Origin of the sequence: Ornithinibacillus halotolerans (assembly GCF_014637405.1) — a bacterium.
GTDB classification, from domain to species: domain Bacteria; phylum Bacillota; class Bacilli; order Bacillales; family Amphibacillaceae; genus Ornithinibacillus; species Ornithinibacillus halotolerans.
The window spans coordinates 115344-173014 of the sequence record NZ_BMEY01000002.1; the positions used below are offsets into that span (position 1 = coordinate 115344).

At 38.6% G+C, this 57671-nt stretch carries 58 protein-coding genes (1 of these 58 only partly in view); 54 read left to right on the forward strand and 4 right to left on the reverse strand.

Features of this window, described 5'->3' with window-relative positions; translation table 11 throughout:
* The first annotated feature begins 16 nt into the window (after window positions 1-16).
* The 13 genes from rpoE to IEV35_RS02480 all read left to right on the forward strand — a co-directional run bounded on the left by rpoE (window position 17) and on the right by IEV35_RS02480 (window position 12841).
* The gene (gene rpoE, locus IEV35_RS02420) at window positions 17-532 is read left to right on the forward strand and encodes a DNA-directed RNA polymerase subunit delta (protein ID WP_308419755.1); all 516 of its coding nucleotides are present in this window, start codon (window positions 17-19) and stop codon (window positions 530-532) included.
* A gap of 301 nt (window positions 533-833) precedes the next feature.
* Window positions 834-2444 carry a CTP synthase gene (gene pyrG / locus IEV35_RS02425; protein ID WP_188383104.1) on the forward strand — a complete coding sequence of 537 codons (1611 nt, stop codon included), beginning with the start codon at window positions 834-836 and terminating at the stop codon, window positions 2442-2444.
* A 248-nt stretch (window positions 2445-2692) separates the two neighbouring features.
* Window positions 2693-3055: a response regulator gene (locus IEV35_RS02430; protein WP_188383105.1), complete on the forward strand. Its 363-nt coding sequence runs from the start codon at window positions 2693-2695 to the stop codon at window positions 3053-3055.
* Window positions 3056-3173: 118 nt separating this feature from the next.
* Window positions 3174-4028, forward strand: coding sequence for a class II fructose-bisphosphate aldolase (locus IEV35_RS02435; RefSeq protein WP_188383106.1), 855 nt, complete (start codon window positions 3174-3176; stop codon window positions 4026-4028).
* A gap of 119 nt (window positions 4029-4147) precedes the next feature.
* The gene (gene fsa, locus IEV35_RS02440; RefSeq protein ID WP_188383107.1) at window positions 4148-4795 is read left to right on the forward strand and encodes a fructose-6-phosphate aldolase; all 648 of its coding nucleotides are present in this window, start codon (window positions 4148-4150) and stop codon (window positions 4793-4795) included.
* Window positions 4796-4933: 138 nt separating this feature from the next.
* Window positions 4934-6220: a UDP-N-acetylglucosamine 1-carboxyvinyltransferase gene (murA, locus tag IEV35_RS02445; RefSeq protein WP_188383108.1), complete on the forward strand. Its 1287-nt coding sequence runs from the start codon at window positions 4934-4936 to the stop codon at window positions 6218-6220.
* Between the two features lie 406 nt (window positions 6221-6626).
* Window positions 6627-7598: a class II fructose-bisphosphatase gene (glpX, locus tag IEV35_RS02450; RefSeq protein WP_188383109.1), complete on the forward strand. Its 972-nt coding sequence runs from the start codon at window positions 6627-6629 to the stop codon at window positions 7596-7598.
* 468 nt (window positions 7599-8066) lie between these two features.
* On the forward strand, window positions 8067-9347 hold the full coding sequence (gene rho / locus IEV35_RS02455; protein ID WP_188383110.1) for a transcription termination factor Rho: 1281 nt from the start codon (window positions 8067-8069) through the stop codon (window positions 9345-9347).
* 179 nt (window positions 9348-9526) lie between these two features.
* Window positions 9527-9772 carry a type B 50S ribosomal protein L31 gene (locus tag IEV35_RS02460; protein WP_188383111.1) on the forward strand — a complete coding sequence of 82 codons (246 nt, stop codon included), beginning with the start codon at window positions 9527-9529 and terminating at the stop codon, window positions 9770-9772.
* Between the two features lie 161 nt (window positions 9773-9933).
* Complete coding sequence (locus IEV35_RS02465) at window positions 9934-10554, forward strand: thymidine kinase (RefSeq protein ID WP_188383112.1); 621 nt, start codon at window positions 9934-9936, stop codon at window positions 10552-10554.
* Window positions 10555-10724: 170 nt separating this feature from the next.
* Window positions 10725-11795 carry a peptide chain release factor 1 gene (gene prfA / locus IEV35_RS02470; RefSeq protein ID WP_188383113.1) on the forward strand — a complete coding sequence of 357 codons (1071 nt, stop codon included), beginning with the start codon at window positions 10725-10727 and terminating at the stop codon, window positions 11793-11795.
* Between the two features lies 1 nt (window position 11796).
* Window positions 11797-12648, forward strand: coding sequence for a peptide chain release factor N(5)-glutamine methyltransferase (gene prmC / locus IEV35_RS02475; RefSeq protein WP_188383114.1), 852 nt, complete (start codon window positions 11797-11799; stop codon window positions 12646-12648).
* A gap of 16 nt (window positions 12649-12664) precedes the next feature.
* On the forward strand, window positions 12665-12841 hold the full coding sequence (locus IEV35_RS02480; protein WP_188383115.1) for a hypothetical protein: 177 nt from the start codon (window positions 12665-12667) through the stop codon (window positions 12839-12841).
* 36 nt (window positions 12842-12877) lie between these two features.
* On the opposite strand, the gene IEV35_RS02485 is transcribed toward IEV35_RS02480, so the two are convergent.
* Window positions 12878-13384 (reverse strand): GNAT family N-acetyltransferase, encoded by a 507-nt coding sequence (locus IEV35_RS02485; RefSeq protein WP_188383116.1) that lies wholly within the window; start codon window positions 13382-13384, stop codon window positions 12878-12880.
* Between the two features lie 102 nt (window positions 13385-13486).
* Here IEV35_RS02485 and spoIIR point away from each other — a divergent pair, with 102 nt between their 5' ends.
* The 5 genes from spoIIR to IEV35_RS02510 all read left to right on the forward strand — a co-directional run bounded on the left by spoIIR (window position 13487) and on the right by IEV35_RS02510 (window position 16943).
* A complete protein-coding gene (gene spoIIR, locus IEV35_RS02490; protein WP_188383117.1) occupies window positions 13487-14086 on the forward strand; it encodes a stage II sporulation protein R in 600 nt (199 codons plus the stop codon).
* Window positions 14087-14182: 96 nt separating this feature from the next.
* Window positions 14183-14584, forward strand: a complete 402-nt coding sequence (locus IEV35_RS02495; RefSeq protein ID WP_188383118.1) for a GNAT family N-acetyltransferase — start codon at window positions 14183-14185, stop codon at window positions 14582-14584.
* A gap of 267 nt (window positions 14585-14851) precedes the next feature.
* On the forward strand, window positions 14852-15886 hold the full coding sequence (locus IEV35_RS02500; protein WP_188383119.1) for an L-threonylcarbamoyladenylate synthase: 1035 nt from the start codon (window positions 14852-14854) through the stop codon (window positions 15884-15886).
* Between the two features lie 68 nt (window positions 15887-15954).
* Window positions 15955-16317 (forward strand): hypothetical protein, encoded by a 363-nt coding sequence (locus IEV35_RS02505; protein ID WP_188383120.1) that lies wholly within the window; start codon window positions 15955-15957, stop codon window positions 16315-16317.
* An 89-nt stretch (window positions 16318-16406) separates the two neighbouring features.
* Window positions 16407-16943: a manganese efflux pump MntP gene (locus IEV35_RS02510; RefSeq protein WP_188383121.1), complete on the forward strand. Its 537-nt coding sequence runs from the start codon at window positions 16407-16409 to the stop codon at window positions 16941-16943.
* Between the two features lie 87 nt (window positions 16944-17030).
* Here the strand turns inward: IEV35_RS02510 and IEV35_RS02515 are convergent, their stop codons facing one another.
* On the reverse strand, window positions 17031-17225 hold the full coding sequence (locus IEV35_RS02515) for a DUF2187 family protein (protein WP_188383122.1): 195 nt from the start codon (window positions 17223-17225) through the stop codon (window positions 17031-17033).
* 437 nt (window positions 17226-17662) lie between these two features.
* Here IEV35_RS02515 and IEV35_RS02520 point away from each other — a divergent pair, with 437 nt between their 5' ends.
* The 31 genes from IEV35_RS02520 to spoIID all read left to right on the forward strand — a co-directional run bounded on the left by IEV35_RS02520 (window position 17663) and on the right by spoIID (window position 49610).
* A complete protein-coding gene (locus IEV35_RS02520) occupies window positions 17663-18262 on the forward strand; it encodes a low molecular weight protein arginine phosphatase (RefSeq protein ID WP_188383123.1) in 600 nt (199 codons plus the stop codon).
* Window positions 18263-18285: 23 nt separating this feature from the next.
* Complete coding sequence (locus IEV35_RS02525; protein WP_188383124.1) at window positions 18286-19578, forward strand: methyl-accepting chemotaxis protein; 1293 nt, start codon at window positions 18286-18288, stop codon at window positions 19576-19578.
* Between the two features lie 27 nt (window positions 19579-19605).
* Window positions 19606-20052 (forward strand): ribose 5-phosphate isomerase B, encoded by a 447-nt coding sequence (gene rpiB / locus IEV35_RS02530; RefSeq protein WP_188383125.1) that lies wholly within the window; start codon window positions 19606-19608, stop codon window positions 20050-20052.
* Window positions 20053-20099: 47 nt separating this feature from the next.
* Window positions 20100-20642: a TIGR01440 family protein gene (locus IEV35_RS02535; protein ID WP_188383126.1), complete on the forward strand. Its 543-nt coding sequence runs from the start codon at window positions 20100-20102 to the stop codon at window positions 20640-20642.
* 66 nt (window positions 20643-20708) lie between these two features.
* Window positions 20709-21944 (forward strand): serine hydroxymethyltransferase, encoded by a 1236-nt coding sequence (glyA, locus tag IEV35_RS02540; RefSeq protein WP_188383127.1) that lies wholly within the window; start codon window positions 20709-20711, stop codon window positions 21942-21944.
* Between the two features lie 1059 nt (window positions 21945-23003).
* Window positions 23004-23633, forward strand: coding sequence for a uracil phosphoribosyltransferase (upp, locus tag IEV35_RS02545; RefSeq protein ID WP_188383128.1), 630 nt, complete (start codon window positions 23004-23006; stop codon window positions 23631-23633).
* A 118-nt stretch (window positions 23634-23751) separates the two neighbouring features.
* The gene (locus tag IEV35_RS02550; RefSeq protein WP_308419756.1) at window positions 23752-25947 is read left to right on the forward strand and encodes a S8 family serine peptidase; all 2196 of its coding nucleotides are present in this window, start codon (window positions 23752-23754) and stop codon (window positions 25945-25947) included.
* Between the two features lie 420 nt (window positions 25948-26367).
* Window positions 26368-26586, forward strand: a complete 219-nt coding sequence (locus tag IEV35_RS02555; RefSeq protein ID WP_188383129.1) for an AtpZ/AtpI family protein — start codon at window positions 26368-26370, stop codon at window positions 26584-26586.
* A gap of 3 nt (window positions 26587-26589) precedes the next feature.
* Window positions 26590-26964, forward strand: coding sequence for an ATP synthase subunit I (locus IEV35_RS02560; RefSeq protein WP_188383130.1), 375 nt, complete (start codon window positions 26590-26592; stop codon window positions 26962-26964).
* A 17-nt stretch (window positions 26965-26981) separates the two neighbouring features.
* Window positions 26982-27704 (forward strand): F0F1 ATP synthase subunit A, encoded by a 723-nt coding sequence (gene atpB / locus IEV35_RS02565; protein WP_188383131.1) that lies wholly within the window; start codon window positions 26982-26984, stop codon window positions 27702-27704.
* A gap of 85 nt (window positions 27705-27789) precedes the next feature.
* Entirely contained in the window at window positions 27790-27996 is a 207-nt protein-coding gene (atpE, locus tag IEV35_RS02570) for a F0F1 ATP synthase subunit C (RefSeq protein ID WP_188383132.1), read from the forward strand.
* Between the two features lie 168 nt (window positions 27997-28164).
* Window positions 28165-28629: a F0F1 ATP synthase subunit B gene (gene atpF, locus IEV35_RS02575; protein ID WP_188383254.1), complete on the forward strand. Its 465-nt coding sequence runs from the start codon at window positions 28165-28167 to the stop codon at window positions 28627-28629.
* Window positions 28626-29171: a F0F1 ATP synthase subunit delta gene (locus tag IEV35_RS02580; protein WP_188383133.1), complete on the forward strand. Its 546-nt coding sequence runs from the start codon at window positions 28626-28628 to the stop codon at window positions 29169-29171. Before atpF ends, IEV35_RS02580 begins: the two co-directional genes overlap by 4 nt.
* 18 nt (window positions 29172-29189) lie before the next feature.
* Complete coding sequence (gene atpA, locus IEV35_RS02585; protein WP_188383134.1) at window positions 29190-30701, forward strand: F0F1 ATP synthase subunit alpha; 1512 nt, start codon at window positions 29190-29192, stop codon at window positions 30699-30701.
* A gap of 299 nt (window positions 30702-31000) precedes the next feature.
* Window positions 31001-31858 carry an ATP synthase F1 subunit gamma gene (atpG, locus tag IEV35_RS02590; protein ID WP_188383135.1) on the forward strand — a complete coding sequence of 286 codons (858 nt, stop codon included), beginning with the start codon at window positions 31001-31003 and terminating at the stop codon, window positions 31856-31858.
* Between the two features lie 32 nt (window positions 31859-31890).
* Window positions 31891-33285, forward strand: a complete 1395-nt coding sequence (gene atpD / locus IEV35_RS02595) for a F0F1 ATP synthase subunit beta (protein ID WP_188383136.1) — start codon at window positions 31891-31893, stop codon at window positions 33283-33285.
* Window positions 33286-33333: 48 nt separating this feature from the next.
* Entirely contained in the window at window positions 33334-33735 is a 402-nt protein-coding gene (locus IEV35_RS02600; protein ID WP_188383137.1) for a F0F1 ATP synthase subunit epsilon, read from the forward strand.
* A 1258-nt stretch (window positions 33736-34993) separates the two neighbouring features.
* Entirely contained in the window at window positions 34994-35224 is a 231-nt protein-coding gene (locus tag IEV35_RS02605) for a DUF1146 family protein (RefSeq protein ID WP_188383138.1), read from the forward strand.
* Between the two features lie 98 nt (window positions 35225-35322).
* Entirely contained in the window at window positions 35323-36033 is a 711-nt protein-coding gene (locus IEV35_RS02610; RefSeq protein WP_188383139.1) for a YwmB family TATA-box binding protein, read from the forward strand.
* Between the two features lie 34 nt (window positions 36034-36067).
* Entirely contained in the window at window positions 36068-37378 is a 1311-nt protein-coding gene (gene murA / locus IEV35_RS02615) for a UDP-N-acetylglucosamine 1-carboxyvinyltransferase (RefSeq protein WP_188383140.1), read from the forward strand.
* 317 nt (window positions 37379-37695) lie between these two features.
* Complete coding sequence (gene dppA, locus IEV35_RS02620) at window positions 37696-38520, forward strand: D-aminopeptidase DppA (protein WP_188383141.1); 825 nt, start codon at window positions 37696-37698, stop codon at window positions 38518-38520.
* A 15-nt stretch (window positions 38521-38535) separates the two neighbouring features.
* Complete coding sequence (locus IEV35_RS02625; RefSeq protein ID WP_188383142.1) at window positions 38536-39357, forward strand: serine hydrolase; 822 nt, start codon at window positions 38536-38538, stop codon at window positions 39355-39357.
* 90 nt (window positions 39358-39447) lie between these two features.
* Window positions 39448-40380, forward strand: coding sequence for an ABC transporter permease (locus IEV35_RS02630; protein ID WP_188383143.1), 933 nt, complete (start codon window positions 39448-39450; stop codon window positions 40378-40380).
* A gap of 1 nt (window position 40381) precedes the next feature.
* The gene (locus IEV35_RS02635) at window positions 40382-41335 is read left to right on the forward strand and encodes an ABC transporter permease (protein WP_188383144.1); all 954 of its coding nucleotides are present in this window, start codon (window positions 40382-40384) and stop codon (window positions 41333-41335) included.
* Window positions 41336-41343: 8 nt separating this feature from the next.
* The gene (locus IEV35_RS02640; protein WP_188383145.1) at window positions 41344-42345 is read left to right on the forward strand and encodes an ABC transporter ATP-binding protein; all 1002 of its coding nucleotides are present in this window, start codon (window positions 41344-41346) and stop codon (window positions 42343-42345) included.
* Window positions 42346-42364: 19 nt separating this feature from the next.
* Window positions 42365-44032, forward strand: coding sequence for a peptide ABC transporter substrate-binding protein (locus tag IEV35_RS02645; RefSeq protein ID WP_188383146.1), 1668 nt, complete (start codon window positions 42365-42367; stop codon window positions 44030-44032).
* 270 nt (window positions 44033-44302) lie between these two features.
* A complete protein-coding gene (locus IEV35_RS02650) occupies window positions 44303-45220 on the forward strand; it encodes a S66 peptidase family protein (protein ID WP_188383147.1) in 918 nt (305 codons plus the stop codon).
* Entirely contained in the window at window positions 45221-46315 is a 1095-nt protein-coding gene (locus tag IEV35_RS02655) for a mandelate racemase/muconate lactonizing enzyme family protein (RefSeq protein WP_188383148.1), read from the forward strand. It begins immediately after the preceding gene.
* 27 nt (window positions 46316-46342) lie between these two features.
* Window positions 46343-47290, forward strand: a complete 948-nt coding sequence (locus IEV35_RS02660) for a C40 family peptidase (protein WP_188383149.1) — start codon at window positions 46343-46345, stop codon at window positions 47288-47290.
* 1 nt (window position 47291) lies between these two features.
* The gene (locus IEV35_RS02665; RefSeq protein WP_188383150.1) at window positions 47292-48302 is read left to right on the forward strand and encodes an ABC transporter ATP-binding protein; all 1011 of its coding nucleotides are present in this window, start codon (window positions 47292-47294) and stop codon (window positions 48300-48302) included.
* Window positions 48303-48476: 174 nt separating this feature from the next.
* On the forward strand, window positions 48477-49610 hold the full coding sequence (gene spoIID / locus IEV35_RS02670) for a stage II sporulation protein D (protein ID WP_229740614.1): 1134 nt from the start codon (window positions 48477-48479) through the stop codon (window positions 49608-49610).
* Between the two features lie 70 nt (window positions 49611-49680).
* Here spoIID and IEV35_RS02675 read toward each other — a convergent pair whose 3' ends face one another.
* Complete coding sequence (locus tag IEV35_RS02675; RefSeq protein WP_188383151.1) at window positions 49681-50070, reverse strand: hypothetical protein; 390 nt, start codon at window positions 50068-50070, stop codon at window positions 49681-49683.
* A gap of 176 nt (window positions 50071-50246) precedes the next feature.
* Between IEV35_RS02675 and spoIIQ the strand changes: the two genes are divergently transcribed.
* The 3 genes from spoIIQ (at window position 50247) to spoIIID (ending at window position 53382) form a co-directional block, all read left to right on the forward strand.
* Window positions 50247-51125, forward strand: coding sequence for a stage II sporulation protein SpoIIQ (gene spoIIQ, locus IEV35_RS02680; RefSeq protein ID WP_188383152.1), 879 nt, complete (start codon window positions 50247-50249; stop codon window positions 51123-51125).
* A 267-nt stretch (window positions 51126-51392) separates the two neighbouring features.
* The gene (locus tag IEV35_RS02685; protein ID WP_229740615.1) at window positions 51393-52448 is read left to right on the forward strand and encodes an AimR family lysis-lysogeny pheromone receptor; all 1056 of its coding nucleotides are present in this window, start codon (window positions 51393-51395) and stop codon (window positions 52446-52448) included.
* 658 nt (window positions 52449-53106) lie between these two features.
* Complete coding sequence (gene spoIIID / locus IEV35_RS02690; protein ID WP_188383153.1) at window positions 53107-53382, forward strand: sporulation transcriptional regulator SpoIIID; 276 nt, start codon at window positions 53107-53109, stop codon at window positions 53380-53382.
* A gap of 579 nt (window positions 53383-53961) precedes the next feature.
* Here spoIIID and IEV35_RS02695 read toward each other — a convergent pair.
* Window positions 53962-54990 (reverse strand): nuclease-related domain-containing protein, encoded by a 1029-nt coding sequence (locus IEV35_RS02695; RefSeq protein WP_188383154.1) that lies wholly within the window; start codon window positions 54988-54990, stop codon window positions 53962-53964.
* A 1005-nt stretch (window positions 54991-55995) separates the two neighbouring features.
* Between IEV35_RS02695 and IEV35_RS02700 the strand changes: the two genes are divergently transcribed.
* Window positions 55996-56997 carry a rod shape-determining protein gene (locus tag IEV35_RS02700; RefSeq protein ID WP_188383155.1) on the forward strand — a complete coding sequence of 334 codons (1002 nt, stop codon included), beginning with the start codon at window positions 55996-55998 and terminating at the stop codon, window positions 56995-56997.
* Window positions 56998-57020: 23 nt separating this feature from the next.
* On the forward strand, window positions 57021-57671 hold the 5' portion of the coding sequence (locus IEV35_RS02705) for a flagellar hook-basal body protein (protein ID WP_188383156.1). It continues 144 nt past the right edge of the window; 651 of the gene's 795 nt are visible here — the first part of the coding sequence; its start codon is at window positions 57021-57023; its stop codon lies beyond the right edge, outside the window.

A 57671-nucleotide genomic window follows, 5' to 3' on the forward strand; every position in this document is an offset into this window, starting at 1 on the left:
CGAGGATATTAAAAAAATGTCAATGTTAGAATTGGCAAAAGAAGTATTATTAGCAGAAAAGAAAGCATTAGATTTTAAAGATATTTTTAGTAGAGTTGCAGAGCTAAAAGAATACACAAATGAGCAAAAAGATGACTTATTAGCTCAGTTTTACACAGATTTAAATGTAGATGGAAGATTTATCACATTAGGTTCCAATATGTGGGGATTAAAGCGTTGGTATCCATTTGAACAAATGGATGAGGATATTTATAACGAACCAACGAAAAAGAAAAAATCGAAGAAGAAAAAACTGGATGAAGATGATGATTTGGATATTGAGGAAGATTTAGATCTTGACCTTGACGACGATGATCTAGACGATGATGATGACTTTGAAGACATCGATGATGATGAGTTTGACGAAATTGAGGAAGATGATGATTTCGACGAATTCGATGATGATGATGACGATGAAGTAGATGATGAATTAGAAGATTTGAATGAAATTGACGAAGACGAAATCGATGAGGATTTTGACGAAGACAAGTAAAACATCATCTTGACTTTTAGAGGACTGGTTAGTAAAATACGTATTGGGCTCTTAAAATTTACTAATTAATAGCGTCTCCCTAAAAAGGGAGGCGCTTTTTGTGTTTTATACAAGTACTATTCGGGAAACTAATCGTTAGTCAGTAATATAAAACAGTAAGTTATAAGAGGGTTGAATTAGAAAAATCACTGTGATGTTCATAAATTACATGATTCGTAACTAGAATTGTGCACACAATAAAAGCAAACAGTGATCGAAAAATACTTATCATCATTAACTATATACAGAAAGAGGGATTGTCGTGGCTAAATATATTTTTGTCACAGGTGGCGTTGTGTCATCATTAGGAAAAGGAATTACAGCAGCATCAATTGGAAGATTACTTAAAAATCGTGGATTAAAAGTAACGATTCAAAAATTTGATCCGTATATCAACGTTGATCCAGGTACGATGAGCCCTTACCAACATGGGGAAGTTTTTGTAACTGATGATGGTGCAGAAACAGATTTAGATTTAGGTCACTATGAACGTTTTATTGATGAGAACCTAAATAAATATAGCAATATTACGACAGGGAAAGTATATTCAAATGTCATCCGTAAAGAGCGTCGTGGCGATTATTTAGGTGGAACGGTTCAAGTGATTCCACATATTACGAATGAAATTAAAGATCAAGTTTTCCGTGCTAGTGATGCAACAGGTGCAGATGTTGTTATTACGGAAATCGGCGGAACAGTTGGAGATATCGAATCCCTACCATTTTTAGAAGCAATTCGCCAAGTGAAAAGTGATATTGGCAAAGAAAATGTCATGTATGTTCATTGTACATTAGTGCCATTTATTAAAGCAGCAGGGGAATTAAAGACTAAACCAACTCAACATAGTGTGAAGGAATTACGTTCATTAGGTATTCAACCAGATGCCGTTGTGTTACGTACAGAACATGAAATTAGCCAAGATATGAAAGATAAGATTGCTTTATTCTGCGATATTCGTGAGGAAGCAGTTATCGAAATGCGTGATGCAGCAAATCTTTATGAAATTCCACTTTCTTTACAGGATCAACATTTAGATCAATTAATTTGTGATCATTTTGGCTTAGATGTGCAAGTAGCTGATATGGCAGAGTGGAAAGAATTAGTTGATCGAGTGACTCATCTTTCGAAAACAATTGAAATAGGTCTTGTTGGAAAATATGTGGAATTACAAGATGCGTACATTTCTGTAGTGGAATCATTAAAACATGCAGGGTTTGCATACGATACAGATATTAATGTACATTGGATTAATTCTGAAAAGATGGACGTTGGAACAATCCGTGAAAAATTATCTCAAGTAGATGGGATTATCGTACCAGGTGGATTTGGTGACCGTGGTATTGAAGGTAAGATTGAAGCAATTCGCTATGCGCGTGAAAATAATATTCCTTTCTTTGGAATATGCCTAGGAATGCAATTAGCAACAGTAGAATTTGCTCGGAATGTATTAGGATATAAAGATGCACATTCTGCAGAGATTAATCCAAATACAAGCTATCCAATTATTGACTTATTACCTGAACAAAAAGGGGTAGAAGACTTAGGTGGAACACTTCGTCTAGGACTTTATCCATGTAAACTAAAAGATGGTACAAAAACAAAAGCAGCTTATGATGGAGCAGATGTAGTCGAAGAGCGTCATCGCCATCGCTATGAATTTAACAACGAATACCGTGAAGAAATGGAAGCACATGGGTTAATTTTCTCAGGAACAAGCCCAGATGGACGATTAGTAGAAACCATTGAAATTAAAGATCATCCTTGGTTTGTAGCGTGTCAATTCCATCCAGAATTTAAGTCCCGTCCAACTAGGCCACAAAGCCTATTCAAAGGATTTATCGGAGCTTCTGTCGAAAAAAGTAATCAAATATAATCATTTGCTCGAAATCTGAGTAGTTAATTAGTCGCGAATTTGCCAATTTTTGGTACATTTTGCGACTTTTTCTGTTATATTCTAATAAATGTTTAATCATAGTGGTGATAGGGTATAAGGGAACAGACAAAAATATATAGCATTGATTAACTGTTATGGCAAAAATCGGAATATATTTCGTTCGCTAAAAAGAAGGATTTTTGTAAATATTTATCGAATAGTTAATCATTAAGGGGGATGGTGTCAATATGAACCAAAACATTTTAATCGTAGATGATGAAATAGGAATTCGGCTTTTATTGGAGGATCTTTTAGAAAGTGAGGGTTTTTCCATTTTGACAGCTAAAAATGGACAAGAAGCACTTGATATCATTAGTAAAAACGCAATCGACTTAATGATCATTGATTATAAGTTGCCGAAAGTAGACGGAATCGAAGTGCTTATGCAATTAGCTCATGAAAATAAACAGATAGATACGATTGTCATGAGTGGCTTAGTAGAAAATATTCAAGAGGAGATAACTGAATTAGCGAATGTAAAAAAAATATTATCGAAGCCGTTTGACGTTCTCGAAGTAAGAGATTATGTCAAACAACATCTTGCCAATTAATTTTAAATATTTGAAATACCTCTACTTTTACTCGATTACCTTGCACCATAGTATTTGACTTTGGTATTCTATAACTGAATCAAATAAATGGTAGTCAACATTAAGAGGAGGGTTTCACATGCCATTAGTATCAATGAAAGAAATGTTAGAAAATGGTAAAGAAAATGGTTATGCGGTTGGTCAATTCAATATAAATAATCTGGAGTACATACAAGCAATTCTGCAAGCAGCAGAGGAAGAGAAATCTCCTGTAATTTTAGGGGTTTCTGAAGGTGCTGCAAAATATATGGGTGGATTCAAAGTCGTTGTAGCAATGGTGAAAGCACTGATGGAAGAGTATGGGACAACTGTTCCAGTAGCAATCCATCTTGATCATGGCTCAAGCTTTGAAAAATGTGCACAAGCTATTCATGCAGGATTTACTTCTGTTATGATTGATGCTTCACATTCCCCAATTGACGAAAATATTGCAACTACGAAGAAAGTAGTCGAATTAGCTCATATTCATGGCGTATCTGTAGAAGCTGAAGTGGGTACTGTTGGTGGAGAAGAAGACGGAGTAATTGGTGGAATTAGCTATGCAGACGCACAGGAATGTGTACGCTTAGTTAAAGAAGCTGGTATTGACTGTCTAGCTCCAGCACTTGGTTCTGTACATGGACCATATCAAGGAGAACCAAATCTTGGTTTTAAAGAAATGGAAGAAATTCTTAACTTAACTGGTGTTCCACTAGTACTTCATGGTGGTACAGGTATCCCAACAAAAGATATTGAGAAAGCGATCTCACTAGGTACAGCTAAAATCAATGTTAATACAGAAAATCAAATGGCACAGGCAAAAGCTGTTCGTGAAGTATTAAACGCGAAGCCAGAATTATATGATCCACGTAAATATCTAGGACCAGGTACAGAAGCAATTAAGCAAACCGTTATTGGTAAAATGCGTGAATTTGGTTCTTCCAATAAAGCATAATAAAAAAGTTAATGCCCTTTCTATTAATGGTCACTACCTTAGAATATAGTTAGTGGCATAATAGTAAGGGCTATTACTATACATAGTTTAAATACTAACTATTAGGAGGGTGTAACAACTTGAAATTTTTTATCGATACAGCAAATATAGAAGAAATTAAAGTGGCAAATGAATTAGGGGTTTTAGCAGGAGTAACGACTAACCCGAGTCTTGTCGCAAAAGAAGGCGTGTCTTTCCATGACCGTCTAAAAGAAATCACTTCAGTAGTAACGGATCGTTCCGTAAGTGCAGAAGTAATCGCGGAAGATGCTGAAGGTATGATTAAAGAAGGAAAAGAACTTGCTGCAATCGCACCTAATATTACGATTAAAGTTCCGATGACGCTGGAAGGGTTAAAAGCAGTGAAAGCGTTCAGTAGTGAAGGTATTACAACAAACGTGACACTTGTATTTAATGCAAACCAAGCACTACTTGCTGCACGAGCTGGAGCAACTTACGTTTCACCTTTCTTAGGTCGTTTAGATGATATCGGACATGATGGGATGCAACTAATTGCAACTATCGCAGAAATCTTTGACCGTCATCATCTTGATACACAAATTATCGCTGCAAGTATTAGACATCCACTTCATGTGACAGATGCTGCACTTCATGGTGCACATATCGCAACTGTACCATATAATGTTCTTGGTCAATTAGTGAAACATCCATTAACAGACCAGGGAATCCAGAAGTTTCTTGCAGATTGGGAGAAAGCAAATCAATAAGCATGGAATGTTTGGTCATTGACCAAACTATATATAAATCAAACAGTTAATTAGCATGACTTTTTGACTGTTGTTTAAAAAAGTGGTGGACAGGGGAACTGTGAATAGTTAACCTCACCTCAAAAGCGGGGTTTTGATATGCAGAAAATGATAGTGGAGGGCGGTCATTTCTTAAATGGTAAAGTACGCATCAGTGGTGCGAAAAATAGCGCGGTAGCACTTTTACCAGCTGCTATTTTAGCGGACTCAGAAGTAACAATCGAAGGACTGCCAGAAATTTCGGATGTAAATACGCTTAGTGATCTATTAGAAGAAATTGGCGGAAGTGTGAGTTGGGACGGCCAAACGATTCATATCGATCCGAGAAATATGATATCGATGCCGTTACCAAACGGGAAAGTGAAAAAACTTCGTGCTTCTTACTATTTTATGGGAGCAATGCTCGGTAAGTTTGGAAAAGCTGTCATTGGCTTGCCTGGTGGATGCTTCTTAGGTCCGCGCCCAATCGATCAGCATATTAAAGGGTTTGAGGCATTAGGAGCAGAAGTAACGAATGAACATGGAGCAATCTATATTCGCGCAAAAGAACTAGTTGGTGCTCGTATTTATTTAGATGTGGTTAGTGTTGGTGCAACAATCAACATAATGCTCGCTGCTGTCCGGGCAAAAGGAAAAACAATTATTGAAAATGCAGCAAAAGAACCAGAAATTATTGATGTAGCCACTTTACTAACAAATATGGGGGCTAAAATAAAAGGCGTAGGAACAGATGTCATTCGTATTGAAGGAGTTCCTTCCTTACATGGGTGCCGCCATACCATTATTCCAGACCGAATTGAAGCAGGAACCTATGCAATCGCTGCAGCTGCTGCCGGAAAAGAAGTCATTATTGACAATGTCATTCCACAGCATTTGGAATCATTATTAGCAAAATTACGTGAGATGGGTATTACTGTTGAGGACTCAGACGACCAACTTTATATCGCATCAAAACCTCGACTAAAAAGCGTGGATATAAAAACATTAGTTTATCCAGGTTTTCCAACGGACTTACAACAACCATTTACAAGTTTATTAACAAGGGCAGAGAATACAGGAGTCATTACCGATACAATTTATTCCGCACGACTCAAACATATCGACGAATTACGTCGAATGAATGCAATTATCAAAGTCGAAGGCGGCTCCGTCATCGTATCAGGCCCAGTTAAATTAGCAGGATCCAGCGTAAAAGCAAGTGACCTTCGAGCAGGAGCAGCACTCGTAATCGCAGGACTAATGGCAGAAGGCATCACCGAAATCACCGGACTCGAACACATCGACCGAGGCTACGAAAACATGACAGAAAAACTAAACAACCTCGGCGCCAACGTCTGGCGAGAAGACATGACCGAAGAAGAAATCATCCAATTTCAAAATTCATAGGGTTTAAGGATTCAATAAATAATGAACTCAAGTTATATTTATTTAGATATATTCTGCCTTAAGTGGCTGGGGATAAGTTATTATTAGCTCCGGATATATACGGAGACTCCTGTGGGAGGATAGGCCTAGGTGAGACCCCGAGAATGCACCTGCGTCTGCCAGTAACGCTACGCAGCATGCTTCCTCGGTGCAAGGCAGCAATGAAGCAAATTCATTGTAGTAGCCTGGCTCACCAGCCGCCCACGGAAAGCGAAGTATATTCCCGGAGCGGGTTATATGCACTATAAAAAAGAATTTGCAGATAATAACAAAAGTGAACATCATTCAGCCACGGTGAATAAAGGAAGCTATTGATAAATAAACCTTCTTGGGATGAGACGTTATTTATCATAGGGAGATGGAACAAATGGAACGAAGCTTAACAATGGAAATCGTACGCGTAACAGAAGCAGCAGCACTAGCCTCCGCCCGCTGGATGGGCCGCGGCAAAAAAGAAGAAGCAGATGACGCAGCAACAACCGCAATGCGCACAGTTTTCGACACCATACCAATGCAAGGAACAGTCGTTATTGGAGAAGGCGAAATGGACGAAGCACCAATGCTATATATCGGTGAAAAACTCGGGACAGGCACAGGTCCACTAGTAGATATTGCAGTAGACCCATTAGAGGGAACGAATATTGTAGCCAGTGGAACAACCAATGCATTAACGGTTATTGCCATTGGAGACCATGGAAAAGTACTCCATGCACCAGATATGTACATGAGAAAAATTGCCGTAGGTCCAGAAGCAGTTGGGAAAATTGATATTAATGCACCAACCATTGACAACCTTAAAGCAGTTGCTAAGGCAAAAAATAAAGACGTAGAAGATTTAGTCGTTATTTTACTAGATCGTCCACGTCATCACCAAATTATCGAAGAAATTCGCGAAGCTGGTGCTCGAATTCGCTTAATTCAAGATGGCGATGTTGCAGCGGCAATTAACACAGCATTTGACCACACTGGTATTGATTTATTTATGGGAATAGGTGGAGCACCTGAAGGGGTAATTGCTGCCATGGCCCTAAAATGTCTAGGTGGAGAAATGCAAGGTCAACTCGTACCACAAAATGATGAAGAGATTGCCCGTTGTAAAAAAATGGGTATAGAAGATATCAATAAAATCTTCTATATGGATGACTTTTGTAGTGGCGATGATGCTATCTTTGCAGCAACAGGTGTAACGGATGGAGAACTTTTAAAAGGAGTTCAGTTTAAGGGTTCAAAGGCTAAAACACAGACAGTCGTCATGCGTGCTAAAAGTGGTACTGTTCGCTTTATTGATGGAGAACATAGCTTAAAGAAAAAACCAAACTTAGTCATGAAGCCAGATTAAATATCTAGTGGAGACATTGGTAACAAGTCAATGTCTTCACCCTCTTTTCATATAATTCATTAGAATTAGGTATCATGAACCTATACCGAGTAGGGGGATACCAATTTCCATAACAATTTTCCTACATCATTTCATTTAACAAATATTTTCCAAACGTTAAAAAAAGTATTGAATAATCCTGATAAAACGTTTAACATTGTAAATGTTTAAGATAAGTGTTGTTTGGTTAATATACGAAATAAAGAAAAAATTGTAAATTATAATTTTCTCGCCTGAGAGGATTTCATTAAACTTCTATTCTAGCTTCTAAACTTTTCTTCCCTTCTTTTTAAAGAATTCACATCAAGAAGCAGCATGCAAGGATAATAATCAGATTAGCCTTATCAAAGTGTTTATACCAAAGTGGATTACATAGATAATATATCTAGCAAAATAGTAAATATGTATAGGAATAGGCGTGGTGTATAAATGGCTGAATTAACATTGAGCAAGTTACAAGAATTAACATTGAAAGAAATCTATGCTCTAGCAAGAGAATATAAAGTATCCTATTACGCAAAATTAACGAAGAAAGAACTAATTTTCTCCATTTTAAAAGCTCAAGCGGAGAAAGACGGGTTCTTATTTATGGATGGTATTTTAGAAATTATTCCTTCAGAAGGATTTGGTTTCTTAAGACCAATTAACTATTCACCAAGTGCAGAGGATATTTATATTTCTGCATCTCAAATCCGCCGTTTTGATTTAAGAAATGGGGATAAAGTTTCTGGGAAAGTTCGCCCTCCAAAGGAAAATGAACGTTATTATGGTCTATTGCATGTTGATGCGGTAAATGGAGAAGACCCTGATTCTTCGAAAGAACGTGTTCATTTCCCAGCATTAACGGCTCTATATCCAGATCGTATTATGAAACTGGAAACAAACCCGAATAAATTATCGACAAGAATTATGGATTTAATGGCACCAGTAGGATTTGGACAGCGTGGATTAATCGTTGCACCGCCAAAAGCTGGTAAAACAATGTTATTAAAAGAAATTGCCAATAGCATTACTAGAAATCACCCAGAAGCAAAATTGATTATCCTACTTGTGGACGAGCGTCCGGAAGAGGTAACTGATATTGAGCGTTCGGTGAGCCCAGATGTGGATGTAGTTAGTTCCACATTTGATGAAGTACCAGAAAACCATATTAAAGTATCCGAATTAGTATTAGAGCGTGCCATGCGTTTAGTAGAGCATAAGCGCGATGTCATCGTATTAATGGATAGTATTACTCGTTTAGCACGGGCGTATAACTTAGTCATTCCACCGAGTGGTCGTACATTATCAGGTGGTATCGACCCTGCAGCATTCCACCGTCCAAAACGTTTCTTCGGTGCTGCTCGTAATATTGAAGAGGGTGGAAGTTTTACTATTTTAGCAACAGCTTTAGTTGACACTGGCTCCCGTATGGATGACGTTATTTACGAGGAATTCAAAGGTACAGGTAATATGGAACTGCATCTAGACCGTAACCTTGCGAACCGTCGAATTTTCCCTGCCATCGATATTTTACGTTCAGGTACTCGTAAAGAAGAGTTGTTAGTTTCGAAAAGTCAGTTAGATAAAATGTGGGCAATTCGTAAAACGATGCAAGATACACCGGATTTCTTAGATCGTTTCTTGAAAAAACTAAAATTATCAGAAACGAATGATGAATTCTTACAAAAATTAGAAGAAGAAATGCAGCGTAAACGAGCTAGTAGATAGGCATACTAGTAGTAGATATAGGAAATAATTTCTTAAGGAAAAGGCTTTTTATCTATTGCAAACTGTTCTTTAGACTGTTATAATTTTTTAGTGAGTTTAGAAAAGGTAAGGTATATGCCTAACTTTGCTCTTAAATTAACTCTGTTTCCTAAGGATTCAGGGCAGAAGGAGTGAATGAAATGAAAGAAGGAATTCATCCAGAATACAAAAAAGTTGTATTTCTAGATACTAGTTCTGATTTCAAATTCTTAAGTGGATCAACTAAGAGCTCTAACGAAACAATCGAATGGGAAGATGGAAACACATACCCATTAATTCGTGTGGAAATCAGCTCTGAATCACATCCATTCTACACAGGTAAGCAAAAAGCTGACACTGTTGGTGGACGTGTGGATCGCTTCAAGAAGAAATATAATATGAAATAAAATTGGTGGTTCTGTACACCAACTGATAGAAATTTGATTTGAGTTTACTCATTTCATCAAAAAACAGGCAAATCGATTATGCTTTGCCTGTTTTTTATTTAAATACTTAAATAATAAATGATTGAAACTATAGATGAAGAAACGAAGGGAGATCCCAGAACATGTATGTTATGAAGCAAAGCGGCTGGCTAGAAGTAATCTGTGGCAGCATGTTTTCCGGTAAATCCGAGGAGCTAATCCGTCGAGTAAGAAGAGCAACTTTTGCTAACCAACAAGTTCAAGTTTTTAAACCTGCGATTGACAACCGATATGATGATGTTGCTGTTGTATCTCATAATGGTACGGCAGTTGAAGCATTTCCAGTAAGTAATTCCTCTGAAATTTTTGACAAGCTCCATGAAAATGTAGAAATAGTCGGAATCGATGAAGCACAATTTTTCGATGAAGACATTGTTTATGTTGCAGAGCAGTTAGCTGATCGTGGGATCCGTGTTATTGCAGCTGGCCTTGACCAAGACTTCCGCGGTGAACCATTTGGTCCTATGCCTGAGTTAATGGCTCTAGCTGAATCAGTTTCAAAACTAAATGCCATTTGCCCAATCTGCGGATCTCCCGCAAGCCGCACACAGCGCTTAATTAATGGACAACCTGCATCTTACAATGATCCGATCATCTTAGTAGGTGCATCCGAATCTTATGAACCAAGATGTCGTCACCATCATGATGTCCCAAATCGCCCAACTAGTGTCGGAATGAAAAAGTTAATGAATGTTAGTGAGTAATGAGCGCACCCTTATAGTAGGGTGCCTTTTTTCATGTTTCATGAATAGAGGAGTGAAGAAAAAGTTATGATGTTCATTCGTAATGTATCCTGCACTTTCTCAAAAAGAACTTTGACCTTCCCTCCTCTGTATACTATAATTAGAATGTTAATCTGAGTGAGGTGAACGTGATGTTAGATCGATTACAAACGTTAGAAGATCGTTATAATAAACTGAACGAATTATTGAGTGATCCGGAAGTTATAAGTGATACGAATAAGTTACGTGAGTATTCCAAAGAACAGTCTGGACTGGAAGATGTTGTGCAGGCTTATCGTGAATATAAAGATGTGACGGAAGAACTCCAAGGTGCTAAAGAGATGCTCGAGGAAGAGTCGGACAAAGAAATGCAAGATATGGCAAAAGCAGAGATCTCTGAGCTATCAAAAGCAAAAGAAGAGCTAGAGGAAAGAATGAAAATCCTTCTTTTACCGAAAGACCCGAATGATGATAAGGACGTTTTCGTTGAAATTCGTGGTGCAGCTGGTGGTGATGAGGCAGCTTTATTTGCTGGTGACCTATTCCGTATGTATACAAGATATGCAGAAAGCCAAGGCTGGAAAACAGAAGTGATGGATGCTCACACAACTGGTGTAGGTGGATATAAAGAAGTAATTTTCATGGTAAAAGGACAAGGTGCTTATTCTCGTCTGAAATATGAAAATGGTGCACACCGTGTACAACGTGTACCAGAGACAGAATCTGGTGGCCGAATTCATACGTCGACTGCAACTGTTGCGGTATTACCAGAAGCAGAAGAAGTAGAAGTAGAATTACATGATAAAGATATTCGTGTCGATTTATTTGCTTCCAGTGGTCCTGGTGGGCAAAGTGTTAACACAACAATGTCTGCTGTACGTTTAACACACTTACCGACAGGGATCGTTGTTTCGATGCAAGATGAAAAGTCACAAATTAAAAACAAAGAAAAAGCGATGAAAATCTTACGTGCTCGTGTTTATGATAAATTCCAACAAGAAGCACAGGCAGAATATGATGAACATCGTAAATCCGCGGTTGGTACTGGGGACCGCTCGGAACGAATTCGAACGTATAACTTCCCACAAAACCGTGTAACCGATCACCGTATTGGTCTAACGATTCAAAAGCTAGACCAAATACTAGAAGGTAAGCTAAATGAAGTTATAGATGCACTTATTTTAGAAGAACAAGCGAAAAAACTAGAGCAAATCGGTGAATAATATGAGTAAAAAACAATACGAAGTCCTAAATTGGGCTTCTCTTTTTTTAGAAAAAAATAATCGGGAACGTCGAGTTGCTGACCTATTACTTCAGCATCATCTAGGGGTTAATCGAACACAGTATTTTGCCCAAATGCGTGAAGATATTCCTCGAGAAGTGATCGAGAGGTTCCAGGAAGATATTATGAATCATGTGGAAACAGGAGTTCCAGTTCAACATCTAATCGGGTATGAAGAATTTTATGGTAGAAAGTTTTTCGTAAATAATCATGTCCTTATTCCACGACAAGAAACAGAGGAATTGGTTCAGCGTATCATTTCTCAAACTGCAAAAGATATACCGGTTACTATTGTGGATGTAGGAACGGGAAGTGGGATTATTGCAACTACGTTAGCACTAGAGATACCACATGCTACTGTATATGCTACAGATATATCACAAGAGGCATTAAGAACTGCGGAGAGAAATGCGAATAACCTGCAAGCACGTGTCACGTTTTTACAAGGGGACTTTTTAGCGCCTGTCATTGCTGAGCAAATTCAAGCAGATATGGTTGTCTCCAACCCGCCGTATATTTCAGAAGCAGAACGTCCGGAACTATCGGATACGGTAGTAAATTTTGATCCAGAACTTGCCCTATTTGCCAAAGACAATGGACTAGCTGCCTATAAACAGATTGTCAAACAGCTTCACCATGTCATGAAACCAGGTGGACTAGTTGCTTTTGAAATTGGTTATTTACAAGGGGAAGACGTGAAACAAATAATTAATGAAGAATTTCCCTATGTCACAGTTACAGTAGAAAAAGATATGAATGGCAAAGATCGAATGGTATTTGCAACAGGATTTTAAATCGGGGGCACACTACATGAACTATATTCAATCAAAATGGATGGCCACACTTTTAGTAATTCTCTTCATCTGTATGGTAGGACAAGTAGTCATCCATTGGAACACGAACATAAAAAGCGTAGTCTTTAATGGAATTGGTGCACTTTGTATCGGAACTGCACTACTTATAATTTGTAAAAGAAAACAAATCTGAGTGGAGAAGGCGTATCCTAGAAAAAGGATGCGCCTACTAAAACTCACTTAAATCTTCCCACCCATAAACGAATTCTACTAACTTCTTCCCAGCAATTTCTAACTCTTCCGTCCCAATTCGTTTTGCTCCTAATGATTCATAAAAATAAGTTGCACTATTTTCCGCTAATACTAATACCAACATACGATTAATCCCATTTTCTTTTAAATACTGAACAATAGGTTCAAGTAATTTTGTTCCTAGGCCGAGTCCTTGATATTGCTCTAGTATATAAATGGCATATACTTCACCTTGGTAATCAGGATATTTTCCGAATCGCTCTAATCCACCACTTGAAAAACCAACAATTTCACCAGCTTCATTTTCAGCAACAAAAACTTGATGATGTGGTATCATTTCCTTCCATCTTTCTTCTCGGTCCGCATAAGACATATTTTCTAAAAATGAATTTGGAACAATCCCCTTATACGTCGTACGCCAACTATCTACATGTACTCTAGCAATTCCTTTTGCGTCTTGAATCGTTGCTACACGAACATTCATTAGATATCCTCCTAAACTATTTTTTTAAAAAACTAGATTACTAGTTTAAAAAGTTTCCCGCCTGTCCATACTGTGACTAAATCAAGATTGGGGGACGGGAAAATGAAAAAACTTGGAATTGGAATAATAATTCTAATTATGATAGCACTAACTTTACCAATCAATGGTCAAAGTAAAGAAAATAATAATCAAGATTATGAAGTGATACCTGATGATGCGATACGCTTACGGATCTTAGCGAATAGCGATAATGACAAAGATCAACAAATCAAGCAGGCAGTCCGTGATAATGTAAATGCAGCAATTACCGAATGGGTTGCACATATAACAGATATTGAAGAGGCAAGAACATTGTTAGAAAATAGAATCCCAGAAATAAGTGAAATTGTCAAACAAACATTAGAGGAACAAGGGGAAAATCGTGATTTTGACGTAGAATATAATGATAGTGTAAGCTTCCCAACGAAAATATATGGTTCCTACTTATACCCAGCAGGTGAATATGAAGCAATTCTAATTACAATTGGTGAGGGCGATGGTTCGAATTGGTGGTGTGTTTTATTTCCTCCTCTATGCTTTTTAGATTTTGCTAGTGGTATTAGTGTGGCAGATGCAAGCCCAGGTGGATTTGAAGAAGAAGCAGAGCAAGATACAGGATTAAAGATTAAATTTTTCCTATTAGAATGGTTAGGATTGTCATAGATTTAGAAATTTGTGCATAAGATGATAGAAAAGAGAGATTCTAGAAAATGGAATTTATAGTAAATAAACATGCTAACCATGGATAGGGGTGTAAGAATGAAACTAATTGCAGCAAATGAAGTAGAACAAGAAAGAATGGAAGCATTTCTTAAAACAACGGATCAAGTGGATTATGAAAGCTTAATAAAAGAAGGGTATGTTGTTGAAATTGGTGATGATATTAAAGGGTGTTTTGTCCTCTCTACCGTAGAGGAGGGAGTTTACTGGTTAAAACAGCTTTATATCGCAAAAGAAGCAGCTCAAAACCTACCTGTACTATTAGAAACGATCATTGTGTTTTCAAAAACGAAACAAGCGAAAAAGCTTTATGTGCATAGCCACCAACCAGTTGTGGATATTTTATTGGGGGCTTTACAATTCCATCCACAAAAGGAAGCACTCCTTGTGAATAAGATGAACCGAAAAGGTGGAAACTGGTGGGCGTATGAAGTTTCCTAAAGAAATTTCAGTAAAGCGTATACATGACAGAATAATATATTATTTATACACATAATCCACAAGGGCCTGTGCACAAGTTGTGAGAAAACTGTCGATAAGTGTATTTTTAGTGGAAAACATGTGTATATATAAAATTAATCAAACGTTTGTTTGCAAAACCTGTGGATAAGTCTACGGGTTTTCTTTTAATTTTGTGGATAACCATATTGTTTTGCTAAACATTTTCCTTTCAGATAAAATGAGAAAAGGAAAAGAGGGACTTTACGTATGATAGAAACAAAACGTTGGAATGTGGATACGAACAAAGAACAGAATGAAAGAATGATTATAGAAGCGGCAAACGAGTTAACTTCAGGTGGAACAGTTGCCTTTCCAACTGAAACCGTATATGGGCTTGGGGCAGATGCAACAAATGAGGAAGCGGTAGCGAAGATTTTTAAAGCAAAAGGTCGTCCCCAAGATAATCCACTAATTGCACATGTTGCTACAAAGGAACAGTTAATGCAATTAGTTAACGATGTTCCTGCTTATGTGGACAAATTAATCGAGACTTTTTCTCCCGGGCCGATTACATATGTCTTAACAAGTAATGGTACAAGTGCTGCAAATGTAACAGCTGGATTATCAACAGTCGGCGTACGAATTCCGAGTCATCCAGTTGCATTAGCTCTACTTCGAGCTTGTAATACACCAATTGCTGCACCAAGTGCGAATCTATCAGGAAAGCCTAGCCCGACGACGGCTGATCATGTGTGGGAAGATTTAGCTGGTAGAATCAATGGACTTGTTGATGGTGGTCCAACTGGTGTCGGTGTGGAATCAACTGTTGTCGATTGTACACAAGATATCCCCATTATCCTTAGACCAGGTGGAATTTCAAAAGAGGAATTAGAAGAGGTCGTAGGAACGGTGATGGTGGATCCTGCATTATTACATGCCGATTCAAAGGAAAAACCGAAAGCACCTGGAATGAAATATAGACATTATTCTCCGGATGTTCCTATGTGGTTAGTAGAAGGGGGAAGTGCTCGGTTACAAGCTGTTTACGATGAGCTAGTTGCAGAAGGGAAGCAAGTTGGTATTCTTGCTAATCGGAATACATTAGAAAAACTAGAAGTTCAGCAAAGTATTTCACTTGGAGAATCGTTGGAAGATGTAGCAGCAAGTCTTTACGATGGGCTAAGGAAGTATAAACAAGGTGATGTGGATATCATCCTTTGCGAGACCTATCCACAAATCGGCATTGGACAGGCGATAATGAATCGGCTGAAAAAAGCGGCGAGTAGGTATGTGGAAGAGTAAATGATGATGAAACTTTTCTTCTTATAAATCGTATATATAGTATACCAATTTACCTAGGAGGATGGGTCATGGACATTATCATTTTTATCGCCTCTTATCTTTTATTAAGTATCATTGGTTCCTTAACATATGTGGGCTTTGTTTTATTATTTTTCTCGTTTATGAAAAAGCGATTTAATATGAATGAAGTGAAGTGGAATACAGTGTTTTCCTATCGAAAAGGAAAAGGGTTGTATTACATATTAATCTTTCCATATGTCTTAACCATCGCTTTCATATTCTTCTTAAGTATCGCTTGGTTTAATTTCATTAATTTTGAATATAAAATTGTAGCAGTAGTATCTTTACTACTCATTACTACGATTAGTGCAGTAGTGAAATTTTCAAAATTACGAGGTATGCTGCCAGAAAAATTTCAAAGTAATTATTAACGAAACTTAGTTTCTCCCATGAATATCCCGGTTATATTCCTTTTCACTAAAACATATAGTGTAAAAGGCATGTCCGAGGAGGAGAATTCATGGGTGAATTAATTTCAATTATCGTGATGGCAACAGCAATAGGAATGGATGCATTTTCTGTAAGTCTTGGACTTGGGATGCAGCGTATAAGACTAAAGCGAATCGCCTTTATTGGCATCATAATCGGACTCTTTCATATTATAATGCCCTTTTTAGGCATTGTAGTTGGTAAATTTATATCAGCACAGATTGGTGACTGGACCTTGCTTGCAGGTGGATTGCTACTATTTGGTATTGGTGCTCATATGCTATTTTCCGCTTTTAATCGTGAAGAAAAGAAAGTTACGAGAACAACAGGTATTGGATTAATTATTTTAGGACTTAGTGTTAGTATTGATAGCTTTTCCGTTGGTCTAAGTCTAGGGCTATCTGGAATGAAGACCGCACTAATGCTCATCGCCTTTGGACTGGCTAGTATGGTTTTAACTTGGATTGGCATGCTCATCGGAAGAAAAGTGCATGGCATACTAGGAGCGTATGGAGAAATATTAGGTGGAAGTATACTGTGTGGATTTGGATTGTACATTTTGTTTTAAAAGTATAAAAGGATCCGTCTCCTACCAATTAGATGGTGTAGGTGAAGCGGATCCCTTTTTGTGATATTAAATGTTGTAATATAAGTATTACCCGATAATGCTATATTTTCCGTGCCTAACAACTGTATTTGGCATTTCATACCCTAACACTTTAGCTGCATCTTTGTCTAACTCAACTAACACACTATTTTCCCTTACTTGAAAAACTTTTCCTTCATATTGGTTGTTTCTCCGATCAAATAAAACTAAATCCCCTACGTTCGCTGTAACCTGTTTATCCATACTATTCCCTCCCAAAGGTTTATACCTAAATGAGACTTCTCTATATTGTATAAGAAATTACTAATAAATATGTAAACGTTTACGAAGCGCCCATTTAATATTTAGTGAAATGGTAACGACAAATAACATGTTGCTTATTTTCTATAGTAATACGAATGAGTGAAAATTACTATTAATAATTCCCATTTTTCTATAATACACTGAATTTTTACTAAGTATTTCGACCTATTTCGACTTCATTTATAAGCTAAAAGATTCAATTTGATAGAGTAAAGCTTTTCTTATGATTTCCCATAGATTAATAATTCAATGACGGGAATGAGCGGTAGAATTTTGGAGTGTTTGCTTATCATTCTTTTCTGTCAACTGTCTGTATTCTATGGTATATTTTAGATAATAACCATTTGCGCGTTACGAATGGAATTGGAGGTTAATACATGAAGATTTTATTTGTATGTACTGGTAATACTTGTCGAAGTCCAATGGCAGAAGCATTATTAAAAAATAACATGCCACATGCAGAAGTGAAGTCGGCAGGGATTTTTGCAGCAAAGAATCAACGAGCTTCCAAACATGCTGTTCAAGTGTTAGAAAATAAAGGAATAGCATTAAATCATCATTCCCAACCAGTAAGTGAGAAGCTATTAAACTGGGCAGATATTGTCTTAACAATGACAACTGGACATAAGCGATCACTTATCATGCAATTCCCTAACTATCAAGACAAGTTCTATACGTTAAAGGAATATGTCTCTGATTCCGATAATCAAATATGGAATGATATAAAAAAACTTTATGCGGAATATGAAGAAACGAAAATGCAAATCATCCAGGAAAATGAACATAAATTAAATCAGCGACTTCTAGAAGAAAAATTGAAGAAGCAATTGGGACCAACTATTGAGAAAATTAATCAGTTAGAGAGCAGTCTAATCAACTATGATATTTCCGACCCGTTTGGTGGAGAAATAGATGCGTACCAAAAAACACTAGATGAGTTGGAAGAATATATTAAACTCTTAATAAAAAAAATATAAACTTAGTTTTCGGGGGAAACGAGATGCGAAAAAAATACCGATTTGGCTTGCGTTCGAAGCTTGTATTATTTACAACAACTCTTGCGTTAATCACCTACTCAACAAGTGCCTTATTCCTATATTTTCTTTATGATTACGTTCAAGAATTATGGCCAATATCTAAAGAAATGTATACATTAATCATTTTAGTATTAGGGATATTCTGGTCTGGTGTGTTAGCATATTTTGCTGCAAGGATTATTACGAAACCATTAAACCAATTAGCAGAGGCTGCAAGTGAAGTGGCAGCAGGAAATTTAAATCAAGAGGTTGCTATTCCTTCATCAGATGATGAAATCCGTGCATTAAGCACATCATTTAATACGATGTTAAAGAATCTACAGGAAATGGTGCATAATATAGACAAGCATTTTAACACGACAAACCAATCGGTTATTGAACTTCGTGATGCCGCAAGTCAAGTATCGCAACATTCCGAGTTAATTAGTGCATCTATTGATGATATTTCCAAAGGAGCCGAGAACTCCTCAGAAGCGGTTCAACAAACAGTAGAGGCAGTAGAAGAAGCAACAGTTCTTGCAGAAAAAGTACAAGAAAAAGCTGGCCAATCGAAAGAGAAGTCAACGACGATGTTAGAAACTTTAGGGAAAAGTAAGCTCGTCGTTAATCAGTTAGTAGAAGGCATTCAAAAATTAGCTAATGAGCAAGAAGTGTCTTTAAAAGATGTTAATCATTTGAAAGAGAATGCATCGTTAGTAGAATCCATTATTACAATGGTTGGTGAGATTGCCGATCAAACAAATTTACTTGCTTTAAATGCTTCTATTGAAGCGGCTCGTGCGGGAGAGCATGGAAAAGGATTCGCTGTAGTTGCCGATGAAATCCGTCGACTAGCTGATCAAAGCGCTCAAGCAGTACAACGAATTTCTGGGCTTATTGAAGCTATCCAAGAAGATGTGAATCAAGTAGTAAGAAAAATAAATGAAAATGTTCAATTTGCAGTGAAAGAAGCTAACAATGGTATTACAACCAATGAAACAATTGAACAAATGTCTAGTTCTGTACAAGAAGTTGCAGGTGAAATAGATGTCATACTTGAACTTGTGAATCAACAGCTTGCTTCTATTCAAGCAACAGCAGCACAATCACAAGAAGTTGCTGCAATCGCCCAGGAAACTTCTGCAGGAGCAGAGGAAGTGAATGCTTCAATCCATGAACAGGCTGCTTCCATTGATACGGTAGACCATTTAGTACATGATTTAGAAGAACAAGCAACTGGGCTCAAAAAACAAATTCAAAAATTCCGAGTCCAATAAAATACATCATAAGAAGGAGTGTTTCGAATGAGAGTTATTATTTCAGGTGACCATGCAGGGATGACTATTCGTAATGAAATTAAGAGTCTATTAGAAGAAAAAGGAATCGAATATGAAGATATTGGTTGTAGTTGTGAAACGTCTGTAGACTACCCAGACTATGCACTCCCTGCTGCAGAAAAAGTAGCAAATGGTGAATTTGACCGTGGTATTCTTGTTTGTGGTACAGGAATCGGAATGTCAATTGCAGCAAACAAAGTAAAAGGAATTCGCTGTGCACTACTTTCTGATGTGTATAGTGCAAAACTTACCCGAATGCATAATAATTCCAACATGATTGCATTAGGGGAACGTGTTATCGGACCGGGGCTAGCAAGAGAAATCGCTGAAGCTTGGTTAGATACAGAATTTGAAGGTGGAAGACATGAAAGACGTCTTGAAAAAATTACAGCTTATGAAGGTAAGACAGAATAATGGAGTGAAGGACAATCCTTTACTCCTTCTCTAAATAAGGTGATCATATGCAAGTAGAAAAAATAAAATCTGATGTTTTGGCAATTATCTCCGAATTGGAAGAAGCCGATTATTTGCAGGAAGGCTCTATTTTTGTCATTGGTTGTTCTACAAGTGAGGTTGCTGGAGAGGCAATTGGAACAGCTGGCAGTGAAGAAATCGCCGCAGAAATATTTAAAGGGTTGAAAGCGCTTCAAGATAAAACGGGTATTATGCTTGCATTTCAATGCTGTGAACATTTAAACCGGGCATTAGTCATCGAGCGCGAAACGATGATGCGATACCAGTTAAATGAGGTATCCGTTATTCCAGTACCAAAAGCAGGTGGATCAATGGCATCCTTTGCGTATAAAAATATGAAGAATCCTGTAGTTGTTGAGCATATACAAGCACATGCTGGCATCGATATTGGCGAGACGATGATTGGCATGCACTTAAAACAAGTGGTTGTACCAGTACGTCCGAAACAACGCAGCATAGGGAATGCCCGCGTCAATGTCGCAAAAACCCGTCCGAAATTGATCGGTGGGAGCAGAGCGGTGTATAGATAGGAAGCGTACATAATGAGTAAGGTATTAGTGTTTTTTTAACAATATAGAAAACAGGGAGGATTTAACATGGAACATTTAAAGCAAACTGATGTGGAATTATTTGAAGCAATGGAAGCAGAAAAAAAGCGTCAACAAACGAAAATCGAACTAATCGCATCCGAGAATTTCGTCTCTGAATCGGTGATGGAAGCAATGGGATCTGTTTTAACAAATAAATATGCAGAAGGTTATCCTGGTAAACGATACTACGGCGGATGTGAGCATGTCGATGTAGTAGAAGACTTAGCTCGTGACCGTGCGAAAGCTTTATTTGGTGCAGAGCATGCTAACGTACAGCCACATTCCGGAGCACAAGCGAATATGGCCGTCTACTTTACAATTCTTGAGCCAGGTGACACCGTTCTTGGAATGAACCTAAACCATGGTGGACATTTGACCCATGGTAGTCCAGTTAACTTCAGTGGTACATTGTATAATTTCGTTGAATATGGTGTGGAAAAAGAAACAGAAGTATTGGATTATGAAACAGTTTTAGAGAAAGCGAAAGAATGTAAGCCTAAACTAATTGTAGCTGGAGCAAGTGCTTATTCTCGTACGCTTGACTTTGCTAGATTTAGAGAAATCGCAGATGAAGTAGGCGCATATTTAATGGTAGATATGGCACATATTGCTGGATTAGTAGCAGCAGGACTTCATCCAAATCCTGTTCCATATGCTGATTTTGTAACTACAACAACTCATAAAACTTTACGAGGACCACGTGGTGGAATGATCCTTTGTAAAGAAGAATATGCGAAGAAAATTGATAAGTCTGTGTTCCCAGGTATGCAAGGTGGACCATTAATGCATATTATTGCAGCAAAAGCTACTTCATTTAAAGAAGCACTATCTGATGACTTTAAAGAATATTGTAAGCAAATCATCGCCAATGCAAAAGTACTTGGAGAAGCATTAGTAGAAAACGGTATCCGTGTCGTATCAGGTGGAACAGATAACCATTTACTATTATTAGATGTCACTCCTTTACAAATTACAGGTAAAACTGCTGAACATGTACTAGATGAGATCGGAATTACAGTAAACAAAAACACAATCCCGTTTGATACGGAAAGTCCATTTATTACAAGCGGCATTCGTATCGGAACGCCAGCTGTTACAACGCGAGGATTTAAGGAAGAAGAAATGCGCGAAATCGCAAGCATTATTTCCATGACTCTAAAGAATCATGAAGATGAAGCAGTATTAAAAGAAGCAGCAGCACGAGTGCTTGCTTTAACGGAGAAATCACCGTTATATGTGTAATGGGTTTTTGAATGAAGAATATTGATTTTATGTAGGCATACTAACTATTGATGTAGTTGGTATGCCTTTTGATTTGGGGGAGGGTGTGGGTGTAGGGAGAGAATTTTTGGTGTGTTAGTAACTGATGAGTGCCCGTAGGAGTAGGAAATTCAGAGTAACGGTCACTCATAGGTCAGATGAGTGCCCGTAGGAGTAGGAAATTTGGTGTAACGGTCACTCATAAGCGTGATGAGTGTCCGTAGGAAGAAAAAACTCGGTTAACGGTCACTCATAGGTGTGATGAGTGCCCGTAGGAGTAGAAATTACAGAGTAACGGTCACTCATAGTTGTGATGAGTGCCCGTAGGAGAAGAAATTTTAGAGTAACGGTCACTCATAGGCGTGATGAGTGCCCATAGGAAGAGGAATTATATTGTAACGGTCACTCATAGTTGTGATGAGTGCCCGTAGGAAGATAAAACTAGGTGTAACGGTCACTCATAAGCGTGATGAGTGCCCGTAGGAGAAGAAATTTTAGAGTAACGGTCACTCATAGTCGTGATGAGTGCCCGTAGGAATAGGAATTATAGTGTAACGGTCACTCATAGGCATGATGAGTGCCCGTAGGAGAAGAAATTACAGAGTAACGGTCACTCATAGGCGTGATGAGTGCCCATAGGAGAAGAAATTACAGAGTAACGGTCACTCATAGTCGTGATGAGAGCCCGAAGGAGGAGAATTTAAAGAGCAACGGTCACTCATANGCCCGAAGGAGGAGAATTTAAAGAGCAACGGTCACTCATAGGCATGATGAGTGCCCGTAGGAGTAGAAATTACAGAGCAACGGTCACTCATAGGCGTAATGAGTGACCGTAAGAAGATGAAATTCATAGTAACGGTCACTCATCCCAGTATGATTCCCCAAAATAACAGACATCCAGCCCCAACAGACACTCAACCATCCACAAATAACCCCCGCTCCAACAAAAATTTCAAAACAACTAGAAACGAGCCTTGAATAACTGTTTATTTTTCTGTACAATTTGAAGGATGTAACTTTTTGATAAGGAGTGGTCGTTAAATGGGAAATGTACATGTTTTAGATCATCCGTTGATCCAACATAAATTATCATTTATTCGAAACAAGAATACGGGAACGAAGGAATTTCGTGAGTTAGTGGACGAGGTAGCTATGTTAATGGCCTTTGAAATTACTCGTGATTTACCTTTAGAAGAAACAACTATCGAAACACCAGTAACAACGGCAAAAACAAAAGTGTTAGCTGGGAAGAAAATTGGATTAGTTCCAATTCTTCGTGCAGGACTTGGTATGGTGGACGGAATGTTAAAATTAATTCCTGCTGCGAAAGTTGGCCATGTTGGGTTATACCGTGATCCGGAAACATTAAAGCCAGTTGAATATTATATTAAATTACCTTCTGACATTCAAGAGCGTGAATTGATCGTAATTGACCCTATGCTTGCAACGGGTGGATCTGCAAATGATGCGATTCAGTCATTAAAAAATCGTGGTGCGAAACATATTCGATTAATGTGCTTAATCGCTGCCCCAGAAGGTGTAGAAGTTATTAGGGAAGCACATCCAGATGTTGATATTTACTTAGCAGCATTAGATGAAAAATTAGACGAACATGCATATATAGTACCAGGACTTGGAGATGCAGGAGATCGTTTATTCGGTACGAAATAAGTTAAATAAGCAAAAGAGACTTTCAATTGTGGAAGTCTCTTTTTCTTATGAAGAAAAACACCTCATGTATGATAATCCCATATTTTACAAAGAATAATATGGGAGGAGTTGACTTAATGTGCGTTATTTACTATTAACTGGTGCATTTCTATTTATTTTTATGATGCTACCATCAACGGGATTTGCAAAAGAAGAGAAACAAAAGATTATTATTGAAGTTGATGGCGACCCAGCGGAACATAAAGAATATATTGAGGCATACCATCCGTTTATTGAGATTATCGCTACATACGATACATTATTTACAGGTTTAGCATTACAAGGTTCACCAGATGCACTTCAAAAAATGGGGACATTAGACTTTGTTAAAGCAGTCCACACTGTCCGTACTTATCAAACAACAAACACTGTTCCATATAAAAGGATAGAAGAAGCAATAGATGGTAACCCACAATTAGTCATTCCGTATTCACTTAATAATACGAGATATACAGGAGATGGAATTACAGTTGGAGTAGTAGATACTGGCATTGACCACCAGCACCCAGACTTAACAACGAATTATTCTGGTGGGTATGATGTAGTAGATTTAGATGACGATCCGATGGAAACGTTAGAGACTGAGGGGATGCCAACGAACCATGGTACACATGTTGCAGGAATAATCGCAGCGAACGGCAATTTAAAAGGAGTTGCCCCTAATGCAGAGATTCGAGCATATCGTGCACTTGGGCCAGGTGGGTCAGGAACTTCTATTCAAGTAATTGCTGCTATGGAACAAGCAGTAAAAGATGGAGTCGATATTATTAACCTCTCCTTAGGTAATTCTGTAAATGGACCAGATTATCCGACAAGTATTGCAGTCAATCGAGCGTCTGAACTAGGAATTGCAGTTGTCATTGCCAATGGGAATAGTGGTCCAGATAATTGGACGGTTGGAGCACCGGCAACAGCAACTAGTGCAATGGCGGTTGGAGCATTTGCTAACGCTGAGAAAGTTCCAATATTATATGACCCATTTTCTGATAAAAAGATTGACATCACACCAATGGTCGGTTCTGTACCTTGGGATTTTTCCAAAGACTATGAAATTCTGCCAAAAACAGCGGAAGACTTACAAGGGAAAATTGCACTTATTCCAAGGGGGGAAGTCCCCTTTTATGATTTGGCAAAGCAAGCAGAGGATAAAGGTGCGATTGGGGTAATTATTTACAATAATGAAGAAGGAGCTTTTCAAGGGTCGATTACTGGCAGGGAGGAACCGATTCAAATTCCTGTCGTATCCGTTACAAAAGAGGATGGAGAGTGGTTGGAGCGGTTAATTAATGAGCAAGAGCATCCATACATTGATACGGTTTTTGTAGAAACAAAAAGTGGTATTGCTTCATTTAGCTCAAGAGGACCTGTTGCCGTAAATTGGGAAATTAAACCAGATATACTTGCTCCTGGAACGAATATTGTCAGCACGGTTCCGGGAGGGTATCTTCCATTACAAGGAACAAGTATGGCCGCTCCCCATGTTGCGGGGGTAATGGCGCTCATAAAAGAGGCCCATCCAGACTGGACGAATAAGCAAATTTTTGGAGCGATTAAAACGACTGCAGAACGGATGTATGATGAGAATGGAAATCCAGTCGAACCAGTTGTACAAGGGATGGGGAATATTAACCCGAAAAAAGCGATAGAAACACCAACGATTATTTATAATCCAACATTATCTTTTGGAAAAGTCAATGAATACCGGAAAACAGAAACTGTGGAACTAACGATAGAAAATACAACGAAACAAGATAAGGAATATGCTTTTCGCATCCCTAAGAAAGAAAGCGGACTTAGTTGGAATTTACCGATGGCGTTCACGGTAAAGGCAGGGGAAAAAGTAGAAGTTCCTGTGGAGTTAAATATTACATCTTCCATGGTAGAGGAAGGTATTCATCAAGGTTGGTTGGAGTTACAATCGGAAGGCGATACATATCACTTACCTTATCTATTTATTAATGAGACGGCAGATTATCCAAAAGCTCAAGGATTTGAATTTTCATTAAAGGCTTTTTCTAAAGATGAATATGTCTATCGTCTTTACTTAACCGATGAAGTAAAACAAGTAGAGGTCGAACTATATCATCCACAAACTTTAATCTATGACCGGACCCTTCTAAAAATAGATGAGCCAACAATTGGAATGAATGAAGGGTATATAGATAAGAAGGATTTAGGGGCACCTGGACGATATGTAGCAAGCATAACGATGCAACTAGCAAATGGCGACTTTGAAACGTATGAAACGGAATTGTACATTTACCCGGATCTATAGATAAAAGTAGAAAGAGAATGATGCATGTAGGAGATTTAGCGACACCTCCGAACATGCATCATTCTTATGCCAAAAATCAATAAAAATTTAATAAAATAGAATACCCCCCTATCGTTCACAAAACTGTCACCATTTTAGCTATAACTTTCGATATAATGAGAGGGGAAACATTCCAAATACCTTATAAATTCTTGAGGATTTGGAGACAAAAAATGGAATGTATAATTTATGTCGATTTTAATGGTATTCGATTGACAAGTAAAGGTTGGCTAATGTAAACTGACTTAGTGTGGAAAGCGAAATGATAAGGTTTTCATACAACTGAAAATTACGTGCCGAAAAGGGACATACATACATCGAGTTGTTAGAAAACTCTCCACAATTTTATCCCCAAACGCTTCTTGAAAAGGAGTGATTATGATGGGGGAGAAACCGTATCGAGCAATTGTATTAGCAAGTGCAGTTTCTGCTAATTTAGCAGGTGGTGCAATTCTAGGGATTTTCATCGGCGGTTGGCTTGATAAGACAATAGCAACAAAACCAATCTTTACAATTATTGGACTATTGTTAGGGCTAGCTGCGGGAATCTATGGAATGGTAACAACCGTAAAAAAATTCACAGAAACGGGAGAAGAATAAGGAATGACCAACAATGAAAATCAATACGCCCGTCAACGAAAGTGGATGTTTTACTTATTAGCAATTCTAGTACTTGGAGCAGGATTTACTCCTTATCACCGTATTTTCCTCGGACTGTTACTAGGTAGTGCTGTTAGCTTTTATAATCTTTATCTTTTACAAAAAAAGACAATTGAATTCACCGAAGCAGTCGTAAAAAGTGAAAAACCTAAGGGGTTAGGGATGTTCTCTCGATTTGCCGCAGTTGCTTTAGCAGTCATCATTGCACTTCGCTATGAAGAGCATTTTCATATGATTGCAGTCATCATTGGATTAATGACTTCCTATGTAGTCATTATGATAGATTTTTTTCTAAACAAAAATAAGGACAGCGCTTGAAAGAGGGGTGAATAAATATGGATCATGGAGCGCCGATAGTACACGACGTTTTTGGAATATCTTGGCTAGATTTCAACTTGTCGAACATATTGATGATCACTGTAACATCCTTAATTGTGTTCATCCTTTCCGTTCTTGGTGCAAGGAAGTTACAAATGAAACCAACTGGTGCTCAAAATGTTATGGAATGGATCCTTGACTTTGTTAAAGGAATCGTTAATGACACAATGGATTGGAAAACAGGAAAACTGTTTCTACCATTAGCACTAACTCTATTTTCTTATATTCTAGTAGGAAATATGCTTGGTGTTATGACAAATGGAATATATGATCACAATGTTTGGTGGAAATCACCAACAGCAGATCCAGCTCTAACATTAACACTAGCAGCAATGGTAATTGTTTTATCGCATTTCTATGGAATCAAACTACGAGGTGGAAAAGAGTATATAAAAGACTATTTCCGTCCACTACCATTTCTATTTCCAATTAAGATTATTGAAGAGTTTGCGAATACGCTTACTCTAGGCTTACGTCTATTCGGTAACTTATATGCCGGAGAAGTACTACTAGCTCTATTAGTAGGATTAGTATCAGGCTCATTCTTTGGATTAATAGGTGGAGCAATTCCATTCTTAGCATGGCAAGGATTCTCTGTATTTATCGGAGGTATCCAAGCATTTATCTTCACAATGCTTTCTATGGTATACATCTCACATAAAGTAAGTGAAGAACACTAATCTCATGAATCAACCAGTTTTAATATATTATTAAAACCGGACATTATTAAAATATTATTTATATATTATAAGGAGGATTTATATTATGACAGCATTAGCAGCAGCATTAGCAGTAGGTTTAGGAGCACTTGGTGCAGGTATTGGTAACGGTCTTATCGTTAGTAAAACAGTTGAAGGAATCGCTCGTCAACCTGAGTTAAAAAGTTCACTTCAAACTACAATGTTCATTGGGGTAGGTCTAGTAGAGGCTATGCCTATCATCGCAGTAGTTATCGCCCTACTAGTAATGTAGTAATTAGATATTCAACTAAAAATGGCGAAGATTGTCCAATGAAACTTCGCCGTTGTTTTTACATGTAGCGATTAGTTATGTTGAATCAGGTTGAAAGGAGTGAATTCAGTGCAATCATTCGCAACTATTTACGCTGGTGGCGTAATTTGGGGATTCCACGTTGGTGACATGTTATACCAATTATTATTCTTCGCAATTCTACTATTCCTAGTGCGTAAATTCGCATGGGGTCCAGTAATGAACATGATGAAAAAACGTGAAGAATATGTTGCTAACGAGATTGAAGCAGCTGAAAAAAGTCGTATCGAAGCTGAAAAATCAGCAAAAGCAGCAGCTGAACAGTTAAAACAAACAAAAATGGAAGCACAAAAAATTATCGAAGATGCAAAAACTGCTGGTATTAAACAAGAGCAAGATATTATAGAATCTGCTCGTCAAGAAGCAGATCGCATCAAAAAAGCAGCACAAGCAGAAATTCAAAACGAAAAAGAAAAAGCACTTCAAGCACTTCAAGATCAAGTGGCGTCCTTATCTGTTCTTATTGCAAGTAAAGTAATTGAAAAAGAACTAAGTGCACAAGATCAAGAGAAGTTGATCAATGAATACATTAAAGAGGTAGGAGAAGAGCGATGAGTGAAGCAATAGTTGCCAAACGTTATGCAGATGCTCTTTTCCAACTCTCAGGTCAAAAAGCAGCACTTAATGATACTTTAGAAGAGTTACGTGTTGTGAAACAAGTTTTCGGAGAAAATAAGGAATTACATGCATTCCTAGCACACCCACGTGTTACAAATGAGAAAAAACAAGCATTTCTAAATGAGGTTTTTACAGGAGTTTCGAAAGACGTATTAAATACGTTAAAAATTCTCGCTGTAAGACACCGAATTGGACTAGTATCTGAACTAGTAGATGCGTTTGAAGCACTTGTAAACGAAGCTAGTGGTGTAGCACAAGGAGTCGTATATTCTGTTCGTAAGTTATCCGATGCTGAAAAAGCAGAACTAGAAGCTTCTTTTGCTAAACGTCTGAATAAATCAGTAGTTAAACTTGATAACGTAATTGACACGACTATCGTTGGTGGTGTAAAAATCCGCATGGGTAACACAATCTTTGATGGAACAATTAGTGGAAAATTACGTCGTATTGAGCAAAATATTAAACTTGCGAACATTTGATGATAGGGGTGAAATGGTATGAGCATCAAAGCTGAAGAAATTAGTAAGTTGATTAAACAGCAAATCGAAAATTTCGATTCAGATATTGAAGTAAGTGATGTCGGAACAGTTATTGAAATTGGGGACGGTATCGCACGTGCTCACGGTCTAGACAATGTCATGGCTGGAGAGCTTGTTGAATTCTCTAACGGTGTAATGGGACTTGCTCAAAACTTAGAAGAATCTAACGTTGGTATCGTTATTCTTGGTCCTTACACAGGTATTAAAGAAGGCGATGAAGTTCGCCGTACAGGTCGTATTATGCAAGTACCAGTTGGTGAGGAACTAATTGGTCGTGTTGTAAACCCATTAGGGCAAGCAATTGATGGTGGTAAACCAATTGAGACAAGCAAAACTCGTCCAATTGAAGCAGCAGCACCAGGTGTAATGGATCGTAAATCTGTTCATGAACCACTTCAAACAGGTATTAAGGCGATTGACGCACTAGTACCAATCGGACGTGGACAACGTGAGCTTATCATTGGAGACCGTCAAACTGGTAAAACAACTGTAGCAGTTGACACAATCTTAAACCAAAAAGACCAAGACATGATTTGTATCTATGTTGCTATCGGTCAAAAAGAATCTACTGTTCGTTCAACAGTTGAAACTTTCCGTCGTTACGGCGCATTAGATTATACAATCGTTGTATCTGCTGGTGCATCTGACCCAGCTCCATTATTATACCTTGCTCCATATTCAGGTGTAACAATGGGTGAAGAGTTCATGTATAACGGTAAACATGTACTTGTTGTATATGATGACTTATCTAAACAAGCATCAGCATATCGTGAACTTTCCCTATTACTTCGTCGTCCTCCAGGTCGTGAAGCATTCCCAGGGGATGTATTCTACTTGCACTCACGTTTACTAGAGCGTGCTGCAAAACTAAGTGATGCACTTGGTGCTGGTTCACTAACTGCATTACCATTTGTTGAAACTCAAGCAGGTGACATCTCTGCTTATATTCCAACAAACGTTATTTCTATCACAGACGGACAAATTTTCTTACAGTCTGACCTATTCTTCTCTGGAGTACGTCCAGCGATTAACCCTGGTCTATCTGTATCCCGTGTTGGTGGATCTGCACAAATTAAAGCGATGAAGAAAGTTGCTGGTACATTACGTCTAGACTTAGCTTCATTCCGTGAACTAGAAGCATTTGCTCAGTTTGGTTCTGACCTTGATAAAGCAACTCAAGCAAAACTAAACCGTGGTGCACGTACAGTTGAAGTACTAAAACAAGGCTTACATAAGCCACTTAAAGTTGAATATCAAGTAGCAATCATCTACGCACTAACTAAAGGATTCCTAGATGATATCCCAGTTGAAGACATCACTCGTTTCGAGTCTGAATTCAACGTATGGTTAGATTCTAATAAACCAGAATTACTAGCTACAATCCGCGACACTGGAAACCTTCCAGAAGCAGAAGATATGAACAACGCAATCGAATCATTCAAAAAGACATTTTTAACATCAGATAATTAATAAATACCTTGAGAGTGAAGAGTGAAGTTGGGATAAAACAAAAGGATGACTTTGTAGCGAACAATAGCTTTGTTAGCTCCGGGAATATGCGGAGACTCCAGCGGGAGGAAAGGCATCGGTAAGACCCCGCAAGAGCGACAGCTCTGAGGAGGCTTACCAGCCGCCCGCGGAAAGCGAAGCATATTCCCGGAGCGGGTAAGACGCACTTACTTTAGCATTGTTTGAACAATACTCTCATCAATGAACTTTTATCCCAAACTTCTCCCTTGAACTCAGCTAGGAAAGGGTGGTGAAAAAGCTTGGCATCACTTAGAGATATTAAAAAACGTATTGATTCAACTTCTAAGATGAAAAAAATCACCAAAGCAATGGAAATGGTTTCAGCATCCAAAATGAACAAAGCTGAACAGAATGCCAAATCATTCGTTCCATACAGTGAAAAAATGCAAGAGGTAGTTGCAAGTATCGCAAAACATACCGACGCAACTCACCCAATGCTACAATCACGCGAGGTGAAAAAAGTTGGCTATATCGCCATTACTGCTGATAGTGGATTAGCAGGTGCATATAATGCCAACATCCTACGAAAATTGAACAATACGATTCAAGAAAACCATACATCAACAGATGAATATACAGTTATTGCAATCGGAAGAATGGCAGTTGATTTCTGTAAAAAGCGAGGGCTTCCAGTAGCAAGAAGTATTACTGGACTACCAGATCAACCATCATTTGCAAACGTGAAAGACCTAGCGTCTGAAACGGTACAAATGTTTACAGATGAAGAGATTGATAAACTAGTGATTATTTATAACCATTATGTCAGTGCAATCTCACAAGTTGTTACAACTAATCAACTACTGCCAATCGAAGCAGTGGATACAACAACAGGAACAAGCAGCCAGTACGAATATGAGCCTAGTGAAGAACAGATTTTAGAAGTACTGTTACCACAGTATGCTGAAAGTCTAATCTATGGTGCATTACTGGATGCAAAAGCAAGTGAACATGCTGCACGTATGACGGCTATGCGTAGTGCAAGTGATAACGCGTCTGATTTAATCGACGGCTTAACCTTGTCCTTTAACCGTGCACGCCAAGCAGCAATCACACAGGAAATTACTGAGATTATTGGTGGAGCTAGCGCACTAGAATAGTCTTTAGGAAAGTAAGTTAGGAGGGAAATCTCATGAGCAAAGGACACGTTACTCAAGTAATGGGGCCAGTCGTTGACGTTCGATTCGATGACGACCAGCTTCCTGAAATTTATAACGCATTAGTTGTCAAACTAGAAGATGGTGGATCACTAACTTTAGAAGTTGCGCTTCACCTAGGTGATAACTCTGTCCGTACTATTGCGATGGCATCAACAGATGGTCTTACACGAGGCATGGAAGTTGAAAACCTTGGAAGACCGATTTCTGTACCAGTTGGTGACGTCACTTTAGGACGTGTATTTAACGTATTAGGAGAAAAAATTGACTTAGATCCAGATCTTCCAGAAGGAATTCGTCTAGATCCAATTCACCGTCCAGCTCCTAAATTTGAAGAACTATCAACAGAAACTGAGATTCTAGAAACTGGAATTAAAGTTGTTGACTTACTAGCACCTTATATTAAAGGTGGTAAAATCGGATTATTCGGTGGTGCCGGTGTTGGTAAAACTGTATTAATCCAGGAATTAATTAACAACATCGCTCAAGAGCACGGTGGTATCTCTGTATTCGCTGGTGTTGGAGAGCGTACTCGTGAAGGAAACGACCTTTACTATGAAATGAAAGACTCTGGTGTTATCGCAAAAACAGCGATGGTATTCGGACAAATGAACGAACCACCAGGTGCGCGTATGCGTGTAGCACTAACTGGTCTTACAATGGCGGAATACTTCCGTGATGAAAAAGGCGCAGACGTGCTATTATTCATCGACAACATTTTCCGTTTTACACAAGCAGGTTCAGAGGTATCGGCACTATTAGGTCGTATGCCATCTGCGGTTGGTTACCAACCAACACTTGCAACGGAAATGGGTCAATTGCAAGAACGTATTACATCAACTAGCAAAGGTTCAGTTACATCTATCCAAGCGATTTACGTACCAGCCGATGACTATACGGACCCGGCTCCGGCTACAACATTCGCTCACTTAGATGCAACAACAAACCTTGATCGTAAACTATCTGAGCAAGGTATCTACCCAGCGGTGGATCCACTTGCATCAACATCTCGTGCCCTAGACCCAGAAGTTGTTGGAGAAGAGCACTATCAAGTAGCACGTGAAGTACAGGCTACACTGCAAAAGTACCGTGAATTACAAGACATCATCGCTATCCTAGGTATGGATGAGCTTTCTGATGAAGATAAATTAACGGTAGCTCGTGCACGTCGTATCCAATTCTTCCTATCTCAAAACTTCCACGTAGCAGAACAATTTACTGGTCAACCAGGATCTTACGTACCAGTTCAAGAAACTGTTAAAGGATTTAAAGAGATTTTAGAAGGTAAATACGATGACCTACCAGAAGATGCATTCCGTCTAGTTGGACGCATTGAAGAAGTAGTTGAAAAAGCGAAAAGCATGGAATAATAGACTAACAGGGGAATCCTCCCCTTGACGTCTTTAGGAGGGGTTACATTGAAAACACTAACTGTGAGTGTTGTTACTCCTGATGGCCCGGTATTAGAAGATACGTATGAAATGGTTAGCTTAAAAGCAGAAAATGGTGAACTCGGTATTTTACCAGGGCATATTCCATTAGTTGCTCCGCTTGCAATTTCAGCTGTTCGCTTAAAGCGTGATTCAGGTGAAGAAAAGCTAGCCATCAACGGTGGTTTCTTAGAGGTTCGCCCAGAGAAAGTAACAATTCTTGCTCAATCTGCTGAAAAACCTCAAGATATCGACGTTAATCGCGCTGAAGCAGCGAAAAAACGTGCAGAAGACCGTCTTCAATCAAAAGATGATCATATTGATCGTCTACGGGCAGAATTAGCACTCCGTCGAGCAACAAACCGTTTGGATGTCGCTCAAACAAGATAATATAAGTAATAAATCCTCTATGACATTGGCATAGGGGATTTTTATTTTGAGGAGAATGGTGGGAGATGAGTGACGTTAGGATGAGGTTTCTCTAGGTAACGGTTACTCATGAGGTGGATGAGTGACGTTAGGGAGGGAATTCTTTGTGTGATGGTCACTCATGAGGTGGATGAGTGACGTTAGGGAAGGGATTCTTTGTGTGATGGTCACTCATGAGGTGGATGAGTGACTTTAGGGAAGGGATTCTTTGTGTGATGGTCACTCATGAGGTGGATGAGTGACGTTAGGAAGTGAATTCTAAGGGCAACAGTCACTCATGAGGTGAATGAGTGACGATAGAAAGGAAATTCTTTAGGTAACGGTCACTCATCAGGTGAATGAGTGACGAAAGGAAGGAGATTCTATGTGTAACGGTCACTCATGAGGCGAATGAGTGACTTTAGGAAAGAGATTCTTTAGGTAACGGTCACTCATAAGGCGAATGAGTGACGTTAGGGAGGGGATTCTTTAAGTAATGGTCACTCATAAAGCGAATGAGTGACGTTAGGACGGGAATTCTATGTGTAATGGTCACTCATCAGGTGAATGAGTGACGAAAGGAAGGAGATTCTATGTGTAACGGTCACTCATGAGGCGAATGAGTGACTTTAGGAAAGAGATTCTTTAGGTAACGGTCACTCATATGGCGAATGAGTGACGTTAGGACGGGAATTCTTTAAGTAATGGTCACTCATCAGTCGATTGAGTGCCGATAGGAAAAAAATCAGTTGTTAACAGTCACTCATTTCTCTGATGAATACATTCAAAACCACAATACAATAACCAACCACTCATTATACATTAATAATTCATCATAAGATCAAAAATCTTAACCTTTACTAACTCTCATCACAATAAACGCCCGCTACAATACAGCTTAATCATCACACATTCCATCCCCCGCAATAAACCCCACCCCAATCACCCACATTCCCTCCCCCCACACCAATAACAACTCCATCAATTTCCCACAATACATTAGTACTTTCTACTATTTCTGTAAAAGTATCTATTTTCTGTCGAATACTCTCTTTTGTAAATTATTTTCCAAGCAATAATTAAACATACTTCTCCATACATGTCGATATTTCCCAGGAAATGCAGAAATATTGTTTTGAATTCCAATTTTGTCGAAGCTCTTTAAATATACCAATATAGTTGACTTTACTAGTTATACATGGCAATCTCTAAGAGAGAAATGAAATAAAGGTGGTTTTTTATGTTATCGATAGGCCAAGTAGCATTAATGAGTATTATTTCCCACATTATTTTCATATACATCACGTGGAGATTAATGCAGACAATTAATTTTGAACCATTAATTAGAAAAGGTCGGGCTACAGAGGCAAGGATTTTATTACTGTTAGTTACTATCGTGATAGGAACTGGTGTAAGTCGATTCTTCTTAGAGTTCCTAAGATGGTCACAAGATCTTTCTTACCTTCTCTAATAAAGAAGGTAAACAAAACTATTAAACTATTAATTTAATGTATTAGAAGATTCTCTCTTGTTCATACTGTAGATAAGATGAACGAGGGGGATATTTTTATGAAAAAAGTATTAGCAATATTTCTTATCATGATTTTTATTTCTCATATTGTTATAGCTAAAAGTGAACAAAATGATTTAATTACAATTGCCGATGCAATAACGGATAATGGCTTGGAAGTAGATACATGGGAAGTCACCTTAAAAGAGCATATTACCAATGAAAAAATGCAAAAGATCATTCAGGAAATACAACATGAACAAACTTTCCTAAAAAAGGAAAACGAAAATAGTATTATTTATTCAGTTTTAGACACTCACAAAAAGGGAACCATATCCGTAAATTATAAAGTAGTCCATCCAAAAAATAATGCTTACAGTTCTGAGTTGGTAGTAACAATAAGTGGTAGTAATTGGGACAAGAAAATAGAGTCTGCTTATTTAAATAATGTTTCCCAAATACTTAACACTTATTTTACGGAGAATGTGAAAATATTTGCTTGTATGTCTACACAAGCTAGTGCTATAATTGAATTTGATAAAAAAATAGATTTTTTTATTAAAAAACTTGAATTACGACAAATAACAACACAAAAAGACAGTTTAAATTCGACAAAAATAAATGAAATAATGTATGGCTATACTCCGTTAATTGGGAGTAAAATTACCATTCAGGATACGCTAGTGAATGTACAAATAGTTACGAAAACACTTAGCACTGGTGATGTCCAATATCTGATTGGAACACCTATCCTAATAAATGAATATTAATATAAGGAAAATGGATCTGAAGGAGATTTGAAATATGGATAAAATCATCGTAAGAGGCGGACAGCAATTGAATGGTAATGTTCACGTTGAGGGTGCAAAGAATGCTGTGCTCCCTGTAATTGCTGCGAGTATTCTTGCTAGTGAAGGCAGAAGCGTTATTAATGATGTGCCAGTTCTAGCTGATGTTTATACGATTAATGAAGTATTAAGAAATATGGATGCAGAAGTAGAATTTAATAATAATAAAGTAATTGTTGATGCTTCAAATGATTTAAAAACGGAAGCACCATTTGAGTATGTTCGAAAAATGCGTGCCTCCGTTCTTGTTTTGGGTCCTTTACTGGCGCGTTTTGGTCATGCAAATGTAGCAATGCCTGGAGGTTGTGCTATTGGCTCACGCCCAATTGATCTACATTTAAAAGGCTTTGAAGCGATGGGTGCAGAAGTGCATGTAGGTAATGGTTTCGTTGAAGCGCGCGTAAATGGTAGATTGAAAGGTGCAAAGATATATCTTGATGTTCCAAGTGTAGGAGCAACAGAGAATATTATGATGGCAGCAACGCTTGCAGACGGTGTAACAACAATCGAAAATGCTGCGAAAGAACCTGAGATTGTTGACTTAGCTAACTTCCTGAATAAAATGGGTGCTTCTGTTATTGGCGCAGGTACTGAAACAATTCGTATTAATGGGGTCGAAACTTTATACGGTACGGAACATTCCATCATTCCTGATCGAATTGAGGCAGGAACGTTTATGATTGCTGCTGCAATTACTGGTGGTAATATTTTAATCGAAAATGCGGTTAGTGAGCATTTACGACCACTAATTGCTAAGTTAAGAGAAATGGGCGTTACTATAATGGAAGAAGGTAATGGTCTACGTGTTATTGGTCCAGATGCACTAAAATCGACTGATATTAAAACATTACCACATCCAGGATTCCCAACTGATATGCAATCACAAATGATGGCATTAATGCTATGTGCACATGGTACGAGTATGATTACAGAAACAGTATTTGAAAATCGCTTCATGCACGTAGAAGAATTCCGTCGTATGAATGCGAAAATGAAGATTGAAGGTCGCAGTGTCATTATTGACGGTCCTTCAGAACTTCAAGGTGCAGAAGTTGCAGCAACAGACTTACGTGCAGCAGCTGCATTAATTCTTGCTGGCCTTCGTGCAAATGGATTAACTAGAGTAACCGAACTAAAACATTTAGATCGTGGTTATGTTAACTTTGCAGGGAAATTAGCAAGCCTTGGAGCAGATATTGAACGAGTTGATGGAAATGGAGATGTCGTTAAACCGTTTGAAATCAATTACGTTGCAGAATTATCTTAAGAAGATTGTAAAGTTAATAGAATGCTAGAGTGAAGCACTTTTATAGTGCTTCACTTTTTTCATTTGTGCTAGAAATATCAAATCCCTCATATTTTAATAACGTGAAATATTAAAAATTATCTTGCAATTACAAACTAAAGCGTTTACAATATAATCTATAAATTGACATAAACTTACTACAAGACGAATCAATTCAATTTCCACAAACCTATCCCTATGGAATTACTACACCCAGAAAAATCACTCAAACGCTAACTCATGTAAAAATATATCCAATCATATAATTTAATAAAAACTCACATCAAAGGGGAATGAGTATGAAATTATATTTATCCGTTGATATGGAAGGTATAACTGGCTTACCGGATTACACCTATGTCAGTGCTTCGCTGCATAATTATGAGCGCGCTCGTAAAATCATGACCGACGAAACAAACTATGTCGTTGATGCGGCATTTGAATCGGAATGTGAAGAAGTGCTAGTAAATGATAGTCATATGAAAATGAATAATATTTTAATCGATCGATTGCACCCAGATGCCCAGCTTATTACTGGTGATGTTAAAACGTATTCGATGGTGCATGGCTTAGATCCTAGTTATGATGGAGCAATGTTTATTGGCTACCACACACGAGCGGGAATGCCTGGGGTGATGTCCCATTCGATGATACATATGGTCCGAAATTTTTATGTGAATGACATGCAAGTTGGGGAAATTGGGATGAACGCGATGGTTGCGGGATTCCATGGTGTGCCTGTTTTACTTGTTTCTGGTGATGATGAGACTGCAAAAGAAGCAGAAGCACTCATCCCAAATATTACGACTGCGGTTGTAAAGGAAGCTATTTCTCGGTCGGCAACGAAGAGTTTAACACCGAAAAAAGCGGGAGAACTTTTACAAGAAAAAGTGAAACAAGCTTTAGCAAACAAAGTTAACGTAAAACCATTAACTCCTCCAGACAATCCATTAATTCAAGTAGAGTTCGTTAATTATGGTGCAGCAGAGTGGGCAAGTATGATGCCTGGAACGAGAATACTTCCTGGTACGACAATCGTTGAATATCAAGCGAAAGATATTTTAGAGGCGTACCGAGCATTGCTTGTCATGGTTGAATTAGCGTATAACACGAAATATGCCTAATGAAGGAGAACTTGGATGAAAACACTGGAACAAACGATTCGACAAATAACGGAAGAAGCCGGGGGAAAATGGGGAATTTCTTTATATGACTTAGATACTGGAGAAACGTGGTCAGTTCATGAAAATGAATCATTCTACTCCGCTAGCATTATTAAAATTCCTATAATGATTGCTGTCTATGCCGCTCATAACCGAGGAGAACTCAATCTTAGCGAATCTATGAAACTACGAAGAGAAGCTATCGTAGGTGGTAGTGGCGTTCTCCAGCATCTTACACCAGGTATAAAGTTAACTGTATACGATTTAGTTACCTTAATGATTATTCAAAGTGATAATACTGCAACGAATATGTTAATTGATTTATTAGGAGTTCCAACCATTCAGCACACGATGAAAGAGATTGGGCTAGAGAAAAGTAAGTTTTACCACAAAATGATGACCATTGAAGTGGAAAGAGAAGGCCTAAATGAAATTACTGCTTATGAGATGACAACGATGCTCAGAAAATTAGCGACTGGAAAGATCATTTCTGCCTATGCATGTGAAGAGATGATAGCAATATTAAAAAAACAACAAATTAGGGATGGATTACCAGCTAGGATCCCAGAGATAAACGAAACGATTATTGGAGCCTTGCCCAATTGGGAACTTGCACATAAGACAGGAAATGTGGACGGTATCAGGCATGATGTCGGGATATTCTATGTTGGGAGTAGGAAGTTAGTTGCTTCTGTGTTAACGAAAGGATTAGATAATATAGCTTCTCCAGGTTTAATAGGGAAAGTCGGCCAAGAAATCTATCACTATTTAAAACGAGGACATGGATACATTTCATAAAAAAGAAAACAAATTCATAGTTTGTATATAAGATACTATTCCACCAAATGCGCTAAAAGGGGGCGCAAATGAATACAGGAGTTGGGAACAATGCTCAAATACATTTTGAAAAAGCTATTAATCATGGCCATTACATTATGGATCATAATTACCTTAACATTTGTACTGATGGTTTCGGTTCCTGGATCTCCTTTTAACAGTGAAGGAAACTCTAACGAGATTGTTCAGGCCAACTTAGAGAAACATTATAACCTCGATAAACCAATCCCAGTACAGTATCTACTTTATTTAAAATCAATTGTCACATTAGAATTTGGCCCATCGATTAGTCAACCGAATCAAACCGTAAACGATATGATTGGCCGAGGATTCCCAATTTCAGCGGAGTTAGGGATAGTTACAGTAATTGTTGCCTTAATCTCTGGGGTGACACTAGGTGTACTTGCTGCACTTCGTCATAATGGGGTAATTGATTATTTATCCATGGGAATTGCTGTCCTTGGTATTTCCGTACCGAACTTTATATTAGCTACATTATTAATTCAACAATTGGCGGTTAACTTAGAATGGTTCCCGGTTGCGACATGGAAAAGCCCAATGCATATGGTCCTTCCAGTATTAGCGTTAGCAACTGGACCAATGGCGATTATAGCTAGGTTAACACGGTCGACTATGTTAGAAGTATTAACCCAAGACTACATCAAGATGGCTAGAGCAAAAGGGTTGTCTCCTTGGAAAATAATAGTGAAACATGCCCTTAGAAATGCACTCATGCCGGTTATTACCGTAATGGGAACATTACTTGCTGGGATTATGACTGGATCCTTTGTTATTGAACAAATCTTTGCGATACCAGGAATGGGTAAATACTTTGTAGAAAGTATTAACCATCGTGATTATCCAGTCATTATGGGGACGACCGTATTTTATAGTGCCTTTTTAATTATTATGCTTTTCTTAGTTGATATTGCATATGGCCTATTAGATCCACGAATCAAAGTCATGAAGAAGGAAGGGGAGTAAGATGAAACCACAAAAAAATCCCCAACATATAACAAGTAAGAACGTACCAGATGATTGGTTTACTTGGCGCGGGAAAAACACAGTCGAACAAGAATTGGTAGCAAGACCTTCCCTTTCTTATTGGCAGGATGCATGGCGAAGATTAAGAAAAAATATCCTAGCGATGTCAGGTCTCGTATTCTTAATTCTATTAATCTTATTTGCTGTTTTTGCACCAGTCTTCTCACCATACGAAGTAGATACCGGCGTGTTATCCGAACAATACCAACCCCCATCAGCAGAACATTGGTTTGGAACGGATGGGCTTGGGCGTGATGTATTTACGCGAACTTGGTATGGAGCGAGGATCTCTTTATTCGTCGGCTTTATGGCAGCTTTAATTGATGTAACGATTGGAATCATTTGGGGAGGAATCTCCGGCTATAAAGGCGGACGAACGGACAATTTTATGATGCGTATTATTGAAATCTTATATGGTCTACCATATTTACTCGTAGTTATTCTTTTGTTAGTTGTATTTAAACCGAGTTTATTTACGATCATTGTCGCCCTTACCGTTACTGGCTGGGTGGGAATGGCCAGGATTGTGCGAGGACAGGTCATGCAAATTAAAAACTATGAATTTGTCCTCGCATCAAAATCATTTGGCACGAAAACGCCACGTATTATTAGGAAAAACTTACTGCCAAACTCAATGGGACCAATTATCGTACAAATGACGTTAACCGTACCTTCAGCAATATTCGCAGAAGCATTCCTTAGTTTTATCGGGCTTGGAATTTCATCTCCAAATGCGAGCTGGGGTGTGATGGCCAATGATTCATTAGGGGCAATTTTATCAGGAAACTGGTGGACACTATTTTTCCCTGCGTTTTTCATTTCCTTTACGATGTTTGCTTTTAACGTGTTAGGAGATGGATTACAGGATGCCCTGGATCCGAAATTAAGGAAGTAGGTGGACAAATGGAAAAAATACTAGAAGTAAAAGACTTACACGTAACCTTCAAAACATATGGAGGTACCGTACAGGCAGTAAGAGGCGTAGATTTCCATTTATATAAAGGGGAGACACTCGCGATTGTAGGCGAATCTGGTTGTGGCAAGAGTGTAACGTCCAGTGCCATTATGCGTTTGATTCCTAGCCCACCAGGAAAAATTACCGCTGGCAAGATTGTCTTTAAAGGCCAAGACTTAACGAGGGTTTCGGAAAGGAAGATGCGCTCCATTCGTGGGGTGGACATTTCCATGATATTCCAAGACCCGATGACTGCACTAAATCCGACGTTAACGATTGGCACGCAGCTTATTGAAGGATTAAAACAACATAAGAAAATCTCCGATAAAGATGCAAGAATCCGTGCGATTGAAATGATGGAGCTTGTCGGAATTCCAAATCCAGAAGAACGAATGAAGCAATATCCACATCAATTTAGTGGTGGGATGCGTCAACGTATCGTCATTGCGATTGCCTTAATTTGTGAACCAGAATTATTAATTGCCGATGAACCAACGACAGCTCTAGATGTAACAATTCAAGCACAGATTCTAGAGTTATTTGAAAAAATCCAAGAAGTGACGGGAGTTTCGATTATTTTAATTACCCATGATTTAGGGGTAGTTGCCAAAATTGCCGACCGAATTGCGGTGATGTATGCTGGTAAAATTATTGAAACTGGCAATAAGCGTGAGATTTTTTATAAGCCTCAGCACCCGTACACAAAAGGATTATTAAACTCTGTACCTCGATTAGATACGAAAGGAAAATTACAGCCGATCGACGGTACACCACCAGATTTATTCTCACCTCCTCAAGGATGTCCATTTACTGCAAGATGTCCATTTGCGATGGAGGTGTGTAATAAAGTTTACCCGGAATCGACGGCAGTGAGTGATTCACATCGTGTGGATTGCTGGTTGCAAGACGAGCGGGCAAAACAATTATTGGCCACAATGGTCACCAATTAAATTATAAGGGGGAATAAGGATGAAAAGGCTTCTTTTTTTACTGATGGCAGTATTAACTGTGTTTGTTTTAGCGGCATGTACTGCAGGTGAAGATGCAGGTAAGGATCCGGAGAACAATAATAATGTAGAACAGCCAGATAATAATAATGCCGGTAATGACGATTCTACCGACTCTTCTGATGGTAAAGTTCTATACTTAAACAATGGTACCGAACCAAAATCATTTGACCCATCGATTGGGTTTGATGCGGTTTCTTGGGATCCATTAAACAACTTGATGGAAGGTCTTACTCGTTTAGACAAGGACCACCGTGCAGGCCCTGGGGTAGCAGAAAACTGGGATATTTCAGAGGATGGATTAACGTATACGTTCCACCTTCGTGAGGATGCTAAATGGTCTAATGGCGATTCAGTCGTTGCAGGGGACTTTGAATATGCTTGGAAATACATGCTTGACCCAGCAACAGCTTCTCCAGCAGCATTCTTAGCATACTTTATTGAAGGTGCTGAGGCGTACAACAGTGGGGATGGTTCTGTTGATGATGTAAAAGTTACTGCAAAAGATGAAAAGACGCTAGAAGTTGTGTTAGCACAACCGACTGGATTTTTCCTCGATGTGTTAACAAATCCAGCATTCTTCCCAATCAATCAAAAAGTTGCGGAAGCAGATCCGAACTGGCATACCGAAGCGGAAACATTTGTAGGAAATGGTCCGTTTAAGCTAGACTCTTGGAAACATGAAGAAGAAATGGTATTTGTGAAGAACGAACATTATTGGGATGCAGCTACAGTAAAACTTGATAAAGTTCACTTCGCGATGATCAATGATTCCAATACACAATATCAAATGTTTGAAAGTGGAGATTTAGACACGGCAAGTATCCCACCTGAACTATCCGATCAATTAATTGATGGCGATAACGTGTTTATCGGACCATATGGTGGACTAGAGTTCTATCGCTTTAATACGACGATGGAACCATTCCAAAATAAGAAAATCCGTCAAGCATTCGCCTATGCAGTTAATCGGGAAGATATCGCGAAATATGTTGTGAAAAATGGGGTAGAACCAGCATTCGGATTCATTAACCCTGGATATACAAGCCCAGACGGCAAAGACTTCCGTGATGCAAATGGTGACTTAGTAACAATGGATGTTGATAAAGCGAAACAATTATTAGAAGAAGGTATGGCGGAGGAAGGCTATGATGAATTACCTCCAATTACACTATCTTATAATACGAGTGATACAAACAAAGCGGTTGCAGAAGCACTACAAAGTATGTTCAAGGAGAACTTAGGTGTTGAAGTAGAACTAGTAAACCAAGAGTGGAACGTATTCTCTGAAGCGCAAAAAGCGTTAGAATTACAATTTTCTCGTAGTTCTTTCATCAACGACTATAGTGACCCAGTTAACTTCTTAGAAAGCTTTATTACAGATTCTTACATGAACCGTACTGGTTTCTCTAACGCAGAGTATGATGAACTAATTGCCAAAGGAAAGTCAGAAACAGACGAACAAAAGCGTTGGGAGTATCTGTATGAAGCTGAAAGATTGCTAGCTGAAGAAATGATCGCAATGCCAATCCGCTACTACAACACAGTAGTACTAGAAGCAGACGGTGTAGAAGGAATCCTCCGCCACCCAGTAGGATACTTCGACTTGAAATATGCGGATAAGAAGTAGTTAGTAATATTGTAGTTAAGATGAACCTACATTATGAAGGATGAGGTTTGGAGGACTTTTCTAATAATCAAGGTGAATGATTAGCTTCATTAGCTCCGGGAATATACGAAGACTCCTGTGGGAGGATAGGCTCACCAGCCGCCCACGGAAAGCGAAGTATATTCCCGGAGCGGGTTATATGCACTCCCGATAATCATACTCCTACTTTAGAAAGGGCTCTACAACCTTTTCCTTCTCATCACATTATTTTAACAGAAGGAAGGTATTCACATGTTACAACCACAATCCCTACAAAAAGGCGACACAGTTGGTGTTATTGCCCCTGCTAGTCCTCCTGATATGAAACGCCTCTATCAAGCCATTCCCTTTTTAGAAAACCTCGGCCTCCGAGTAAAATTGGGAAAACATATTGAAAACGTCCATGGATATTTAGCCGGAACCGATGCAGAACGATTAGCAGATTTCCACGACATGATCCAAGACGACACCGTAAAAGCCATTATTTTCGCACGTGGTGGCTATGGAACCGGCCGAATCGCATCCAATATCGATTTCGATTTAATAAAAAAGAATCCAAAAATAATCTGGGGATATAGTGACATTACCTATTTGCATACAGCAATCTGCCAAAAAGCAGGACTCGTTACCTTCCACGGGCCAATGGTTGCCTCTGACGTAGCAGACCCAGACTTTGATGACATTTCCAGCGCATCGTTTCAACAGCTTTTTGAACCAACAACACTCACTTACTCGGAGGACATTTCTCCTCTGGAAACGTTAGTAGAAGGAAAAGCTACTGGTGAACTAGTTGGCGGGAACCTTGCTTTACTTGTTAGTACACTAGGAACCGATTTTGAAATACATACGAAAGGAAAACTTCTCCTTTTAGAAGATATTCACGAACAGCCTTACCGTATAGATTCGATGTTAAATCAATTAAAACTAGCAGGAAAACTAGAGCAAGCGGCTGGAATTATAATAGGAGATTTTGCGGATGCCAAGCCAAAACATGAACCGTCTTTATCTTTAGAAGAAATATTTACGCATTATTTAGGCGGGTTATCTTGCCCAGTAATGGCTGGATTTAAGATAGGACATTGTTTTCCACATTTTGCTGTGCCGTTTGGTGTGGAAGCAACACTATCGACAGAGAAAAAATCATTAGTAATTAACCCGGGGGTTCAGTAAATGAAAATCAAACAGATAGAAACATATAAAGCAGCTATCCCATTAAAGAAAGCATTCAAAACAGCATTACGAACAGTAACAGTAGCCGAAACGATAGTCGTCAAGGTGACATGTGAGAATGGAGTGGTTGGATACGGGGAAGCACCTCCGACCCATGTGATTACCGGAGATACGTTAGCTAGTATTTCCTATACGATCAATCATGTTCTAAGCCCGTGTTTACTAGGTTTGTCCATTTTGGAACGGGAACAAATTTTTGAAAACTTGCAACGTGTCATCGTAGGAAATCCAAGTGCCAAAGCAGCAATGGATATGGCAATTTATGATTGCATAGCACAAGCAAGCGGGCTAAGTCTAACCCATTTTCTCGGGGGATATCACAAGCAAATCGAAACGGATTATACCGTATCGGTTAATGAGCCAGGGGAAATGGCTGATGATGCAGCAGCATATGTTGCGGATGGATTCCATGTGTTAAAAGTAAAAGTAGGAAAAGATCAAATTGAGAAAGATATCGAACGTATTCAAGCAATTCGGGAAAGCGTTGGTCCAGAAGTCACTATTCGCCTCGATGCTAATCAAGGTTGGAATCCAAAAGAAGCAGTAAGAGCGATTCATCAAATGGAAGATTCCGGATTAAATATTGAATTTATCGAGCAACCAGTAAAAGCGGATGACTTAGCAGGTCTTAAATATGTAACAACCCATACTGAAATTCCAATTATGGCCGATGAAAGTGTTTTTTCCGCTAAAGATGCACGACAGGTGTTAGAAATGGGTGCTGCTGATTTAATTAATATTAAATTAATGAAAGCAGGCGGAATTCATGAGGCGCTGAAGATTGCCAAACTAGCAAGTGCCTATGATGTGAAATGTATGGTTGGTAGTATGATTGAATCAAAGATTGGTATAACAGCTGCTGCCCATTTTGCGGCAAGTCAGCCAAATGTACATTATTTTGATTTTGATGCACCACTTATGCTTGCTGGAGATTTAATCAAAGGCGGGATTACGTATTCCAAAAGTACGATTTACTGTAATGATGCACCCGGTTTAGGGATTACACAGTTGAACGACGAATATATCGTTTCATAACATTTCACCAGGAGAGGGAGTGGGAGAATGTTTGCACATAACTTACGTTTACCAGAGATATTTCATGTTGCTTCCGTTCAAGTAGCAACCGTTTGGACAAACCCAGAATCAAACCGAGAAATAGATACATTTGCAGTACAAAGCCCAACGGATGTGGAGTCTTGGTTAAGTACATTAACTTATGACGAGAAAGTAAATCTATGTGATGATAATCGGGTACAAACCCAAGTGTTATACGGGGAAACGGTCGTTATTACCGAAACAAAAGGGGACTGGGCAAAAGTAACGATACCATCCCAACCATCTAAAAAGAATGAGTTCGGTTACCCTGGTTGGATACCTTTGCAGCAATTACAACAAGTGACGAAAGAGGAATGGTTTCAGGAACATACAGCAGCCATTCATACGAAACATGCCTGGTTGGAAAATGCTACAGGTGAGAAAGTGATGAAACTAAGTTACATGACTTGTTTACCTGTTGTCGAGGAAGATGATGTACGAGTGGAGGTCATTACACCGACTGGTACCGGCTTTTTACAGAAAGAATGTGTGACCATTTTCCCGACAAAAGAAGGTGGCCCAAAAGGGGACGGAAACAGTATTATTCAAGCAGGAGAACAATATGTTGGTCTCGATTATTTATGGGGCGGAATGAGTGCATTTGGGTATGACTGCTCCGGCTTTGCTTATCAAATGCATAAAGCAAATGGTTATTTAATCAGTCGGGATGCATCCGATCAAGCAGCATATGGTAAAGAAGTTGCTTATGATGAATTACTGCCGGGAGATTTACTCTTTTTTGCCTATGAGGAAGGAAAAGGAAGAATTCATCATGTCGGATTTTACTATGGTGATGACAAGATGCTCCATTCCCCAATGACAGGTAAAGGCATTGAAATTACGAGTTTAAAAGATACAATTTACGAGAAAGAGCTTTGTATTGCGAGAAGATACTGGGAATCGGGGGTTGAATAGAATGGGAGAAGAGAGAATATTAGAAGTAAAAAACTTGAAAAAGCATTTTAATTTAGGAAAAGACCGCGTTCTCAAGGCCGTAAATGATGTGACATTCCATATTAATAAAGGGGAAACATTTGGATTAGTTGGTGAATCTGGATGTGGAAAGTCAACAATCGGTCGGACTATTATTAGTCTCTATCAAAAAACCGCTGGAGATGTTATTTTCGATGGGCAAAACGTACATGACCTTTCGGAAAAAGAAATGTTTAAGCTACGTCAAAAAATGCAAATGATTTTTCAGGATCCTTATGCATCTTTAAACCCTCGTTCTACGGTTCGCGAAGTAATTTCGGAGCCAATGGAAGTTCATCACCTTTATAAATCGAAAAAAGAACAAAATGAACGTGTCTACCAATTATTAGAAGAAGTTGGATTAAACCGTGATCACGCCAACCGTTATCCCCACGAGTTTAGTGGTGGTCAACGCCAGCGAATCGGCATTGCTCGAGCACTAGCATTAGATCCGGATTTTATTATTGCGGATGAGCCAATTTCTGCTCTTGACGTATCGGTACAAGCACAGGTTGTCAATCTATTAAAGGAATTACAAGAGGAAAAAGGATTGACCTTCTTATTCATCGCCCATGATTTGTCGATGGTTAAACAAATATCCGACCGAATTGGCGTGATGTATCTTGGCAATATGATGGAGTTAACCGTAAGTGAGAGTTTATACGAGAATCCACTCCATCCATATACACAAGCATTATTATCGGCTATCCCGATTCCCGACCCAGATATCGAGGAATCAAGGGAGCGAATTATTTTAGAAGGGGAATTACCAAGCCCAATTAACCCACCAAGTGGCTGCGTATTCCGTACCCGCTGCCCATTTGCGATGGATATTTGTAGTCAAGAAAAACCAGCCTGGCAAGAAGTAGAAACGAACCACTTCGTCGCCTGTCATTTATACAATGAAGATGTGAAAAAAACTAAAAAGCCAGAAATGGTTGTGAATATAAAGTAGAAGATGAAAAGGTTGTCGCGCGATGGTGGGGCAACCTTTTTAATTTTTCAAGGTGACATTGCCCATCCTTTTAAAACAATAGATTTAAAATTCTAGTTCTATTATTTTTACCAACTGTATAAGTTTAATAGTAGGAATGCTAGATATGAAAAATCTGTAGAGGGAGGGTGCCTTTTGAAAAAACAGAAATATACGATGAAGCACATTCAAAAATTAAAAAAGAAAAAAAGTTCCACTAAGCAACTTCACCACCGTTTTGCAACGAAAAAAAGTCCAAAGCCAAAAATGTCACCGAAAGGGCGCTTCGAATGGAAATGGCCAGCAACATTTGTCATCGGCTTGTCATTTATTATTCTAGCTGTTCCAACCTTGATTGTTTTACCGTTCATTTCCAATAATGAAGTTCATTCAAAATCAGTGGATCAGCCGCCAAAATACGAAGAGGTATTGGCAGAAGAATCGGCAGTTGAAGTTGCGGTCATGCGAACACAGACTGACCAAATCGAAAATGTTCCACTAGAGACTTATGTCTCCGGAGTTGTTGCTTCCGAGATGCCAATTGAGTTTGAAAAGGAAGCATTAAAAGCACAAGCACTTGCAGCTAGAACCTATATTGTCAATAAAATGTTGTACCAAGAAGAAAATGCAGACTCAGACGTAACCGACACCATATTCGATCAAGTATATAAGAATGACACCGAGCTTCGTGCCAAATGGGGAGCAAACTACAACAAAAATATGGAGAAAATTAGCCAGGCCGTGTCAGAAACAAAAGGGCAAATTATTACTTATAATGAAAAGCCAATTGATCCACAGTTCTTCTCAACTAGTAACGGCTTCACGGAGAACTCCGAAGATTACTATATAACGGAAATCCCATATTTACGAAGTGTGCCAAGCCCGTGGGATGAAATCTCGCCTTACTATGTCGACCAAGAAACATTTACATTTGAACAAGTGGAAGCGGCTCTCGACATCGATTTACCAGATAATGAGAATTTAGTAATCGAATCCACTCGAACAGAAAGTAATCGGATAGCCGAATTAAATCTAGCTGGCAACCAATTTACAGGGCGAGAAGTAAGAGAGAAACTAGAATTACGCTCGAACGACTTTACAATTGAACAAAAAGATAATTATCTCATCTTTACAACACGCGGAAACGGCCACGGCGTCGGCATGAGCCAATACGGCGCAAACGGCATGGCCCAAGAAGGAAAAACATACGAAGACATTATCAAATACTACTATAAAGACGTAGAAATCACGACACTAGACATCGCCGCCCCAGCATTAGTAATGAAGTAGAAGGTAGCTCTCCATGGAGATGGAGGGCTGTTTTTTGTATAGGAAGTAGAATGAAGGTAAATCTGCCAATCTAGGCTGTAATCGCCCATAAAAGTGGTGAATCTGCCAAACTGGATTGTAATCGCCCGAAATTTGGGGTGAATCTTCCAAACTGGGTTGTAATCGCCCGGAAAGGTGGGGTGAATCTTCCAAACTGGGTTGTAATCGCCCGGAAATTGGGGTGAATCTGCCAAACTGGGTTGTAATCGCCCGGAAAGGTGGTAAATCTGCCAAACGAGGCTGTAATCGCCCGTAAAAGTAGCGAATCTGCCAAACGAGGCTGTAATCGCCCGTAAAAGTAGCGAATCTGCCAAACCGGGCTGTAATCGACCATAAACGAGATAAATCTGCCAAACTGGGCTACAATCGCCCCAAAAAGTGAATTAATCACCCAAACTCGGCATATAATCACCCAAACCAATCATCGACTCCCCCCAACCATTCTACTAATCTCCACTACCGCCACCCAAAAATCTCCGGTAAAACGCTTAATATCCCCAATAATAAATAAAAAATGCATGAAATCTTAAAAAAAGTGATAGAAGATGTATAGATTTTCTCTTTTCTGTTCAGAATGGTTGTTGAGGTGATGATTTAATGAAAGAGGAAAACAGAGCACCAAAAAAAGGTGCCAAATCAATTTTTCGTAAAAAATGGTTTTTCCCTGCAGTATACTTAACGATTGCTGCACTTTTATTAGCGGCGGTTATCTGGTATCAAAATATTGACAATCAACTACCAGATGCAGGGAACGAAGCGGGGGACAATTATACTCCACATCCACATGATGGGGATGCTGCACCAGTAATGGATCCACAGGAAATTGTGAAGATGCCTGTAGGTGACCAAGAAAAAGCGCAAATCGTAACAAAATTCTATGATTACGATGCATCCCAGGAAGACCAGGAAAGTGCACTGATTCTTCATAACAACCGCTATTATCAAAGTACAGGTGTTGATATCGTCTACCCTGATGGTGAGGCATTTGATGTACTTGCAGCATTAAGCGGAACTGTTGTGGACACGAAGGAAGATCCTTTACTAGGTAATGTCGTTATTCTATCACATGGTAATGATGTAACAACGTATTATGCTAGTCTAGGAGAAGTTGCTGTAAATCCTGGCGATGAAGTCAAGCAAGGCGATGTTTTAGGAACAGCTGGTGAGAATATCTTTGGGAAGAACAATGGAAAACATGTTCACTTTGAAATTAGAAAAGATGAACAAGTATATAACCCAGAAGAATTCTTTAATCAACCAGTAAGTAAGCTTGATGAAAGTGATGCAGAAGATGTTTCAGAAGAAGAAGATACATCTAGCATTACATCAGAAGAAGTAGATTCTGAAAATGTGAATGAGGAAGAAAACGAGAGTTCTGAAAGTGACTCTGAAGACGAAGCGAATAACTCTTCCGATAACGGAGACAATGAAGGATCCGATGAATCAGAAGGTACAGACGCGGAATCAAATGAGTAAAAAGAAAGAATCCTAGCAAATTAAAATGCTAGGATTTTTTTGTTTGTTTCTACTATTATCGACACTTAATGCTTGCTAATACTGGGGTTTTACAGGATTTAACATTTCTTTGCTAAGAAATATGTCGAACGATTATACCTTTTTTTGATAGATTATTATGTTACTATTAAATTGTTAGAAAACACTAGAATTTAATATATTACAACTTAAGATTACGATAATTTACTTTTAAATATGACATGTTGCTCGAATGATCGGATTTAGCAAATGGTTGAAAGGACGGAATTGCAAGAAATGAATAATTCAGACATAGGCCTCATCCCGGAGTACATGACAGATATCACTGACAAAATCGAATTAACTATGGAGCAAGTGATGTTACTAGTTTCTCAAGAACATAGTGAACAGGAGGCATTAGATTTAATAAGAAAATATTGCCTTCAATCAACATCGGTTGATGTACAGAAAAAAGGGTTGGAATTTCTATATATGAATGGTTTTTACCAAGACTTAGAAATTTTAATCGCCAAAAATAGGGAATCTCTATTTGATGCAAATCGTAAATGGGCTGAAGTATATCAAATCATGCTAGATCGCCGTAAAAGGAAATACCCAATGTGGGAATTACGAAGACGGCTAGGAAATATTCAATCCCCAGACCCAGAATTAACATGCTTAATCGAACTTAGTATAGTGGATACGTACAATAGTGAACTAGAGTTTGGAATGATTGGCAACTTTTTAGAAAAACAACAACAACTTTTTGATCAAATAGAAGATAATTTTATCTTAACTAGTTTTAACCTACGATTGTATCAAAAATTATTTATGTATTATTGGAAACGTAATGAATTGATTATGGCCAGAAAATATGCCTTCCGCGCATTAAATCAAACAAATAGCCCGCACACGAAAGTTGGGTTAAATATAAATTTAAGTTTAACCTATACGTTTGAAACGTACTACCAAGCAATGTACCACCTTAAGGAAGCTCTGAAAATTTCCAAAGCAAATAATATGACGAAGATGATCCATTCTATTGAACAAAGAAATATGCCCTTTATCGCTGCTCATTTTAAGCGTACAACTGGAGTAAGTTCCACTGATATTAGTGAACAAGCCCATATAGAAATTGCTAGGGGAAATAATGAAAAAGCAATTACATTATTGGAGGATATTTATCATACAAGTCCATTTCGTATGTATTATATGGGACTTGCGAAACAAGACAAAAATATATTATCTGAATCCTGTAGCATGTTTGTCGAAAGAAGTGACTACTTCTTTAGTCGATTACCAATGAATGCTATCAAGAATCTTTAAACATAAAGATTTAATTGTAATGAGGGAGGAGGAATAAGATGGAAAAATTAAAAACTTTTGCTACAATATTTATCTTAGCTTTTGTATTAATTTTCACTTTCGTTTCACCTACTAGCTCATTATTCGCAGACCCAGATTATGGGGAATTAGATTAAATATTCATTTTAGATTCTAAATTTAAACGAAAAGCCTATACATATCTTTGTATAGGTTTTTTCTTTTTTTATAACCATATGTAGGAAAATTCTAAATAAAATAAAAAAACTTCTTGTCCATCTGTCTTTCCACTCAATTTTATTCATATTCTGCCACTTACGATAATAAAATGTTACAAACCAAGCAGTTAGTCAAGTCTGAGGTGAGAGCTTAAGTGGCTCTTTATATTGCACCATATTTGCTTGATTACATATTGTTCGTGAAAAAATTCTATTGTTAACATTCATCATGGTCTATTCGTATCGTTGTATTTACTATATGTCCAACACCTCATTACATATGTAACTCAACTCCTATAGAATCTACAACACAAAGCCACGTCTATCCAATCTTAATGGAATGGATGAGATTGGATATCGAAAAATGATCATTTGGCCATTTTTCGAATCACCTAGTCTCGTGAACAGCACCTCAGAAATATTCAACTAGGGAGGCGAAAGGTGTGCACGATTACATCAAAGAGAGAACAATTAAAATTGGCGAACATCTCATTGAAACACGGAAAACCGTTCGAGTGATAGCCAAAGAATTTGGTGTTTCAAAAAGCACAGTTCATAAAGATCTGACAGAACGATTACCAGAAATTAACCCAGAATTAGCCCAGAAAGTAAAAGAAATACTAGAGTATCACAAATCCATCCGGCACCTACGAGGAGGAGAAGCAACCCGCAAAAAATACAAAGCGGGCGAAGAAACCAAAGCAACAACCGTACAGTAAATGGTGATCTCATCTTCTTTAAGGAGGTGAATAGTAGAAAATACTTAAACTGGCATGGAAATGGTAAAGAAATCTGTCAAAGCAAGACAAAAAGCGCACCAGGGTTTAGGTGCGTTTTTTGGTTTGGTTGGATTTAACCTGAGGCGGGGTGGTTTAGTTTATCTGCCAGCCAGGCTTATGTGCTGGGGTGTAGTGTAATCTTAATCTGCCGAAATCGGTGAAAATCTTCCAAAACTGTGATGTAATCTGCCGAACTTGGTGATAATCGTCCAAAAGTGGTTGAAATCAGCCGAAATTAGTGATAATCGTCCAAACTGTGTTGTAATCAGCCGAAATCGTTGAAAATCGTCCAAACTGTGTTGAAATCAGCCGAACTCGGAGATAATCTTCCAAACGTGGTTGAAATCAGCCGAAATCGTTGAAAATCGTCCAAACTGTGATGTAATCAGCCGAACTCGGAGATAATCTTCCAAACGTGGTTGAAATCAGCCGAAATTGGAGATAATCTTCCAAATAATAGTGTAATCGCTCAAAATCTCAGCTAATTCACCCCAAATATAATGTAACCATTAACCAATTTTAACTTTGAAAAATATTTCTCTTCATAGGGAAATTAAGTTCTTGAGGATATTCTTCCAATTTAGGAGCCAGGTATTTCCTACCTAAATTTTTACCGCTGTATCTAAGATTCATGGAGTTCAGTAAACGATACACCACTTTAGGGGAATCAATCTGAAGTAACTCTCTACACTCTCTGTTTGTAATAGTTGGCTTATGTAGGAGAAAATAATCTAGGATTTTCTGTTCATGAGCAAGTTTATTCTTTTTACCACAATTTGAACAATGCCAGGTTCTACTGCTGTAAATTAAAGGATAGTGATCGCAGTTATTACATACAATTCCTCTTACTAAATATTGATTAGTAATACCATATTTACTTAAATAATCAGGTTTATAAGGGGTATGACTTTTACGAAGCATGTGATTCAACTTAGTAATAGTCGCTTGGTTTACAATCGGTTTGGTGTAGTTAGTGTAATGTTGATCAAATATCGAAGGTAAATTATCGAGATGAATGAATTTATTTTGGATTTCATTTGATTCACCTTTATAGGTTAAGATGGTTGAGGAATTGCTTAGGACTGCAATTGTTTCAATTGGTATAGGCGGGAAGCGATGTTTTTGAAGCCAACTTGCAAGTTGTAACTTTTGGTTATTTGCTTGCAATACAGGACTTTTAAATCCCTTTTTCTTAGAACCATCATTTTGCGTAGTTTGATGGGTGCTAGGATCATATTCAACTTCGCTTTTCCAGTTTTTTGTTTCTAAAATTAATAGGAACGTGCTGGTAACAATAAGGGTATCCATTTGGAAGTGGTAGGGGCCGAGTCGTAGTCGTAGCCCTCGGAAAAGATGTGCGTTTTTATGGGGGTAAATTGAAACCATATAGTCAGTATACTTTTCACCTTGAAAACCTGCAACTTCATTAGAAAAATCATTGAGTAGTACTTGATTGTTTCGATACTGTGGTTTCAAAGCTCTAAACAATGCCTCAAAACATAGAATATTGTACGGCTTGTACCGTTTTAAATGCACTATGGTACTCAATACTTTTCACTCCTTAATTATTTCTTGAATTATATATTCGACAAAATTAGTTAAAATCCTTTTTTTCTTAGTTTAGAAGTTATCCGAACTCCAGGATAATCTGCCAAACCCGCGCGTAATCGCCCGAACTCCGAGATAATCTTCCAAACCCGCGCGTAATCGCCCAAACTTCAGGCTAATCTTCCAAACCCGCGCGTAATCGCCCGAACTCCGAGATAATCTTCCAAACCCGCGTGTAATCGCCCGAACTCCGAGATAATCTTCCAAACCCGCGCGTAATCGCCCAAACTTCAGGCTAATCTGCCAAACCCGCGTGTAATCGCCCAAACTTCGAGATAATCTTCCAAACCCGCGTGTAATCGCCCGAACTCCGAGATAATCTGCCAAACCCGCGTGTAATCGCCCAAACTTCGAGATAATCTTCCAAACCCGCGTGTAATCGCCCGAACTCCGAGATAATCTTCCAAACCCGCGCGTAATCGCCCGAACTCCGAGATAATCTTCCAAACCCGCGCGTAATCGCCCAAACTTCAGGCTAATCTGCCAAACCCGCGTGTAATCGCCCGAACTCCGAGATAATCTTCCAAACCCGCGCGTAATCGCCCAAACTTCAGGCTAATCTTCCAAACCCGCGTGTAATCGCCCGAACTCCGAGATAATCTGCCAAATCCGCGTGTAATCGCCCGAACTCCAGGCAAATCTTCCAAACCCGCGTGTAATCGCCCGAACTCCGAGATAATCTTCCAAACCCGCGTGTAATCGCCCAAACTTCAGGATAATCTGCTAAATCCGCGCATAATCACCCAAACTCACGGCTAATCACCCAACCCCCACACCAAATCCCCCCATCCCACTCCTATTCCCCAACCCACCTCCACTTAAACAAAATTAAAATTGCTTTTTTGATAATTTTGCAGTTTAATGTAGAATTTTGTGGTATTATAATGTATAAGGAGCATTGTGTTTTTTAACAGGTGCGGAAAGTTTCTTGCGAGGAGGATTTTGATGTTTTCTAGGGATATTGGGATTGACCTTGGAACAGCTAACGTGTTGATCCATGTGAAAGGTAAAGGAATTGTATTAGATGAGCCATCGGTTGTAGCAATGGATCGTAACACTGGTCGTGTTCTTGAGGTTGGTGAAGCAGCAAGACGTATGGTTGGACGTACACCTGGAAATATTGAGGCAATACGGCCACTTAGAGATGGGGTTATTGCTGATTTTGATGTAACCGAAGCGATGTTAAAACATTTTATTAATAAAATTAATGTTAAAGGATTTTTGTCGAAGCCGAGAATGCTTATTTGCTGCCCAACGAACATTACGAAAGTAGAGCAAAAGGCAATAAAGGAAGCGGCAGAAAAATCTGGTGGTAAAAAAGTTTATTTAGAAGAAGAACCAAAAGTAGCAGCAATTGGTGCTGGAATGGAAATTTATCAACCAAGTGGAAATATGGTCGTTGATATTGGTGGTGGAACGACAGATGTCGCTGTTCTATCGATGGGGGATATTGTTACCTCTGAATCGATTAAAATGGCTGGGGATAAATTTGATGCGGAAATTCTTCAATACATAAAGCGTAAATATAAACTTCTTATCGGAGAACGTACAGCTGAAGATATTAAAGTAAATATTGCAACTGTATTCCAAGGTTCACGTGAAGAAGAAATGGATATTCGTGGTCGTGATATGGTTTCAGGTCTTCCACGTACGATTACGGTGCGCTCATCTGAAATTGAAGAAGCACTTCGTGAACCGGCATACATGATTGTACAAGGTGCGAAAACCGTTCTAGAACGTACACCGCCTGAGTTATCTGCGGATATTATTGATCGTGGTGTCATTTTAACTGGTGGTGGAGCATTAATTCACGGAATTGATCAACTACTAGCGGAAGAATTAAAAGTACCTGTATTCCTTGCTGAAGAGCCAATGCATTGTGTGGCGAGAGGAACAGGAATTATGTTAGAAAACATTGATAAAGTAGAACGTAGAGGAATTATTTAATTTGAAAATGGGGGCGTGATTGTATGTTGCGAGGATTCTATACAGCTGCAAGTGGAATGATTTCGATGCAAAGGCAGCAGGAAGCATTGGCGAATAATATTGCGAATGCGAATACTCCTGGTTATAAGGCAGACCAAGCAACAATACGAGCGTTCCCCGAAATGCTACTCTATCAGATGGGGCCAGGAAGTACACCAGCAAAAGGGCTATCAACTGCCAATGAAATTGGTTCTATTAATACCGGTGTTTACGTGCAGGAATATGTTCCGAACTATATTCAAGGTGCACTAAAAGAAACTGGTGTTTTAACAGATGTAGCCTTAATTGATGGGGTATTCCCGGATGAGACGGGAAGTTTATTTTTCTCTGTGCAAAATGAGAACGGAGAAGTCCGTTATACGAGAAATGGTAATTTCACCGTTGATGGTGAAGGGTATCTGACAACGACACAAGGGTATTACGTGTTGGATGCAGGTGGAGATCCAATCCAGACTGGTGGAATGGAGTTTATCGTCTTAGATGATGGTACGCTGCAAGTTGGACAGCAAGCGATCCAGCTTGGAATTGCGTATACAGCTGATGCGAATCAATTGGAAAAAGAAGGCGATGGTCTCTTTAACGGAGAAGCGGGGCAAGTCCCAGCAGGTGTTACTTTTTCTGTGAAACAAGGATTT

Coding starts and splice junctions, on each gene's coding strand:
- IEV35_RS02515 (WP_188383122.1), bottom strand. CDS start 17,225: ATGGATAAACAGGTTACAGCGAACGTAGGGGATTTAGTTTTATTTGAT.
- IEV35_RS02660 (WP_188383149.1), top strand. CDS start 46,343: ATGTTTGCACATAACTTACGTTTACCAGAGATATTTCATGTTGCTTCC.
- IEV35_RS02645 (WP_188383146.1), top strand. CDS start 42,365: ATGAAAAGGCTTCTTTTTTTACTGATGGCAGTATTAACTGTGTTTGTT.
- IEV35_RS02525 (WP_188383124.1), top strand. CDS start 18,286: ATGCGAAAAAAATACCGATTTGGCTTGCGTTCGAAGCTTGTATTATTT.
- IEV35_RS02465 (WP_188383112.1), top strand. CDS start 9,934: ATGTATGTTATGAAGCAAAGCGGCTGGCTAGAAGTAATCTGTGGCAGC.
- rpoE (WP_308419755.1), top strand. CDS start 17: ATGTCAATGTTAGAATTGGCAAAAGAAGTATTATTAGCAGAAAAGAAA.
- IEV35_RS02700 (WP_188383155.1), top strand. CDS start 55,996: ATGTTTTCTAGGGATATTGGGATTGACCTTGGAACAGCTAACGTGTTG.
- spoIIQ (WP_188383152.1), top strand. CDS start 50,247: ATGAAAGAGGAAAACAGAGCACCAAAAAAAGGTGCCAAATCAATTTTT.
- IEV35_RS02650 (WP_188383147.1), top strand. CDS start 44,303: ATGTTACAACCACAATCCCTACAAAAAGGCGACACAGTTGGTGTTATT.
- IEV35_RS02495 (WP_188383118.1), top strand. CDS start 14,183: ATGAAACTAATTGCAGCAAATGAAGTAGAACAAGAAAGAATGGAAGCA.
- prfA (WP_188383113.1), top strand. CDS start 10,725: ATGTTAGATCGATTACAAACGTTAGAAGATCGTTATAATAAACTGAAC.
- IEV35_RS02505 (WP_188383120.1), top strand. CDS start 15,955: ATGGACATTATCATTTTTATCGCCTCTTATCTTTTATTAAGTATCATT.
- IEV35_RS02685 (WP_229740615.1), top strand. CDS start 51,393: ATGGTTGAAAGGACGGAATTGCAAGAAATGAATAATTCAGACATAGGC.
- IEV35_RS02560 (WP_188383130.1), top strand. CDS start 26,590: ATGACCAACAATGAAAATCAATACGCCCGTCAACGAAAGTGGATGTTT.
- rho (WP_188383110.1), top strand. CDS start 8,067: ATGGCTGAATTAACATTGAGCAAGTTACAAGAATTAACATTGAAAGAA.
- IEV35_RS02460 (WP_188383111.1), top strand. CDS start 9,527: ATGAAAGAAGGAATTCATCCAGAATACAAAAAAGTTGTATTTCTAGAT.
- IEV35_RS02430 (WP_188383105.1), top strand. CDS start 2,693: ATGAACCAAAACATTTTAATCGTAGATGATGAAATAGGAATTCGGCTT.
- atpD (WP_188383136.1), top strand. CDS start 31,891: ATGAGCAAAGGACACGTTACTCAAGTAATGGGGCCAGTCGTTGACGTT.
- IEV35_RS02635 (WP_188383144.1), top strand. CDS start 40,382: ATGAAACCACAAAAAAATCCCCAACATATAACAAGTAAGAACGTACCA.
- glpX (WP_188383109.1), top strand. CDS start 6,627: ATGGAACGAAGCTTAACAATGGAAATCGTACGCGTAACAGAAGCAGCA.
- atpB (WP_188383131.1), top strand. CDS start 26,982: ATGGATCATGGAGCGCCGATAGTACACGACGTTTTTGGAATATCTTGG.
- dppA (WP_188383141.1), top strand. CDS start 37,696: ATGAAATTATATTTATCCGTTGATATGGAAGGTATAACTGGCTTACCG.
- IEV35_RS02665 (WP_188383150.1), top strand. CDS start 47,292: ATGGGAGAAGAGAGAATATTAGAAGTAAAAAACTTGAAAAAGCATTTT.
- IEV35_RS02510 (WP_188383121.1), top strand. CDS start 16,407: ATGGGTGAATTAATTTCAATTATCGTGATGGCAACAGCAATAGGAATG.
- IEV35_RS02520 (WP_188383123.1), top strand. CDS start 17,663: ATGAAGATTTTATTTGTATGTACTGGTAATACTTGTCGAAGTCCAATG.
- murA (WP_188383108.1), top strand. CDS start 4,934: ATGCAGAAAATGATAGTGGAGGGCGGTCATTTCTTAAATGGTAAAGTA.
- IEV35_RS02630 (WP_188383143.1), top strand. CDS start 39,448: ATGCTCAAATACATTTTGAAAAAGCTATTAATCATGGCCATTACATTA.
- IEV35_RS02535 (WP_188383126.1), top strand. CDS start 20,100: ATGCAAGTAGAAAAAATAAAATCTGATGTTTTGGCAATTATCTCCGAA.
- rpiB (WP_188383125.1), top strand. CDS start 19,606: ATGAGAGTTATTATTTCAGGTGACCATGCAGGGATGACTATTCGTAAT.
- IEV35_RS02480 (WP_188383115.1), top strand. CDS start 12,665: ATGAACTATATTCAATCAAAATGGATGGCCACACTTTTAGTAATTCTC.
- IEV35_RS02640 (WP_188383145.1), top strand. CDS start 41,344: ATGGAAAAAATACTAGAAGTAAAAGACTTACACGTAACCTTCAAAACA.
- IEV35_RS02555 (WP_188383129.1), top strand. CDS start 26,368: ATGGGGGAGAAACCGTATCGAGCAATTGTATTAGCAAGTGCAGTTTCT.
- atpA (WP_188383134.1), top strand. CDS start 29,190: ATGAGCATCAAAGCTGAAGAAATTAGTAAGTTGATTAAACAGCAAATC.
- prmC (WP_188383114.1), top strand. CDS start 11,797: ATGAGTAAAAAACAATACGAAGTCCTAAATTGGGCTTCTCTTTTTTTA.
- IEV35_RS02580 (WP_188383133.1), top strand. CDS start 28,626: ATGAGTGAAGCAATAGTTGCCAAACGTTATGCAGATGCTCTTTTCCAA.
- atpE (WP_188383132.1), top strand. CDS start 27,790: ATGACAGCATTAGCAGCAGCATTAGCAGTAGGTTTAGGAGCACTTGGT.
- upp (WP_188383128.1), top strand. CDS start 23,004: ATGGGAAATGTACATGTTTTAGATCATCCGTTGATCCAACATAAATTA.
- IEV35_RS02625 (WP_188383142.1), top strand. CDS start 38,536: ATGAAAACACTGGAACAAACGATTCGACAAATAACGGAAGAAGCCGGG.
- IEV35_RS02655 (WP_188383148.1), top strand. CDS start 45,221: ATGAAAATCAAACAGATAGAAACATATAAAGCAGCTATCCCATTAAAG.
- murA (WP_188383140.1), top strand. CDS start 36,068: ATGGATAAAATCATCGTAAGAGGCGGACAGCAATTGAATGGTAATGTT.
- glyA (WP_188383127.1), top strand. CDS start 20,709: ATGGAACATTTAAAGCAAACTGATGTGGAATTATTTGAAGCAATGGAA.
- IEV35_RS02500 (WP_188383119.1), top strand. CDS start 14,852: ATGATAGAAACAAAACGTTGGAATGTGGATACGAACAAAGAACAGAAT.
- IEV35_RS02605 (WP_188383138.1), top strand. CDS start 34,994: ATGTTATCGATAGGCCAAGTAGCATTAATGAGTATTATTTCCCACATT.
- atpF (WP_188383254.1), top strand. CDS start 28,165: ATGTTATACCAATTATTATTCTTCGCAATTCTACTATTCCTAGTGCGT.
- IEV35_RS02610 (WP_188383139.1), top strand. CDS start 35,323: ATGAAAAAAGTATTAGCAATATTTCTTATCATGATTTTTATTTCTCAT.
- IEV35_RS02435 (WP_188383106.1), top strand. CDS start 3,174: ATGCCATTAGTATCAATGAAAGAAATGTTAGAAAATGGTAAAGAAAAT.
- spoIIR (WP_188383117.1), top strand. CDS start 13,487: ATGAAAAAACTTGGAATTGGAATAATAATTCTAATTATGATAGCACTA.
- IEV35_RS02485 (WP_188383116.1), bottom strand. CDS start 13,384: ATGAATGTTCGTGTAGCAACGATTCAAGACGCAAAAGGAATTGCTAGA.